Source organism: Aquitalea pelogenes, assembly GCF_041914625.1.
In the GTDB taxonomy this organism is placed as follows: Bacteria; Pseudomonadota; Gammaproteobacteria; order Burkholderiales; family Chromobacteriaceae; genus Aquitalea; species Aquitalea pelogenes.
This window is the reverse complement of record NZ_JAYSDA010000004.1, coordinates 113,039-167,989: the sequence shown is the minus strand read 5'-3', so window position 1 is coordinate 167,989 and position 54,951 is coordinate 113,039. Positions and strand designations below refer to the sequence as shown.

The window sequence follows — 54,951 nt, the reverse complement described above, 5'->3', positions numbered from 1 at the left end:
TGGAAGACGAAGCCGACAAGGAAGCGCAGAAGCAGGCTGAAGAAGCAGCGAAACCGCTGGTGGAAAAAGTGCAGAATGCACTGGGCGACAAGGTGAAGGAAGTGCGCGCTACCGTGCGTCTGACCGACAGCCCGGCCTGCCTGGTTGCGGGTGAACACGATATGAGTGCCCACCTGGAACGTATGCTGAAGGCGGCCGGCCAGAAAGTGGAAGCGAGCAAGCCTACCTTGGAAATCAATCCGGAACACGTGCTGGTGAAACGTCTGGCTGAAGAGTCGGATGCCGGACGTGCTGCCGATCTGGCTCAGGTGCTGTACGACCAGGCCTTGTTGGCCGAGGGTGGCAAATTGGAAGACCCTGCCACCTTCGTCAAGCGCATCAACAAGCTTTTGCTGGAGTTGTCGGTCTGAGTTTGCCTCGTTGACCGCAGTACAAGACAAAACCGCCCTTTAGGGCGGTTTTGTCTTATGGACGCTACCAGTCAGGGTTCGCTGCTGTGCTTACTCAAAGGGAGTGGCCACAAAGGCTGGCAGGGCCTCGGCTTGTGTGCTCCATTGCTGCAGCAGCGGGAAGTCCATCCAGTCCAGTTGCTGTGGCAGTAGCTCTCGACTGAAGCGCCAGGCAACGGCAATGCTGATACCGGCCTGATCCATGTTGTTAATATCTGGCGGTAGTTTTGCCATCGCCTGTTCCAGCGCGCTGTATGCCGCAGTCAATTGGCTTGCGACACGTTCCTGCCAGGGTAAATGCCGTTTGTCCTCGGGGCGTAGCTGTTGCTCGTAAACCAGTTGCACACTTTTTTCCATGGCAGCTAGCGCCAGCCCCAGCAGGTACAGGCAGTGCTGACGTTGTGGCAGGGTCTTGGGCATCAGGCTGCGCTCTGGATACAGGGTGTCCAGATAATCCAGAATCAGGGTGGAGTCCATCAGCGTATTGCCATCATCCAGCATCAGGGTCGGAGCCTTCACCACCGGATTGATGGATTGGAATTCAGCCAGATGGCGAAATACCGATACGGCGCGATGGGTAAACGGAATCCCCATCAAGCGCATGCTGATGGCAATACGGCGTACATAAGGGGAGTCCAGCATGCCAATCAGTTGCATGATCTGCCTTCCTGTTCAAGCGGTTTGAAAATGGCTGGCAATGCTTAGCCAGCTGCATTGAGGGGTATTGGTGGCGGGGCGCATTTCCAGCTGGCCATGTCCTTCCAGCAGCAGCTTGCCGGCAGGGAGCTGTACCGAGTCTCCACCTTGCAGGCAGATGTCCTGGCCGTCAATTGTCAGCCAGTGTGCACCGCTACCTGCAACGATCAGGCAGGGTCGGGATAGTTGTACTACCAGCAGTTCACCTTTTGCCAGTTCCAGCCTTAATGAGTGGGACATGGTCATCTCCTTTCGTGGGGGTGAGTTCACTATAAGTTGTGCGGTTGCTGCTGAAAATTGATATTTATTTGGAATTCATGTTAGTTTTTCTTACATGAGACCTTTACCACCCCTATCTGCACTACGCAGTTTCGAAGCACTCTCCCGACTGGGTAGTGTTACGCAGGCAGCCAGCGAGCTGCATGTGACGCATTCGGCCATCAGCCAGCAAATACGCCAGCTTGAGGACATGCTGGGTGTGGTGTTGTTTGTCCGGGAAGGCCGGGGACTGCGCCTGACCGAGGATGGACGGCTGTATGCACTGCAAGTGCGTATCGGTCTGACCGAGTTAACCGAAGCTACACGGTTGATTCAGGCTCGCCCGCGGGATGGCGAGCTGGTGGTCGCCGTGCTGCCTTCCTTTGGCGCGCATTGGCTGTTGCCACGCTTACCCCGTTTTCAGGCGCGTTTTCCGCAATACCGCATCAGTTTGCGTGCCAGTCTGGATATTCAGGATTTGCGCCAGGGGCTGGTGGATATCGGTGTGCGCATGGGGCAGGGCGGCTGGGAGGGCTTGCAGCAGCAACATCTGTTTGATGATGAGCTGGTGGTGGTGGCAGCGCCTGGTTTCCGGCAGGGCAAATTGCCACGGACTCCAGCCGAGATTGTCGCCGGGCCGGTGGTTCGCACCGTCGAAAGCTGGATGGGCTGGTGTCTGGCGGCTGGAGTGGAAGAACCGTCACAAGCTGGCTTGTGGATTAATGATTCCAATCTGGTACTGCAGGCCGTGCAGCAGGGAATGGGAGTAGCGCTGGAGCGGCGCAGCCTGGTGGATGCTGGTCTTAAGTCCGGCATGCTGGTGCAACTGAGTGATATCGTGGTGCCTTATCCCTATCCGCACTGGTTGGTATGGCCACAGCGCGAAAGCTCCTTGCTCAAGCAGCGTGAATTTGCCAGCTGGATGGCCGAAGAGGTGGCCGTGTATCAGCAGGAACTGGCGCAGGCTGCCCGTTGATATTGGCATCCACGGCGGCGAAATGCAGTGAAGGAACAGTAGTGGAATTATTGAAATTATTGCTCTTGTTTGGCCTGACGGCATTGGCTGAAATTACCGGCTGCTATTTGCCCTGGCTGTGGCTGAAACAGCAGGGTTCTGTCTATTTATTAGTACCAGCCGCGCTTTCACTGCTGCTCTTTGTCTGGTTGCTGACCTTGCATCCGGCGGCGGCCGGGCGTGTCTATGCCGCTTACGGCGGTGTCTATGTGGTGGTGGCCTTGTTATGGCTGTGGGTGGTTGATGGCGTGCGGCCAGGCTTGTGGGATGTGCTGGGGGCTACACTGGCTTTGGCGGGAATGGCCATCATCATGCTGGCACCACGGCCGACATGAGCGCGTTGCTGTGCAAAATGAAAAAACCGGGATTGCCCCGGTTTTTGTATGTCTTGTTTACGCTGCCGGTGGCCGGGTATCGATGAATGATTGGCGAGCGGACAACCGTTCCAGCAGGCTTGCCAGATTGGGGTGGCGTTCGCGCCAGTCAATGGCCGGGAAACGGAAATCCAGGTAGCCCAGGCAGCAGCCAACGGCAATGTCGGCTAGGCTGTAACTTTCGCCATTACACCATTGCCGTTCAGCCAGATCGGCGGCCATGACTGTCAGCCCGCGATCTATCTTGTCCTGTTGCCGTGCGATCCATTCCGGCATCTGCTTGTCTGCTGGCCTGCGCTGTTCCAGCACAATGGCGACGGCGGCATCGGTAATGCCATCGGCCAGTGCTTCCCAGCGACGGGTATTGATCAGGCGACGGTTTTCCTGTGGCAGCAGGCGTGCAACTGGCGAGATATTGTCCAGATATTCCACGATGACCCGCGAATCGAACAGGGTGCTCCCGTCATCCAGCTCCAGCACCGGGACTTTGCCCAGCGGGTTGTAATGCGGGACCTGACTATCCGGATTCCACGGCATGTCCTCTTCCAGCGGGCAATCAATCTTCTTGTCGGCCAGTACGATGCGTACCTTGCGGGCATACGGACTGGTGTAGGAGGCAATCAGTTTCATGGTGGTAGAGTGCTCGGCGGGTCGTAAAAGCGGGCTGATGTATTCAGCCCGTTGTGTTGCTTACTGTAGCGCAAGGTTGCGGTGGCATAAAGGGCTAGTTGAGCTCAATCTTGCCATTGATGGTGAGTTGCAACTGGCTTTGGCCTGGTTGCCAGTCTGGCTGTGCCACATCGGCTTCCTTGGCCATGGGCGCTGCGGCAGCGCGCATCAGCATGGGGGGCCGGAAGGCCGGGGCTGCATTGCCAAACTCCAGCTCCTTGATGGTAATACGGCTTTTGCCTAGGGTTTGCGCCGTGATATTGGCTTGTGCCTGCATTTCGGCCAATGCAGCTGGAATCATGGCTTTTTCCGCAGCGCGACGGGCAGCATCGGATACGGTGAACTGCACGCCTTCCAGCAGCATGGTTTTCTGTAGCTGTGCTACCAGTTCTGCTGCCTGGGTCATGTCCCGGCTTTTCAGGCGGATTTCCGCGCGGCCTTGCCAGCCTTGAATCTTGCCGTTCTTGTCGTAGCTGGGCCAGCTGTTATAGCTGCCACTGCTGACGTCCACTTGAGGATATTTCTTGCCAAGTGCCATGCCCTGGGCAATGCCCTTGTTCAGGCGGTTGGCCAGCGTGGCGGGCTGATCGCTTTTTTCCTGCAGGTAGAGTGTGGCTTGCAACTGGTCGTTGGCGACTTCTTGCTGGGCAGAGCCTGACAGACGCAGTTCGATGCCATCAGCTGCCTTGGCCAGGGCCGGTGTGATGAGCAGGCTGGCTGCCATCAGAGAGGGAATAAGCGTGGATTTCATGCGGACTCCTGCAAAAATTGGCGAACAGGCGTTTGAGCCGGGTTGATGCAGAAGGTTCGCATATCTGGCCAGCAATTGGCCACTGAGCGTGGCAGGCCCGTGCGGACTGCGGTGCAGCAACCGGCACGAGGGGGCAGAACTCAGCCCAGCAACAACGCGTCGTCGTCCAGCTTTTCACCGCGAGTCTGCTCGAACATGGCCAACAGATCGGGCACATCCATGCGGCTGCGGCTGTCGCCGCTGACATCCAGTACCACGCGGCCTTGGTGCAGCATGACGGTGCGATGGCCATGGTCCAGTGCCTGACGCATGGAGTGGGTCACCATCAGGGCGGTCAGCTTGTTCTCGGTCACGATGCGGTCTGTCAGCTCCAGCACGAAGGCTGCGGTTTTCGGGTCGAGCGCGGCGGTGTGCTCATCCAGCAGCAGCAGGCGGGAAGGCTGCAAGGAGGCCATCAGCAGGCTGACGGCCTGGCGCTGACCACCGGACAGCAGGCCCATGCGGTCGCCCAGGCGGTTTTCCAGGCCCAGCTTGAGGGTGGCCAGCTTGTCGCGGAAGGCTTCGCGATAACTGGCCTTGACCGCGCGCGACAGGCCGCGTCCCTGGCCGCGCTGCATGGCCAGTGCCAAGTTTTCTTCGATAGTGAGCCCTTCACAGGTACCGGCGAGCGGGTCCTGAAACACGCGGGCCACCAGTGCCGCACGCTGCCAGGCAGACTGACGGGTGACGTCCTGCCCGTCAATGAACAGGCTGCCGGTGTCCGGGCTGATGTCACCGCTGATGGCATTCAGAAAAGTGGATTTACCAGCACCATTGCTGCCGATCACGGTGACGAACTGGCCGGACTCGATGGTGAGCGACAGGCCGCGCAGCACCGGGTTTTCCAGCGGGGTGCCGGGATTAAAGGTTTTGAACAGATTGTCGGCGCGCATCATGCGGATTTTCCTCCTTGCTTGTTGCGCAGCTTGCCCTTGATTTTGGGCAGTACCAGCGCCAGGCCCACCAGCACGGCGGTAATCAGGTTCAGGTCTTGGGCTTGCAGGCCGATGAAATCGGCATTCAGCGCCAGGGCGATCAGCAGGCGGTAGAGCAGTGCGCCGAGCACGGTGGCCAGTGTCACCAGCCATAGTGTGCGTGGCGGCAGCAGGGTTTCACCGATGATGACGGCGGCGAGGCCCACCACAATGGTGCCGATGCCCATGGAGATGTCGGCACCACCCTGGGTTTGCACGTATAGCGCACCTGCCAGTGCAATCAGTGCATTGGACAGGGCCATGCCGGCCAGGGTCATGCGGTCGGTGGAAATGCCCTGTGCCCGTGCCATCCGCGGGTTGGCACCGGTGGCGCGCAGCGCGAGGCCGGTTTCCGAGGCGAAGAAGGCGTCCAGCAACAGCTTGGCGATGACCACAATGACCGCCAGCACAGCAGGCTGAATCAGCCAGGCGTTGTCATTCACCGTGCTGATGAAGGGGGTGAATACGGTGGGCAGGCCGATCAGGGCGATATTGGGCGCGCCCATGATACGCAGGTTGATCGAGTACAGCGCAATCATCACCAGAATGCTGGCCAGCAATTGCAGGATGCCCAGGCGCACATTGAGCCAGGCGGTCAGCCAGCCGGCAGCGGCACCGGCAATGGCAGCCAGGCCGCAAGCCAGCCACGGGTCGTGGCCACCGGCAATCAGCACGGCAGCGACGGCACCGCCCAGCGGGAAACTGCCGTCGGCGGTAAGGTCGGGAAAGTTGAGCAGGCGGAAGGAAATCAGCACGCCCAGTGCGACGAGGGCAAAGATAAGGCCGATTTCCAGCGCGCCCATCAGTGAAATCAGGGACATGAACACCTCTGCGACATGCCGGCCTGTCAGGGGTGTAGCCGGCAAGCCTGGCCTGGGTGAGGCCGGGCTGTTGAGACGGAAAAAGCCCGGATGGCGGTGAAACCATCCGGGCAGTCAGGCTGCTAACCGCTTACTTGACGGTGTTCTGCGCTTCTTTCAGCAGGGCGGCGGACAGCGGCGCACCTTGCTTCATGGCGGCAGACGGGTTTACGGTCAGGCTCAGCTTGCTGCCTACTTCCGGAGCGATGGCACCCGGCTTTTCACCCTTCAGGATGCGAACCACAATCTTGCCGGTCTGACGCCCCATATCGTAGTAGTTCATGCCCAGGGCTGCGATGGCACCACGCTTCACCGAGTCGGTATCCGAGGCAATCAGCGGTAGTTTGGCCTGATTGGCGACGGCCACCAGCGATTCGTAAGTGGACACCACATTGTTGTCGGTGCTGGTGTAGATGGCATCAACCTTGCCGATCAGGCTCTTGGCCGCCGGGGCCACATCCACGGTACGCGGTGCCGGGGCTTCCACCAGGCTCATGCCGCGCTTGGCCAGTTCTTCTTTCAGTTCCTTCACCACGATGGTGGAGTTGACCTCACCCGGGCTGAACACCATACCGACGCGTTTGGCGCCTGGTTTTACCTTCAGGATCAGGTCTACTTGCGGGCCCAGCGGCAGCATGTCGGAAACGCCGGTTACATTGCTACCGCTGGGTTTCCAGCTGCTGACCAGCTTGGCAGCCACCGGGTCGGTGACTGCAGTGAATACGATGGGCAGGGTTTTGCTGGCGGCAACCAGTGCCTGGGCGGACGGTGTGGCAATGGCCACGGCGACATCCGGCTTGTCGCCGACAAACTTGCGGGCGATCTGGCCGGCAGTAGCCGGGTTACCCTGCGCGCTTTGATACTGCACCTTGACCTTGTCCTCACCAAAACCCTCGGCTTTCAGTTGGTCAGTCACCCCTTTGCGGGCGGCATCCAGCGCCGGGTGATCGACAATGGCCGTAATGGCAACCGACTTGAGCTCGGCAGCGGAAGCAGACAGGGAGAGCACGGCTGCAGCGGCAGCCAGCAGTTGGCGATGGCGTAGGGACATGGCAATTCCTTGTGAGTCAGGATAGATTTTTTTGGAAAATGAATATTTCGCGCAATTTTATTCTAATGCCAAAGATTTTTCTTGTTGCGTTGCGCAATAAAATGGCTGAGATTGGATATTGGAGACAGGAAGTTGCCCGATCGTCGGGCAGGCGAAAAAAAAGCGGCCCGGATCACGGGCCGCATGAGTGTAAGCTGGCAAATTGCCAACCATTGGATCGATCGTTTAGTCGATGTAGTCGTAACCCGGCAGGGTGAGGAATTCGACAAAGTCATCCGAAGTGGTCAGATGGTCGAACATGCGGGCTGCGTCCTCGTACTGCTTGGTCCAGCGATTGCCGTATTCCGCCTTGAGCTTGGCTACTTCAGCAGCTTGCAGTTCGCGGAACAGTTCCACCGTCACCTTGCGGCCATCTTCCAGCACGCCCTTGGGGCTGCGAATCCATTGCCAGATCTGCGAGCGGGAGATTTCGGCGGTGGCGGCATCTTCCATCAGGTTGTGGATGGGCACGCAGCCGTTGCCGGAAATCCAGGAACCCAGATACTGGATGCCCACATTGATGTTCATGGACAGGCCGGCTTCGGTGATCGGCGCTTCCGGCTGGAAGTTCAGCAGGTCAGCGGCGGTGACATTCACATCCGGACGCTGCTTGGCAATCTGGTTGGGGGCGTCACCCAGCACGCGGCTGAAAGCTTCGTTGGCAATCGGTACCAGGCCCGGGTGTGCCACCCAGCCGCCGTCGTAGCCGTCGGTGGCATCGCGGTCCTTGTCGGCTTTCACGCCACCCAGTGCCTTGTCATTGGCCACCGGATCGTTCTTGATCGGAATCAGCGCGGCCATGCCACCGATGGCCGGCGCGTTGCGCTGGTGGCAGGTTTTCAGCAGCAGCAGGGCATAGGCACGCATGAAGGGTACGGTCATGGTGATCTGTGCACGGTTGGCCAGGCAGAAGTCGCGATTCTGCTTGAACTTCTTGATGCAGCTGAAGATGTAGTCCCAGCGACCGGCGTTCAGGCCGGAGCTGTGTTCGCGCAGTTCGTAGAGGATTTCGTCCATCTCGAAGGCTGCGAGGATGGTTTCAATCAGCACGGTAGCCTTGATGGTGCCCTGCGGGATACCCAGCTCGTTCTGGGCAAACACGAACACATCGTTCCACAGGCGCGCTTCCAGATGGCCTTCCATCTTTGGCAGGTAGTAATAGGTGGCACTGCCCACGGTTTGCAGATAGGCAATATTGTGGAAGAAGGACAGGGCGAAGTCGAACAGTGCGCCGGAGACAATCTCGCCATCCACAGTGACGTGTTTTTCCATCAGGTGCCAGCCGCGCGGACGCAGGATCAGGGTGGCAATGGTGTCGTTCAGCTTGTATTGCTTGCCATCCGGATTGGCAAAGGAAATGGTCTTGCGATACGCATCACGGACATTGATCTGGCCGCTGATCTGGTTTTCCCAGCTCGGACAGTTGGAGTCCTCGAAGTCGGCCATGAAGCTCTTGGCACCGGAATTCAGTGCATTGATCATCATCTTGCGATCCACCGGCCCGGTGATTTCCACGCGGCGGTCCAGCAGGTCTTGCGGCAGCGGTGCAATTTTCCAGTCGCCGGCACGGATGGCGGCGGTTTCCGGCAGGAAGTCAGGCAGCTTGCCGGCATCCAGTTCGGCCTGGCGCACCACGCGGGCGGCAAGCAGCTCACGGCGGCGTGCTTCAAACTGGCGATGCAGTTTGGCGACAAAGGACAGTGCTTCGGTCGTGAGGATTTCTTCAAACGCCGGGGTCAGCGGGGCGAGGATTTCCACGCCTTGCGGAAGGGTGACAGCCATGTGCTTGCTCCTGAAGTAAATGCGTTTATACGGCAGAACCGCTGCCTTTGATCAACAAAATGCTGCATTGCGATGTAAGCAGTGTATCTAGCCAAACAGTAAAAAAAAATGCATAAATAGGCATAACATCTTTTACTTTTAAGTACGCAATGAGCGAACTCAAACAGCTGGAAACCTTTGTCGCCGTGGTCAATCATGGCAGTTTGTCTGCTGCTGCCCGCCAGCAAGGCGTGGTGCCGGCCATGATAGGCCGCCGGCTGGATGCGCTGGAGGAGCGGCTGGGGGTGAAGCTGCTGGTGCGTACCACGCGCAGCGTAACCCTGACCCAGGAAGGCGCGGCATTTTTTGAAGACTGCCAGCGCATTCTGACTGAACTGTCCGAAGCCGAGGCCGCAGTGGCGTCCGGTAGCGGCCGGGCGCGCGGCCATCTGCGGGTATCCGCCCCGGCCGGTTTTGGCCGGCGTCACGTGGCACCGCATATTGCGGCATTCCAGCTGGCGCATCCGGATATCCGGGTGACGCTGGATCTGTCGGACCGGCTGATTGATTTGCAGCGCGAGCGTATCGATTGTGCGATTCGCATTTCGGATCTGGCTGATTCATCGCTGGTAGCCATGCGGCTGGCGGAAAACCGGCGTGTGGTGGTGGCATCGCCCGCCTATCTGGCAAGGCATGGTATTCCACACACGCTGGAAGAGCTGGCGCAGCACAACTGTCTGTCGCTGGGTGAAAGCCAAAGCCGTGGCTGGAGCTTTGAACGGGATGGCGAACTGATCAACCTGCGCGTGTCAGGTCGTCAGGAATGTAATGATGGTGCGGTGCTGCATGACTGGGCCTTGCAGGGCTTGGGGCTGGCCTGGCGCTCCTTGTGGGAGGTCAAGGATGACTTGTCCGAGGGGAGGCTGGTGACGGTGCTGGACCAGTTTGCCTCGCCGGACTACCCGGTGTATGCCGTTGTTCCACAACGCCGTTTTCTACCGGCCCGGGTGCGGCATTTCATCGAACACCTGCGTCAGGTGTACACCGCCACCGGCTATTGGGATTGAAAGCCGCAGTTTGTTCCGTCTCGGTTTTCGCTGCATGCCCGGAACACCCTTGCTGTCGGTCACCCTGGTCTATGGCCTGGCTGGCGGTTCCGGGCTTGGTATAGCACAAATTCATGTCAAATAGGCATGGCATTGCGTTAATGCAGCAATTTTTGCCGGATTGTTGGCTGAGCTGCGCTACAAACTGCCTTGTCTTGCACAATTATGACAAGTATGGGATAGATCCTGCTGCGATATAAGGCCATTAATGGATAATGGATACACTTTGTCCAATATTTTGGCTTGAACTGTTCTCCCCTTCCTGTAAGATCGCGCGTTTTCCGCGGCAGTGTCCTGCGTTGAGTTGTCGGTCACGAACCGGCAGCAGACAGGGCAGCGGCGGACGGGCTGAGTATGATCATCTAAGGCCGGTTGTCCCCTTGCCCAAACATGGCGATGGCACCGGCGCACACAGGATAGTCTGAACATGAGTTTGATGCGCAAAAAGAGCGTTCAGGGCATGCTGGAATTTGCCCAGACTGCAAAAGGGCTCCGCAAGGAGCTGACGGCTTTCGACCTGACCATGCTGGGGATCGGTGCCATCATCGGTACCGGCATTTTCGTGTTGACCGGTACCGGTGCCACGGTGGCAGGCCCGGGCCTGGTGTTGTCCTTCATCATCGGCGCATTTGCCTGCGGTTTTGCTGCACTGTGCTATGCAGAATTCGCCGCCATGTTGCCGATTTCCGGCTCTACTTATACTTATGCATACGCCACGCTGGGTGAACTGGTGGCCTGGATCATCGGCTGGGACCTGATGCTGGAATACCTGCTGGCATCTTCTGCCGTTTCGGTGGGTTGGTCCGGTTATTTCCAGAGCCTGCTGGGTGGTTTCGGCATTCACCTGCCTGATGCGCTGACGGCTGCGGCGGGTGCGGTTCCGGGCAAGGATACCTTGTTCAATCTGCCTGCCTTCACCATCGCGATGCTGATTACTGCCTTGCTGGCCTTTGGCATCAAGGAATCCAAACGCGTCAACAATATCGTGGTGCTGATCAAGGTGGCCGTGGTGCTGATGTTCATTGCCATCGGCGTGTGGCATGTCAAACCGGCCAACTGGAGCCCGGCCCTGCCTTACGGCATGAATGGCGTATTCCATGGCGCGGCCATCGTGTTCTTCAGCTTCCTGGGTTTTGACGCAGTGACTTGTGCGGCAGAAGAAGTGAAAGACCCGGCGCGCGACATTCCCAAGGGTGTGATCTGGTCGCTGGCCATCTGCTCCATCCTGTACGTGATCGTGTCCGCCATCATGACCGGCATCGTGCCTTACGCGCATTTCGCCGGTATCGACCACCCGGTATCGCTGGCGCTGCAAGTGGCCAAGCTGGACTGGTTTGCCGGTTTTGTCGATCTGGGTGCCATTCTGGGCATGCTGACCGTGATTCTGGTGATGACCTACGGCCAGACCCGTATCCTGTTTGCCATGAGCCGCGACGGTCTTTTGCCGAAAATCTTCTCCGAAGTGAACCCGAAATACGGCACGCCGTACAAGGCCACCTGGCTGATCGGCACCATCATCGCCCTGATTGCCGGCTTCATTCCGCTGCATACCCTGGCCGAACTGGTGAACATCGGTACGCTGGCTGCCTTCTCGCTGATTGCCATTGCCATCATCAAGCTGCGCAAGACCGAGCCTAACCTGCCGCGCAAATTCCTGTGCCCGGGTGTGCCTTATGTTCCGGCACTGGCCGTCATCTTCTGCGTATTCCTGATGGCGCAACTGTCCATGCTGACCTGGCTGTGCTTTGTGGTATGGCTGGTGATTGGTCTGGTGGTGTACTTCGGTTACTCGCGCAAGAACTCCCACTTGCACAAGCAGGCCTGATTCCGTACTTGCTTCGGTACCTGCCAAAGAAAAAGCCACCTCGTGAGGTGGCTTTTTTGCATCTGCAGCGCTGAAAAATCAGCCGCGCAGCTTGGCGGCGATGGCCGCCACGCGTGCGCCGTATTGCTTGGCGGTGTCCAGGTCACCCTGCGGGATTTCATCCACGCTGGCATCGGCCGGGGACTGTACCAAGAGGCCAACCGAACCACCCAGATTGTTGATGTCAGTACGCTGGGCGGCCTTGGTATTGCTCGGCAGCAGACCCAGGCTGACCCAGATGCCACCATGTTGAGAAGCCAGGGTTTGCAGGGTGATCAGGGCAACCTGCTTGTCGCCGTTCAGGCTGGCACTGTTGGTGAAGCCGCCGAATACCTTGTCTTGCCAGGCGCGGGTGAACCAGGCCTTGGAAGTGGCATCGGCAAATTTCTTGAACTGCCAGCTCGGGCTGCCCATATAAGTGGGCGCGCCAAAGATGATGGCGTCGGCTGCTGCCAGCTGGTCCCAGGCGCTGTCCGGCACATTGCCTTCGGCGTCGATGGCAACAAGCTCGGCATTGGCACCGGCAGCCACTTGCTGGGCAACACGTTGGGTATGGCCGTAGCCGGAATGATAGACAACGACAACCTTGGTCATGGTGAATCCCTTTGCTGGAAATGAAGCGGGAAGGGCTGGCTTGCCGTGACCGACAGTCCAGCCAATGGAGAATAGCAGCGTCCAGTATAGTGATTGTTCGTGTCAGGACTAGTCGCTTTTGATGAATTGATTGTTTAGCCAGATTTAATAAATGGCTGCAGGAAAACAAAACGCCCGCGAGCGCAAGGCTGGCGGGCGTGGAGGGCAGAGCTGGCATGCAGCTCCTGTCACTGCTTAGTGGAACTGCTCTTCTTCGGTGGAGCCGGTCAGCGCGGTTACGCTGGATTGACCGCCTTGAATCACGGTGGTGATATCGTCGAAGTAGCCGGTGCCCACTTCCTGCTGGTGGGATACGAAGGTGTAGCCACGTTCGCGGGCGGCGAATTCCGGTTCTTGTACCTTCTCAACATAAGCCGACATGCCGCGGGCAACGTAGTCTTGTGCCAGGTCGTACATGTTGTACCACATGTTGTGGATACCAGCCAAAGTGATGAACTGGTATTTGTAGCCCATGGCACCCAGTTCGCGCTGGAACTTGGCGATGGTGGCATCGTCCAGGTTCTTCTTCCAGTTGAAGGACGGCGAGCAGTTGTAGGCCAGCAGCTTGCCCGGATGCTTGGCGTGAACGGCTTCAGCGAACTTGCGGGCGAATTCCAGATCCGGGGTGCCGGTTTCGCACCATACCAGGTCGGCGTAGTCTGCGTAGGCCACGGCGCGGCTGATGGCTTGTTCCAGACCCTTCTTGGTCTTGTAGAAGCCTTCGGCAGTGCGCTCGCCAGTCAGGAAAGGCTTGTCGTTGGCATCGTAGTCGCTGGTGATCAGGTCAGCAGCTTCAGCATCGGTACGGGCAATCACCAGGGTCGGCACGCCGTATACGTCAGCAGCCATACGGGCTGCGATCAGCTTCTGGATGGCTTCCTGGGTCGGAACCAGCACCTTGCCGCCCATGTGGCCGCATTTCTTGACAGAAGCCAGTTGGTCTTCGAAGTGAACGCCACCGGCACCGGCGCGGATCATGGCCTTCATCAGTTCGTAGGCGTTGAGTACGCCGCCGAAACCGGCTTCGGCATCAGCCACGATGGGAGCGTAGTAGTCAACAAAGCCAGGCTGGCCTTTTTCAACGCCCTTGGAGTGCTGGATTTCATCGGCACGGGTGAAGGCGTTGTTGATGCGCTCTACCACCTTCGGCACGGAGTCCACCGGGTACAGGGACTGGTCCGGGTACATGGCGGAGTATTCGTTGTTGTCTGCAGCCACTTGCCAGCCGGACAGGTAGATGGCCTTGATGCCGGCTTTTACCTGCTGCATGGCCTGACCACCGGTCAGTGCGCCCAGACAGTTGATGTAGGGTTCGTTGTTGACCAGGTTCCACAGTTTCTCGGCGCCTTGGCGGGCCAGGGTGTGTTCCACTTGTACCGAACCACGCAGACGCTCTACGTCGGCAGCGGTGTAACCACGCTTGATACCTTTCCAGCGCGGGTTGGTGTCCCAGTCATGTTGAATGGCGGCGATACGTTGTTCGCGAGTAGTCATGTTCAAACCCTTCTCGAATAGTTTTCTCTGCAGAGCCGGTAAATTCCGGCAGTCCTCTGGCCAAATGACATTCCGGTTTTTCCGGACTGATTTTGTTGACAACGGGTTATGTCCATTGCCCCTTATGACCACCGGATGCCCGTGGCTGACGGCTCTTCCGGGTGGGTCACTTAGCATGTGTGAGCCATTATATGCACAAAAAAAATCGCTTGTGTGCAGTGCAACACCGAAAAAAAACCGATGTTCAGAAGATAACAATCATGGCTAAAACCGAAGGTGATAATGCGCGCATTTTGTTGCAGTTGCGAAAACAAAAGTCCGAAAACGCGCAGGCTGGTGAGGCCCGGTAACAGGCGCTGTTACCGGGGGGCAAGACAAAAGACTTGAATTCCTCGCGATAGACCTTATCTGAGGTCGGGACATTGTTAAAAGCCGACTTTTTTGAGGTCTTGCCATGCAGGAAAACCAGAACAACACGAACAACGAAGCCGTCGTTGAAGACGTGAACAACGCCGCTGCAAGCGAACAGCAAACAGAGCAAACCGTGGAACAGCGCATTGCCGAACTGGAAGCCCAGGTGGCCGATCTGCAGGATCAACTGCTGCGCAGCCGTGCAGACCAGGAAAACCTGCGTCGCCGCAATGCCGAAGAACTGCTGAACACCCAGAAATACGCCATCAACAAGTTTGCCCAGGAACTGGTTCCGGTAAAGGACTACCTGGAAATGGCGCTGCTGGACCAAAGCGGTCAGATCGACACCCTGAAGATGGGCGTGGACATGACGCTCAAGCAGCTGGTGGCTGCCTTTGACAAGGCACAAATCAAGGAAATCAGCCCGGCGGTGGGAGACAAGCTGGATCCGCACCAACACCAGGCGATGAGCGCGGAAGAGTCCGACGCCGAAGCCAATACGGTGTTACGGGTGCTGCAAAAAGGTTATCAACTGGCTGAGCGCACGCTGCGTCCGGCCATGGTGATCGTGGCCAAAGCCAAAGGCTGACACGAAAACCATAAAAAGGTTCTTGGCCGGCTCTTGAAAAAGACCACATAGCCAATACCTATGAACGCAACAGGCCTCGGCTATCAGCTTGCTGGCCGTAGTCGCAACGAATTCAGATATAAAGGAATAGAAGATGGGCAAAATCATTGGTATTGACCTGGGTACGACCAACTCCTGCGTAGCCGTAGTTGAAGGTGGCAACCCGAAAGTGATTGAAAACGCCGAAGGTGCTCGCACCACGCCTTCCATCATTGCTTACATGGAAGATGGCGAAATTCTGGTGGGTGCACCGGCCAAGCGTCAGGCAGTCACCAACCCGAAGAACACCCTGTACGCAGCCAAGCGCCTGATCGGTCGCCGCTTCGAAGACAAGGAAGTACAAAAAGACATCGACCTGATGCCTTTCCAGATCATGAAGGCCTCCAATGGCGACGCCTGGGTGAAGGTACGTGACCAGGAACTGGCTCCGCCGCAAATCTCCGCAGAAGTACTGCGCAAGATGAAGAAGGCTGCCGAAGACTACCTGGGTGAAGAAGTGACCGAAGCGGTAATTACCGTACCGGCTTACTTCAACGACAGCCAGCGTCAGGCCACCAAGGATGCCGGCCGTATTGCCGGTCTGGAAGTAAAGCGCATCATTAACGAACCGACCGCTGCTGCGCTGGCTTTTGGCCTGGCCAAGCAGGAGGGTGACCGCAAGATCGCCGTATATGACCTGGGTGGTGGTACGTTCGACGTGTCCATCATCGAAATCGCCGATGTTGACGGCGAGCACCAGTTTGAAGTGCTGTCCACCAACGGTGACACCTTCCTCGGCGGTGAAGACTTCGACCAGCGCATCATCGATTACATCGTGACCGAGTTCCAGCGCGAACAGGGCGTGAATCTGAAGAACGACGTAATGGCTCTGCAACGTCTGAAGGAAGCTGCTGAAAAGGCCAAGATCGAGCTGTCCAGCGCCACCCAGACCGAAGTGAACCTGCCGTACATCACCATGGATGCCACCGGTCCGAAGCACCTGGCGATGAAGATTACCCGCGCCAAGTTCGAAAGCCTGGTTGACGACCTGATCACCCGCTCCATCGAGCCGTGCCGTGTTGCGCTGAAGGATGCTGGTGTATCCCTGTCCGACATCACCGACGTGATTCTGGTAGGTGGCCAGACCCGTATGCCGAAGGTACAGGATGCGGTGAAGGAATTCTTTGGCAAGGAACCGCGCAAGGACGTGAACCCGGACGAAGCCGTGGCCGTTGGTGCTGCCATTCAAGGTTCGGTACTGTCCGGCGATCGCAAGGACGTGCTGCTGCTGGACGTGACTCCGCTGTCGCTGGGTATCGAAACCCTGGGTGGCGTGATGACCAAGCTGATCCAGAAGAACACCACCATTCCGACCAAGGCTTCGCAAACCTTCTCCACTGCGGATGACAACCAGACTGCGGTGACCATCCACGTGCTGCAAGGCGAGCGTGAAAAGGCTGCGGCCAACAAGAGCCTGGGTCAGTTCAACCTGGGTGACATTCCGCCGGCTCCGCGTGGCATTCCGCAGATCGAAGTGGAATTCAACATCGACGCCAACGGTATCCTGCACGTATCGGCCAAGGACAAGGCCAGCGGCAAGCAGGCCAACATCACCATCCAGGCTTCTTCCGGTCTGTCGGAAGAGGAAATCCAGCGCATGGTGAAGGATGCCGAAGCCAATGCCGAGGAAGACAAGAAGCTGCACGAACTGGTGACCGCGCGTAACCAGGCTGAAGGCCTGATCCACAGCGTGAAGAAGTCCCTGTCCGAGCATGGCGACAAGATCGACGCTGCTGAAAAGGCCAAGATCGAAGACGCTGTCAAAGCCGCTGAAGAAGTGGTGAAGGGCGAAGACAAGGCTGTCATCGAAGCCAAGACCGAAGAACTGGCCAAGGCCAGCCAGAAACTGGGTGAAATCATGTATGCCCAGGCACAGCAGGCTGAAGCTGGTCAGGGTGCTGCCGATGCCGGCAAGGCCAAGGACGAAGGCGACGTGGTGGATGCCGAGTTCGAAGAAGTAAAAGACAAGAAGTAAGCCCGCGGCTTGCTGATTGAACGAGGCACAGGGAATGGCGGAGACTGCTCCACCGGCCTCTGTGCCTTTGCCATGTTAAGAAGATCATTGCCTGCCGTACCGGTTGGTTACGGCCAGAGAGTGAAACACCATGTCCAAAAGAGATTTTTATGATGTACTCGGCGTCAATCGCGATGCTTCCGAGGACGACATCAAAAAGGCTTACCGCAAGCTGGCGATGAAGTATCACCCGGACCGCAATCCGGACAGCAAGGAAGCCGAAGAAAAGTTCAAGGAAGTCAAAGAGGCGTATGAAATCCTCTCTGACAGCCAGAAGCGCAGTGCCTACGACCAGTTCGGCCATGCCGGGGTAGACCCGCAGGCCGGTGCGGGTGGTGGTGGTGCCGGCTTTGGTGGTTTTGGCGATTTTGCCGATATTTTCAGCGACATCTTCGGCGGCGGCCGTGGTGGCGCTGGTGGTGGTCGTTCCAATGTCTATCGTGGCGCAGACCTGCGCTACAACCTGGACATCACGCTGGAAGAAGCCGCCCGCGGCTGCGAAAAGCAGATCCGCATTCCTTCGCATGAAGACTGCGAAGTATGCCATGGCACCGGTGCCAAGCCGGGCACCCAGCCCAAGACCTGCTCCACCTGCGGTGGTCATGGTCAGGTACGCATGAGCCAGGGCTTCTTCTCCATCCAGCAAACCTGCCCGACCTGCCATGGTACCGGCAAGCAGATTACCGACCCTTGCACCAGCTGCCATGGCGCGGGTCAGAAGAAGACCAACAAGACGCTGAACGTGAAGATTCCGGCTGGCGTGGACGAGGGCGACCGCATTCGTCTGTCCGGCGAAGGCGAGCCTGGTCAGAACGGTGGCCCGTCCGGTGACTTGTATGTGGTGACCCACATCAAGCAGCACGCGGTGTTCCAGCGTGACGGCATGGACCTGCACTGCGAGATGCCGATTTCCTTTGCCACGGCAGCGCTGGGCGGCGAAATCGAGATTCCCACGCTCGATGGCATGGCCAAGGTGAAGATTGCCGCCGAAACGCAAAGCGGCCGGGTATACCGTCTGCGTGGCAAGGGTGTGAAAGCGGTACGTGGCACCGATTATGGCGATCTGCACTGCCATGTGGTGGTGGAAACCCCGGTCAAGCTGACCGAGCGTCAGAAGGAGCTGCTGCGCGAGTTCGATGCCATCAGCCAGGGCGATGTGGCGACTCACAATCCGCGTTCCAAATCCTTCATGGACAAGCTGCGCGATTTCTTCGAATAAGTGCTGCCAATGATGGAAAAACAGACGGAGCCTGCGGGCTCCGTTTTTTATTGGCTTTGCATTATTCGACCGGAATGAAAAAGGCCACCGCGGCAGTGCGGTGGCAAATGACTTTCTTCAAAGGAACCAGCCAGTGGGTAGTGCTTAGAAGTTGTGCTTCAGCATCACCCAGGTAATGGTGGCCTTGTCCTGAGCCCAGCCCATTGCGGTTTGCGCGCCCTTGTCTTCCTTCACCTGACCGTAACCGGCTTCAACCATGGTGCGCTTGCTCAGGCTGTAATCCAGAGCAGCAGCCCATTGCGTAGCACCCCAGTCCTGCGATTGGCCGTCAACCTTGACGCTGCTACGCTTGGAGTAGACGAAGGACGGTTTGAAGGCACCAATGGTGTAGGCAACATTCACGGCCCAGACATTGCTGGTCAGCTTGTTGGCACCGGTGTTGGCAACGGTGGTATTGGCGATGCCGGCAACGGCCTGGCTGCCATCGCTATTGGTTGCCCAGGCATTGCCCCACAGGCTGCTGCGCTGCAGGGTGGCTGCCAGGTACAGATTGTTGGCGTCGTAGCCGAATTCAACGCGGTGAATGCCGCTGTTGTGGTCTGCCACGGTGTTGTACTTGGCCATGTAGGCGTAAGCACCGAAGAAACCGGAATTGGCGTAGGCCAGACGGGTACCCAGGGTGTTGCCGGTTTTCTTGCCACCGGATACCTGAGCTTCGCCGGAGCCAAGCTGAACCATGGCATTGAAGCCGTTCAGGTCCGGGCTGTCGTAGCGCACGCCGTTTTTCACGCGGCCATCACCGTAGGCACCGAATACATCCGTACCTTCGTACAGCGGGAAGGCAATGCCGGTGCTCGCATCGCGACGCGGGCCGTACAGGTTGTCGGTGGACTCGGTTTCGGCCAGCACGTCGTCGATATAACCCAGACGCAGCTTACCGAAGTTGCCCTCAACACCAACAAAGCTGGTGCGGTTGGCGAAGGTGCCGGCACCGGTACCGCTGGTGGCAACGCCATCCACGTTCATGCCGGTTTCAACCTGCCAGATGGCTTTCAGGCCATTGCCCAGGTCTTCGTTACCCTTGAAGCCGATACGGCTGGCGAAGTCGTCCACACCAGTGCTCGACTTGAAGCTGGTGTCGGTGCTCTTCATGCTGTCCAGGCCAGCACGGATTGAACCGTAGATGGTGACGTCGGCATGAGCCAATACCGGCATGGCTGCAGCAATGGCGGCAGCGAGTACGAGTTTTTTCATTCCTCTAAATCCTTTAATAGTAATTTCTGTGTCCGCCTGATCTGTTGGCAGGCTGGCTGCGGTTCTGGTCAAGCCATGTAAAAACTTGATTTCACCGACGGGGCTGAGTGTGCGAAACGGCTGAGAGGGCGTCAACGAACATTTATTAACAAAGCAGCGGGGTGCCCGTTCTTGCTGGCGGGCTGTTGTGTCTATTTTGCAATGTTTTTTCTTGTAAAAACCTTTAAAAAACATATTGTTAAAAATATGTTGTGAAGTTTCATCCGGCCGCAAATATTTGTTTCCAATCATTGATACACGATTGAAACATCTGTTTCATCGTGGTTTTTCTCTGTTGCATTTTGGCAAATCGGACAGTTTTTTCATGAAAAATGCAGCTTTTGCACAACAAATATTACGGCTTGCCATGAGTCCGCAGAATGATTGATATGATTTTTATGCATGGTTATTCTGCGAGGTTCGATCAGCCAGACGGAAATGGGACGGTAGCCCTTGTTGCGGACGGATACCCGCCAGTGCCAACGGCAAAATGGCGAATGGCGCTGCCAGTCCGCAGCAACAGGCGTACAATTCCGCCCATCGCCATTGTCCCTTGTGATGGAAACACCATGATTTTTGCCAACCGCTATTTCCCGGCCACCCGCATGCGTCGCATGCGCAAGGATGATTTCTCTCGTCGCCTGATGCGTGAAAACGTGCTCACCACCAATGATCTGATCTACCCGGTATTCGTGCTGGAAGGTGAGAACCGTGAACAGGCCGTGGCGTCGATGCCGGGGGTGGTACGGCAAAGTCTGGACAAGCTGCTGTATACCGCCGAACAGGCGGTGGAGCTGGGTATTCCGATGCTGTCGCTGTTTCCGGTGATTGAAACCGGCAAGGACAATGCGGCGCAGGAGGCTTACAACCCGGATGGCCTGGTGCCGACCGTGGTGCGCGCACTCAAGCAGCGCTTTCCCGAGCTGGGGGTGATGACCGACGGTGCGCTGGACCCGTATACCGTACATGGTCAGGATGGCCTGATTGATGACAGCGGCTATGTCCTGAACGACGAAACCACCGAAGTACTGATTCGTCAGGGCCTGTGCCATGCCGAAGCCGGGGTGGATGTGTTCGGCCCGTCCGACATGATGGATGGCCGCATTGGCGCGCTGCGCGATGCGTTTGAAGAAGCCGGTTTCATTCACACCAAGATCCTGGCTTACTCGGCCAAGTATGCTTCGGCTTTCTACGGCCCCTTCCGCGATGCGGTGGGTTCGGCAGGTAATCTGGGCAAGGCCGACAAGTACAGCTACCAGATGGATCCGGCCAATCTGGACGAAGCCATCCAGGAAGTGGCGATGGATCTGGAAGAGGGTGCCGACATGGTGATGATCAAGCCGGGCATGCCGTATCTGGACGTGATTCGCCGCGTGAAAGACACCTTCCGCGTGCCAACCTACGCTTACCAGGTATCCGGTGAGTACGCGATGCTGAAGGCCGCATTCCAGAACGGCTGGCTGGACCAGGAAAAGTGCATGATGGAGAGCCTGATGGCCTTCAAGCGTGCCGGGGCCGATGGCATTCTGACTTACTTTGCGCTGGATGCAGCGCGTGTGCTGCGTCGCGGCTGACCTTTGCTTGCCACTGGCCGGATGCCTGCCGGACGGTGGCAAGTGAACCCCTGAAGGAAGAGGCCATGGATATTCTGCACTCCACCTGGTTCTGGCTGTTTGTCATCGTGGCACTGGTGATGTCCACCATCGGCTCGCTGGCACGTCTGTCCAAGGCCCCGCCACCGGTTGATTTGCCCGGCGTCAAACCGCAGCCTTATGCGGATGATGACGAAGAGCAAGACGCGGACACTCCTGCCGGGCATACCCCGCCCAGCTTGCGCAAGCCCAAGTAGTGCTGCTCCCCATCGGGCATGGCTGGTTGTCGTCAGGCCAGCTTGCCCTGCCCGAAATAGTGCTGGAAGAATTCCACACACACCCGCAGCTTGGCCGAGTTGGCCAGCTTGTCCGGATACACCGCCCAGATGTCTGCCTGCAGGTAGTAGTCGGGTAACACCTGCACCAGTTCACCCCGTTCCAGTTCGCCTGCCACGTCCCATAGCGAACGCAGCATGATGCCGTGCCCTTGCAAGGCCCATTGGTGCACCACCTCTCCATGGTTGGCGGCCAGGGCACCTTGCACGCGGATGCTGTGCTCGCCGTGCGGGCCAGTCAGCCGCCATACCCCGAAGGGATGATCCCTTTCCTTGATCACCAGGCAGTTGTGCTGCATCAGTGCTTCCAGCCCGCTCGGGCTGCCGTGTCGCGCCAGATAGTCAGGTGAGGCACACAGGATGCGCCGGTTCTCCACCAGTTTGCGGGCCAGCAGTTGCGGAGCAATTTCGTTGCCCACCCGGATGTCCAGATCAATGCCTTCTTGTGCCAGGTCGATCAGGCAATCAGCCAGTTCCAGCCGTATGCTCAGCTCCGGGTAATGTCGTGCCAGCTCGCCCAGTGCCGGTGCCAGGTGAACCCTGCCAAAGCCGAAGCTGCTACTGATACGGATAATGCCGCGCGGCTGCTGTTGGGCGGTGCCAATCTCCACGCTCATCTGTTCTACATCCTGCAGTATCTTTCCGGCCCAGCCGTGGATGCGTTCTCCTTGTTCTGTCAGGGCTATGCGCCGGGTGGTGCGGTTGATCAGGCGACAACCCAGGTTTTGTTCCAGCACGCGGATGCGCTTGCTGACATAGGCCGGTGAGGCCGCCATGGCTTCGGCTGCCGCAGTAAATCCGCCCTTGCGTACCACCAGGCAAAAAACACGCAAATCTTCCAGCTGCAGCAAATCCTTCATGTTTCGTGTCTTCTGTATGCACAGAGCTGCCAATTATCCCGGCTTGCTTTTCCGCCATGCTAGCGCTCGGTGTCACCTTGCATTACGGCGAAAGAACAGAGGAGGGTGGGATGAAGGCTTACAGGATTGCAGTCATTACGGCTGATGGCAGCGGGCAAGTACTGCTGCCGGAAGGATTGCACTGGCAGGAGGCATCATGAACATGAGCAAACCAAACCGTCGGGATATACCGCTGGCTCTGGTCAGCCTAGTGATTGTGTGTGCGATGGTGATTGTCATGATCCTCATGCCGCAGGCATCCATCGCAGTTGCAGACCGGTTGATGTACTGGTGTACCACGGTGTTTGCCTCGCCCATCCTGTTGTTTGCCTTTTGTTCGGTCCTGTTTGTCATCTGGCTGGGGATGAGCAAGTACGGGCTGATCCGGCTGGGGGAGGGCGGGCCCGACTATTCCACCTTGTCGTGGATTTTCATGTTCATCATGTCCGGCATGGGTTCGTCGGCCTTGTACTGGGGCTTTCTGGACTGGGCGTATTACTACCAGACCCCTGGCCTGAACCTGCCCCCGGCGTCACCGCAAGCGCTGAAATACAGTGTGGCGTATTCCCTGTTTCATTCCGGCCTGAGTGCCTGGGCGATGTATGCCGTGGGCTCGGTAGCCATGTGCTACTACTTTCATGTGCGCAAGAACAAGGGACTGAGCCTGGCAGCCATTGTCGGCAGCATTACCGGTCGCAAGCCTGATGGTGCCTTGGGCCGCCTGGTGGATTTGCTGTTCATGCTGTGCATGTTTGGTGCATTGACCATTTCCCTGGTACTGACTGCCACCACCTTTACCCGTCTGCTATCCACCCTTACCGGCATCCCGGACAATTTTGTCACGCAGCTGGTGGTGATTCTGTCGGTTGCGGTGCTGTTCACCCTGTCCTCCTGGGTGGGCATGGATGGTGGCATGAAGCGTCTTAGCCAGATGGTGTGCTGGGGCGTGCTGGCGCTGGCCGCTTATGTGTATCTGCTGGGGCCTACCCATTTCATTACCAGTAATGTGTTGTCCAGCCTTGGCCTGATGCTCAGCAGCTTTATCGACATGAGCTTGTTTACCGACCCCTTGGGCGACGGCAAGTTTACCCGTGAGTGGACCGTATTTTACTGGCTGTGGTGGATTTCCTATGCGCCGGGCGTAGCCTTGTTTGTTACCCGGGTATCCCGTGGCCGAACCATCCGTGAGGTGTTGCTGGCCATGATGTTGGGTGGCTGTGCCGGTATCTGGTTTGTTTACGGCGTGCTGGAAAGCTATAGCGTGCACAGCTTCATCACAGGCCTGGTGGCGGTGCCGCAGGTATTGCAGGATCAGGGAGGGGAATCGGCCATTGCACAGTTGCTGGCGTTGTTGCCGGCTGGCCGTGTGGTGATCGCATTTTTCCTGGTCGTGATGGCGATCTTTCTGGCTGCACACATGGATGCGGTAGGTTATGCCGTTTCCGCTACCTGTACCCGCAATCTTGCTGAAGGCGAAGACCCGTCCCCTGTCGATCGCTTGTTCTGGTGCGTCATGCTCACCCTGGTGCCGCTGGCCATGATTTTTGCCAAGGCACCACTCAATACCATGAAGACCACGGTGATTGTGACGGCCATTCCCTTTGCCATCATCACCCTGGTCAAGGTGTATGGCCTGCTCAAGTGGCTGCGTGAAGATTACGGCGATGTTCCGGCACATCGGATAGGCGAACAGCCTCCTCCTGAGGTGGCCAGCCAGCAGTCCGGTTCATGAGTGTGGCCATGGCGCGTGCTTATCAGCTTTCAGCAGAAATGCAGTCATTTGTAAACCAGAGTGCCCGGTTTCAACCCGCCGATGACAGCCTGGCGCAGATGCGTGTGGCTTACGACGCCCTGTGCCGGCATTTCACGCCGCCGCTGCCGGATGGCGTGCAGCTTGAAGACCATGTTCTGTCGGTGGATGGACGGCATATCCCGTTGCGCTTGTACCGGCCAGCTACAGCCACACCGTCAGCCGGCTGGCCCTGTGTGCTGTACCTGCATGGCGGTGGCTGGATACTGGGCGGTCTGGATTCACACGCCTTTATCGCAGCATTGCTGGCACAGGAATGTGCTGCAAGCGTGCTGGTGGTGGACTACCGCCTGGCACCCGAGCATGTCTTTCCGGCCGCTTTCGACGACTGTCTGGCCGTGTGGGACTGGTTGAGCGTGGATGGCCTGGCACTGGGTATCAACCCCGCTCGTGTTGTCGTGGCCGGGGATAGTGCCGGTGGCAATCTGGCGGCGGCGTTATGCCTGAAGGCGCGTGACCGGCAAGGGCCGGCGCTGTGCGGACAGGCACTGATTTATCCTGCACTGGCGGCCGTACCGACTGAGCCAGCAGCAAGCGAACATGCTGATGCACCGCTGCTTGGCCGTGATGACATGGCCTACTACCTGGCGCAATACGCACCGGATCCGGCCACACATGCCGACCCCCGTCTGACACCGCTGGCAGCGGCCAACCTGCAAGGCATGCCCCCCGCCTTTGTAGCAGTGGCGGAATACGACCCGCTTCGTGACGATGGCGTGCTCTACGTCCGGCGCCTGCAGGCCAGTGGTGTTGCGGCGCAGTGCCACCTGGGCCGTGGCCTGCTGCATGGTTGCCTGCGCTTCTGGCAGCAGGGGCCGGAGACCGCCCGCATGGTCCGCGCATTGTCAGCCGCCATCACCTGCATGCTTGCTGACCAGACATGGCATGGACAGACATGACATGGGTTGCAGCGCGTTGCCATGTGGCGCTGCGCCACCATCCCCCGGGTTTGCCATGCTGATCCGCAAGGCATGACCGGACAAGAAAAGGGCAGGTATTCACAGCCCTGTGACGACCCCAAGCAGAGGAGAACATCCATGAATGACTACACCACATTAAGCCCGGATTTCTGTGCTGATCCCGAACGCGCCTGGACTCTGCCAGCCGAGTATTACACCTCGGACAAGGTCTATCAGTTCGAAAAGGAAAAGATTTTCGCCCATAGCTGGATTTGCGTGGCGCATGGCAGTGAACTGGCAGAATCCAACGACTACATCACCCGTGAGGTGGCCGGTGAAAACATCATTGTGGTGCGTGGTCGGGATGGCGTATTGCGCAGCTTTTATAATGTCTGCCCGCATCGGGGTCATCAGCTACTGCAAGGTAGTGGCAGGGCCAAGAACGTGATTACCTGTCCCTATCACGCCTGGACCTTCAAGCTGGACGGTCAGCTGGGGCATGCCCGCAATTGCGAGAACGTGGTCGATTTCGATGCGGACAAGGCGACTTTGTCGCCGCTGAAAGTGGAGGAGTATGCCGGTTTCGTGTTCATCAATATGGATCTTGCAGCTGGTCCGGTAGAGCAGCAATTGCCCGGCCTGGCCGACAGTCTGCGCAAGGCGTGCCCGGTGATCGACCAGTTGCATCTGGCTGCCCGTTTCGTCACGGCAACGCCAGCCAACTGGAAAATCATCGTCGACAACTATATGGAGTGCTACCACTGTGCACCGGCCCATCCGGGCTTTGCCGACTCTGTACAGGTGGACAAATACACGCACACCCTGCATGGCAACTGGTCACTGCAATTCGGGCTGGCACGCTCCTCCGAGAAGTCTTTCAAGTTCGACGCTTCGGTCAAGGACCCCAGTTTCAGCGGCTACTGGGCCTGGCCTTGCACCATGTTCAACGTCCCGCCGGGAGCCGACTTCATGACGGTGATTTATGAATTCCCGGTGGATGCCGAAACCACCTTGCAACACTACGACATCTATTTCCGCAACAAGGAACTGACTGCCGAGCAGCAGGCACTGGTGGAATGGTATCGCTCGGTGTTCCGGCCGGAAGACCTGCGGCTGGTGGAAAGCGTGCAGCGCGGGCTCAAGTCGCGTGGCTATCGTGGTCAGGGGCGCATCATGACCGACCGCCAGCGCAGCGGCATCAGTGAGCATGGCATTGCCCACTTCCATCACTTGGTGGCACGCCAGCATCAGGACTGATGCCACCTGCGGCGGTGCTGCCTGGCGGTTGCCGCCGCTGCCGTGATGAACCCTGTGAAATTGCAAAATCCAATGCTGTGCCGATCGCACGTGCATGCCCGGGGCCAATGCTGTCCGGCCTGCAGGATGGGCATGCGCCTGCGCGGCTCAGTCAACCCCAAGCATGAATCGACATGAGCCTTCAGTCCCCGAATATGAATGTCCGCGTGGTGCGGATCGAACAAGCCAGCCCCTTGATCAAACGCTTTACCCTGCAGGCCGCAGATGGTGGCCCGCTGCCAGCCTTCAGTGGTGGCAGCCACATCATTGTGCAAATGCCCACCGCCAGCGGTCTTATCCACAATGCCTACTCGCTGCTTGGCTCGCCTTTTCAGCTGCAGCAATTCCAGATTGCCGTGCGACGCGAGGAAGCTTCGCGTGGTGGCTCGGCCTTCATGCACGCACATGTGGCGGAAGGGGATATCTTGCAGATATCTCCACCCAACAATTTATTCCCGCTACATGCCACGCCGGGGCGGCAGATTCTGATTGCCGGAGGCATCGGCATTACGCCCTTCATGTCGCAGATGGAAGAGCTACAGGCCAGCGGCGCAGCGTTTGAACTGCACTATGCCTTTCGCAGTCGCGAGCAGGCGGCCTTTGTCGACGAGCTGGCGGCGCGTTACGGCGCGCACTGCCATTTTCATGATGCTTCCCGGGGCGAGCTGTGCAATGTCACAGCCTTGCTGGCGCAAATGGGTGAACAGGACCACGTCTATGTCTGCGGGCCGCAGTCCTTGCTTGAGGCCGTGCAGCAGGCCGGAGCAGAGCAGGGCATTCCGCCCGCCCGCCTGCATTGGGAGCAGTTTGCTGCCAGCACTTCGGGTGGTGCGGCATTTACCGTGGTGCTGGCCCGTTCCGGGCGAGAAATCCCGGTGGCGGCAGAACAAACCATCCTGCAAGCCATCGAGTCGGATGGTTCAGTGGCGGTGGATTGCCTGTGTCGCGAAGGTGTGTGCGGCACCTGTGAAGTGGGCATTGTCGAAGGCGAGGCCGAGCACCGCGACCAATACCTGAGTGAAGAAGAAAAACAGGCACAAAACAGCATGCTGATTTGTGTGTCGCGTGCCAAAGGCAGCCGTATCGTGCTGGATCTGTAAAACCATTCAGTGACGTACCCGCTTGCTGACTGGGGGATGGTGACAGTATCCCGGAGCGGGGCATCGGCATGGTGACAGCCGGCCCGTGATTTCCTTGACAACTGTCACTGATAAAGCCGGATACGCTGGGCTAGAATGGATGACAGTTTCCGGCGCGCGGTGATCCCGCTGCGACTGCAGTCCCGGCGCCTCACGATTGGCCTACAAGGACATCCCTGCCATGAACCATACCTATCTTGCCCACCTGGAAGCCACGCTGGCCCAAATTCGCGCCGATGGATTTGAAAAGCCGGAACGGGTGATTGCCACACCGCAGCGCTCCGATATCGCGCTGGCTGGTGGTGCGCATGTGCTCAACTTCTGCGCCAACAACTATCTGGGGCTGGCTGATGATGCCCGCCTGATCGACGCCGCCAAGCGTGGACTGGACGACTATGGCTATGGCTGCGCCTCGGTGCGCTTCATCTGTGGTACCCAGCAGGTGCACAAGGATCTGGAGCAGGCCATTTCTGGCTTCCTCGGTACTGACGACACCATCCTGTATTCCAGCTGTTTCGACGCCAACGGCGGCGTGTTCGAAACCCTGCTGGGCGAAGAAGACGCGGTGATTTCCGACGAACTGAACCACGCTTCCATCATTGATGGCGTGCGCCTGTGCAAGGCCAAGCGTTTCCGTTACAAGAACAACGATATGGCCGATCTGGAAGCCCAGCTGATTGCCGCCGAAGCGGCCGGTGCGCGCTTCAAGCTGATCGTGACCGATGGCGTGTTCTCCATGGACGGCATCATTGCCGACCTGAAAACCCTGTGCGAAGTGGCCGGCCGCCATGGTGCGCTGGTGATGGTGGACGACTCGCACGCCGTCGGTTTCATCGGTGAAAATGGTGCTGGTACGCCAGAGCTGTGCGGCGTGGCCGACAAGGTGGACATCTACACCGGCACGCTGGGCAAGGCGCTGGGTGGTGCTTCCGGTGGCTATGTATCCGGCCGCAAGCCCATCATCGACCTGTTGCGTCAGCGTTCGCGCCCCTATCTGTTCTCCAACAGTCTGGCCCCGGCCATTACCGCTGCCAGCCTGGAAGTGTTGAAGCTGATCCAGTCCGAAGGCCAGCAGCTGCGCGCCCAGCTCAAGCGCAATGCCGAGCTGTTCCGCAACGAAATGTCCGCCGCCGGTTTCACCCTGGTCCCGGGCCAGCATCCCATCATTCCGGTGATGCTGGGTGATGCCCGCCTGGCTGGCGAAATGGCCGCCCGCCTGCTGCAGGAGGGCGTGTACGTGATCGGCTTCTCTTTCCCGGTGGTGCCCAAGGGCAAGGCGCGCATCCGTACCCAGATGTCCGCCGGTCACACGGTGGAACAGGTACAGCGTGCCGTGGCCGCCTTCATCAAGGTGGGCCGTGAACTGAAAGTGATCGACTGATCCTCCCTAACTCTGCCCGCTGGCCACAATGCTGGCGGGCGACGCACAGACAGGCAAACGCAATGAAAACACTCTCCAAACTGAAATCCGCTCCCGGCCTGTGGATGAATGATGTGCCGCAACCGGAAATCGGCCATAACGACCTGCTGATCAAGATCAGTAAAACCGCCATCTGCGGCACCGACATCCATATCTGGAACTGGGACGAATGGGCGCAGAAGACCATTCCGGTGCCCATGCATGTGGGTCATGAATACGTGGGCGTGGTGGCCGCCATGGGCTCTGAAGTGCGTGGTTTTGAAATCGGCCAGCGCGTGTCCGGCGAGGGCCACATCACCTGCGGCCACTGCCGCAACTGTCGTGCCGGTCGCCGTCATCTGTGCCGCAACACCGTGGGTGTGGGCGTCAACCGCGAAGGCGCCTTTGCCGAATACCTGGTGATTCCGGCCTTCAATGCCTTCCCGATTCCGGACGATATTTCGGATGATCTGGCCGCCATCTTCGACCCCTTCGGCAATGCGGTGCATACCGCGCTGTCCTTCAATCTGGTGGGCGAAGACGTGCTGATCACCGGTGCCGGCCCCATCGGCATCATGGCGGTGGCCATTGCCAAGCATGTGGGTGCGCGCCATATCGTGATCACCGACGTCAACGACTACCGCCTGGATCTGGCACGCCAGATGGGAGCCAGCCGTGCAGTGAACGTGGCCCGCGAAGACCTGAAGCAGGTGATGAGCGAGCTGCACATGTGCGAAGGTTTCGACGTGGGCCTGGAAATGTCCGGCAACCCGCAGGCCTTCCGCCAGATGCTGGAAACCATGAACCACGGCGGCAAGATTGCGCTGCTGGGCATTCCGCCGGCCAATACCGCCATCGACTGGAGCCAGGTCATCTTCAAGGGCCTGGAAATCAAGGGCATCTATGGTCGCGAGATGTTTGAAACCTGGTACAAGATGGTGGCGTTGATCCAGTCCGGGCTGGATATCCGCCCCATCATCACCCACCACTTCAAGGTGGATGACTTCGAGCAAGGCTTCGCCACCATGCTGTCCGGTCAGAGCGGCAAGGTGATCCTGGACTGGAACTGAGCAGGCCGGGCCAGGGTGTGATGTTGATCAAAGCCGGGGATGCCCCGGCTTTTTCGTGCCTGCTTTCCGGCTGGCCGGGCGGATCAATACCCCGGTACACAGGTTGCACATGCACCGTAAGATTTCATGCAATGCACAACGCACGGCAGCATTCAGCCACTGCCTTGCTTTGCGGCGGGGACGCTAGGCGGTAGAATCGACCTTTGACTTTTTACTCGCTACCCCACGTCTATGCTTACCTTCCAGGAAATCATCCTTACCCTCCAGAATTATTGGAACGAGCAAGGGTGCGTCATCATGCAACCCTTCGACATGGAGGTGGGCGCCGGTACCTCGCATCCGGCCACCTGTCTGCGCGCCATCGGCCCGGAGCCGTGGAACGCTGCCTATGTACAACCGTCGCGTCGTCCCAAGGATGGCCGCTACGGTGAAAACCCGAACCGCCTGCAGCATTACTACCAGTTCCAGGTAGCGCTCAAGCCGTCGCCGGCCAATATCCAGGAACTCTACCTGGGCTCGCTCAAGGTGCTGGGTATCGACCCCACCGTGCACGACATCCGCTTTGTTGAAGACGACTGGGAAAACCCGACGCTGGGTGCCTGGGGTCTGGGCTGGGAAGTCTGGCTGAACGGCATGGAAGTCACCCAGTTCACCTACTTCCAGCAAGTGGGCGGCCTCGACTGCAAGCCGGTACTGGGTGAAATCACCTACGGTATCGAGCGTCTGGCCATGTATCTGCAAGGCGTGGAAAACGTGTACGACCTGCTGTGGACGGTCTACCCCAACGGTCAGCGCGTGACCTACGGCGACGTATACCACCAGAACGAAGTGGAGCAGTCCACCTACAACTTCGAACACGCCAATGTGCCCAAGTTGTTCGAACTGTTCAGCTACTACGAATCCGAAGCCAAGCGCCTGCTGGACATTCCGCTGGCGCTGCCGGCTTACGAAATGGTGCTCAAGGCCGGTCACTGCTTCAACCTGCTGGATGCCCGTGGTGCCATCTCGGTGACCGAACGTGCCACCTATATCGGCCGGGTACGCACCCTGTCGCGTGGTGTGGCCCAGGCTTACTACGCCGCGCGCGAGGCACTGGGTTTCCCCATGTGCCCCAAGGCCTGACCGGCCATGAAAACACGGATCAGTCTGCTTCTGGCCCTGCTGTCCCTGCCCGCCATGGCGGCAGAACCTGACTGGGGCGTTTACCAGCAAGGTTCCGCGCTGGAACTGTCGATGGACCGTAATTCCATCTGGGTGGAAAAGGACGGGCTGGTCCATTTTGTGAATCAGGAGCGCTTTAGCGAACGTCAGTACGACAAGGCTACCGACATCAAGTATTTCATCCGGCGTACCAGCGGCTATGCCAGCTGCAGCAAGCAGCAATACACCTTTGTCGGTTTCGAATATGCCGACAAGCGTGGCCGCCAGCTGTACTCCACCATGTTCCCGGTACAACGTTTTGCCTGGAAATGGCAGTCGGTGGAACAAGGCTCGGTTGCCGACACCATGCTGCAAGTCGTGTGCTATCTCGCCAAATCCGCTCCGCACAAGAAACCTGAATAAATCATGAACGCCACCCTGCTTATCGAGTTGCTCACCGAAGAGCTGCCGCCCAAGGCGCTGGAAAAGCTGTCGCACAGCTTTGGCCAGACCATTACCGAAGAACTGAAAAAACTGCAGTTTGTGGCTGCTGATGCCGCTGCCACCGTGTTTGCCTCGCCGCGCCGCCTGGCCGTGCAAGTCCCGGCCGTGCTGGCCGTGCAGCCGGACCAGAAAATCGTGCGCAAGGGCCCGGCCGTGGCCGCCGGCATGAAGGATGGCCAGCCCACCCCGGCACTGGCCGGCTTTGCCCGCTCCTGCGGCGTGGAGGTTGCTGCACTCACCACCATGAGCGATGGCAAGCAGGACGTGTTTGCCTATGAAAGCACCAAGACCGGTGAAGCACTGTCCGCAGTACTGACCGACATCGTCGCACTGGCGCTGAAAAAGCTGCCGATTCCCAAGCTGATGCGCTGGGCCGACTACGACTACCAGTTCGTGCGTCCGGTGCATGGCCTGATCATGCTGTGGGGCGAAACCGTGATTGACGGCAGCCTGCTGGGCCTCACCAGCCGCAACGCCACCCGTGGTCACCGCTTCCTGTCCAGCGGCGATGTGTTTGTCGAAAAAGCCGACGACTACGCCCGCGTGCTGTTCGAGCAGGGCAAGGTACTGGCCAGCTTTGATGCCCGCCGCGAGCTGATCAAGAAGCGCCTGGCTGACGCAGCCGCCGTGCATGGTGCCACCATTGCCGCCGACGACGCTTTGCTTGACGAAGTGACTGCGCTGGTGGAATGGCCGGTGGTACTGGAAGCCGGCTTTGAAGCCGAATTCCTCAAGGTGCCGCAGGAATGCCTGATCCTGACCATGCAGCAGAACCAGAAGTACTTCCCGCTGCTGGACGCCAAGGGCAAGCTGATGAACCGCTTCCTGCTGGTGTCCAATCTGGAAACCGCCGATCCCAGCCACATCATCCAGGGTAACGAGCGCGTGCTGCGCGCCCGTCTGTCGGATGCCAAGTTCTTCTTCGAGCAGGATCAGAAAGCCCGTCTGGAAACCCGTCTGGCCAAACTGGCCGAAGTGGTTTACCACAACAAGATCGGCAGCCAGCTGGAACGTGTGGAACGCCTGCAAGCGATTGCCGGCCAGATTGCCGCCCAACTGGGCGCGGACCAGTCGGTGGCCGAGCGTGCCGCCTTGCTGGCCAAGGCCGACCTGGTTACCGACATGGTGGGTGAATTCCCCGAGCTGCAAGGCGTGATGGGCATGTACTACGCCCAGCACGACGGCGAAAGTGAGGTAGTTGCCGCTGCCATCGAAGGCCACTACCACCCGCGCTTTGCCGGTGACAGCCTGCCGCAGGGCGACATTGCCACTGCCGTGGCACTGGCCGACAAGCTGGAAGCCATTGTCGGCATCTGGGGCATCGGCCTGATTCCGACTGGCGACAAGGACCCGTACGCACTGCGTCGCGCGGCCCTTGGCGTGCTGCGCATGGCACTGGCAGCCAAGCTGGACCTCAAGGCCCTGCTGACGCTAGTGGCTGCTGCCTTCCCGGCAGGCAAGCTGTCCGCCACCACGGCTGATGAAGTGTTTGCCTTCATGATGGACCGCCTGAAGAACTACCTGGCGGCCGACTATCAGGCCGACGAAGTGGAAGCCGTGCTGGCGCTCGCTCCGTCCACCCTGAACGAAGTACCGGCCGTACTGGCCGCGGTGGCTGCCTTCAAGGCACTGCCGGAAGCCGCTACCCTGGCCGCCGCCAACAAGCGGGTGAAGAACATCCTGAAGAAGGTGGAAGGCGAAGTGGGTTCGGTCAACCCGGCCTTGCTGAGCGAAGCCGCCGAGCAGGCCCTGTACGCTGCCGTGACCGAGCTGGCACCGCAGGTGGACGCCAAGTTTGCCGCCCACGACTTTGCCGGTGCGCTGGCGCAGCTCTCCAGCCTGAAGGCACCGGTGGATGCCTTCTTTGATGGTGTGATGGTGATGGCGGACGACCTGGCCGTGCGTGCCAACCGTATCGCCTTGCTGGCCCGCCTGGCGGCCCTGTTCAACCGCGTGGCGGATATCTCGCTGCTGGCGGATTAAGCGTCTGGCCGGCCCGTGACGGGCTGGCTGGCGCAGTTATTGCCTGTATCAATCCGGCAGGGTCGCGTGTTTACCGGCCGGATTGATGCTCCCTCCCAAGGAAAACCATGAAACTTGTCATCCTGGATCGCGACGGCGTCATCAATGAAGACCGCGATGATTTCGTCAAGAACACCATGGAATGGGTACCGCTGCCGCACAGTCTGGAAGCGATAGCCAACCTGACCCAGGCGGGCTGGCGCGTGGTGGTGGCCACCAATCAGTCCGGTCTGGCGCGTGGTCTGTTCGATGTGCATGCGCTCAACGCCATGCATGAGAAGATGCACCGCCTGGTGGGTCAGGCCGGTGGCCGTATCGATGCCGTGGCCTATTGCCCGCACGGGCCGGATCACGGCTGTGAATGCCGCAAGCCGTTGCCGGGCATGGTGCTGGAGCTGGCCGAGCGCTTCAATGTCAAATTGCAGGGCCTGCCGCTGATTGGCGACAGCCTGCGTGATCTGGAGTCGGTGGCGGCTGTTGGCGGCCAACCCATCCTGGTGCGTACCGGCAAAGGCATGAAAACCCTGGAGAAGGGTGGTTTGCCCGAAGGCACGCTGGTGTTCGACGACCTGTTTGATGCGGCAGAACACCTGATCAATTCCTGAAGTGGTTTGTTGTGAGGCTGAATTAACCCATGATCTGGATTCGTAACCTGATTTACTGGCTGTTGCTGCTGATTGTCACGCCGCTGTGCTTTCTCGGCCTGTTCATTGCTGCGCCGCTGCCGCGCCGTACCCGCCATGTGTTTGGCGAGAGCTGGGCCAAGATCATGCTGTGGCTGCTGGTGCATGTGGTGGGGCTGAAATACAAGGTGATCGGGGCGGAAAACATGCCGTCGGTGCCCTCCATCATTTGTTCCAAGCACCAGTCCGGCTGGGAAACCCTGGCCTTGCAGAAAATCTTCCCTTCGCAGATTTACGTGGCCAAGCGCGAGCTGCTGTGGCTGCCCTTCTTCGGCTGGGGCCTGGCCTTGATGAACCCGATTGCCATCAACCGTTCCGACCGGGCCCGCGCCAACGACCGCATGCTCAAGCAGGGGCTGGAGCGCAAGAAGCACGGCTTCTGGATTACCGTGTTTCCGGAAGGCACGCGTACCAAGCCGGGCGTGGCAGGCAAGTACAAGCATGGTGCGGCACGCATGTCGCGCCAGCTGGACATGCCGCTGGTGCCGGTGGCGCACAATGCCGGCGAATTCTGGCCGCGTAATGCCTTCCTGAAATATCCGGGCGAAATCACCGTGGTGATTGGCCCGGCCATCTATCCGCAAGACGGTGTCGGCCCCGAAGCCATGACCCAGCAGGCGCAGCAGTGGATTGAAGCGCGCCAGCAGGAAATCGGCGGTGTCGGCCCCTTTGCCCATCCCGATGACAAGCGCCGCCGCCTGGACCGTCCTGCCGCTGCCTGATGGCGCGGTGGATGTGCACCTGGTACGCCGGGTGCGCAAAAGCATCGGCATCCGCATTGCCGATGGCCGGGTGGAGCTGATTGCCCACCCGCGCGTTACCCATGCCCGCCTGCACGAGGTGTTGCAGGCGCGGCGTAACTGGATTGCTCGCCATGTGCTGATGCAGCGGGAACAAAAACAGCAACTGTCCGATCAGACAGGTTTAACCTTGCTGGGACGGCCCATCAGCCTGCAGCGGGTAGCCGGAATGCGGCGCAGTGCCAGGCTGGATGGCGATGTACTGCAAGTCTCCGGCGTAGCGCCGGATGACGAGGCCGGCCTGCAGGCCGTGGTAGCTGGCTGGCTCAAGCGCCAGGCACAGTTGCTGTTTGCCCAGCGCATGGCGCAAATGCAGTCACACTGTCCGCGTCCGCCAGGCAAGCTTTCGCTGTCATCAGCCCGTACCCGCTGGGGGAGTTGTACCGCCCGGGGCGATATCCGCCTTAACTGGCGACTGGTGCAGGCACCGCTCGCCATCATCGATTATGTGCTGGCCCACGAGCTGGCCCATTTGCAGCACATGAACCATTCGGCGGCCTTCTGGCAGGAAACCGCCCGCCTGTTTCCCGATTGGCAGAATGCACGTCATTGGTTGAAACAACAGGGTGCTAGCCTGTTCCGCTTTGGTTAACCCCGCGCCAGGTCCGGTGCGACCGGTCAGCCGGTGGCGGCCGCTCTTCAATTTCACAGGAGTCCACAACATGCAATTTCTGCACACCATGCTGCGCGTCGGCAATCTGGAACGTTCGCTGGCGTTTTATCAGGACGTGCTGGGCATGCGCCTGCTGCGCCGTCAGGATTACCCGGAGGGCCGCTTTACCCTGGCCTTTGTCGGTTACGGTGACGAAGCCGACCATACCGTGCTGGAACTGACCCACAACTGGGATACCGACAGCTATGAACCGGGTAACGCCTTCGGCCACATCGCCATCGGCGTGGAAGATGCCTATCAGGCCTGTGACGCGGTGCGTGCCAAGGGCGGCAAGGTGGTACGTGAGGCCGGCCCGATGAAACACGGCACCACCGTGATTGCTTTCGTGGAAGACCCGGATGGCTATAAGATCGAGTTCATCCAGAAGGGCAGCCTGTAAGGCGTCCGGCTGCATGGCCCGCGCTGTCGGGCAACAAGGGGCCGGAGACGCTGTTCCGGCCTTTTTCATGTATACGCGGTATTCACGGAGCTTCAATGCCTAACGCACTGCGCTATCTGCTTTTCCTGCCGCTGCTGACCCTGCCTGCGCTGGCACAGGCTGCCGACCTGGATGGCGGCACGCTCAGCCTGGCCTGGGTGCTGCCTTTTGCCGGCATCCTGTTGTCCATTGCCTTGTTCCCTATTTTTGCTCCGGGCTTCTGGCACCACCATTTCGGCAAGATCACCGCCTGCTGGACGGTTTTGTTCCTGCTGCCGTTTACCGCCAGCTTCGGGGTGAGTAGTTCCATCAGCCTGATCGTGCATGCGCTGGTGAGCGAATACATTCCCTTCATCATGCTGCTGCTGGCCTTGTATACCGTGTCGGGCGGCATTCTGGTGGGGGGCAGCCTGCATGGTTCACCCAGGGTCAACACCGCCATCCTGGCCATCGGCACGGCGTTGGCTTCCATCATGGGCACCACCGGGGCAGCGATGCTGCTGATTCGTCCCTTGCTGAAGGCCAATGACAACCGCAAGCACCGGGTGCATGTGGTGGTGTTTTTCATCTTCCTGGTGGCCAATGTTGGTGGTGGCCTGACCCCGCTGGGGGACCCGCCGCTGTTTCTGGGTTTCCTCAAGGGGGTAACGTTCGGCTGGACCTTCCTGCACATGTTGCTGCCGGTGCTGACGATGTCTGCCGCCTTGTTGCTGGTGTTCTTCTTGCTGGACAGCCATTTCTACCGCCGTGAAGACGAAGAATTCAAGCCGCATCACGATCAGCCCTTGCGCTTGTATGGCAAGCGTAATTTTTTCCTGCTGGCCGGTGTGGTGGGGGCGGTATTGCTGTCCGGATTCTGGCAGCCGGGTATTCACCTGGAACTGGCCGGTGTGCATGCCGAGCTGCAAAACCTGGTACGCGACGGCTTGCTGCTGTTGCTGGCGCTGGCTTCGCTGTGGCTGACGCCCAAGCAGGTGCGTGCTGGCAATGAATTCAACTGGGACCCGATTCTGGAAGTGGGCAAGCTGTTTGCCGGCATCTTCATCACCATCGGCCCGGCCATTGCCATCTTGCGTGCCGGTAGCAGCGGCCAGCTTGCAGCTCTGGTGCATGCGGTGTCCGGGGCGGATGGCCAGCCGGTGAATGGCATGTATTTCTGGATGACCGGCTTGCTATCCAGCTTCCTGGACAATGCGCCCACCTATCTGGTGTTCTTCAATCTGGCAGACGGTAATGCGGTGACGCTGATGGGGCCGCTGGCGCAAACCCTGCTGGCCATTTCCATGGGTGCGGTATTCATGGGGGCCAATACCTATATCGGCAATGCCCCCAACTTCATGGTGAAAGCCATTGCCGAGCAGCGCGGCGTGGCCATGCCCAGCTTCTTTGGCTACATGCTGTGGTCGGTCAGCATCCTGTTGCCCTTGTTTGTCCTGATGACCTGGCTGTTTTTCTGAAGCAAGAACGGCGAGTCTCCGTGCTGGCGGCTCGCCGTGACATCAATGCGGTTTGATGCTGCCCTGTGGTGGCGTGGCGGACAGCGCCTCATCCCATACATGCTTGGGAATATGCGATTGCAGGTATTCCACCGCTTTTTCCAGCAGGTCTTCATGCAGCTGATGGCCGACGAAAGGCTCGATTTCTGCCGTCACATCACCACCCAGTGCAATCAGGTGTTCCGCTGCCCGCACACTGTGTACATACGGTATCACCGGGTCGGCCTTGCCATGGAACAGGTGGATGGTAGTTTGCGGTAACGCATGCGCCGGCAGGCTGGCAAAGCGACCGCTGAAGGCCAGCACCCGGCTGGCCAGCGCCGGGTAGGCTGCTGCGGCTTCCAGTGCCATGATGGCGCCCTGGCTGAAGCCCAGTAGCGCGGTGGCCGCATGCCCAAGGCCGCTCTGTTGCTGCCAGTATTCCACTGCGGCGACAAAGCCGGGCAGGGCGGCGGCTACCCGTTGCAAGCGGTTTTCCTCGGTGACGCCCTGTACCGAAAACCACTGGAAACCCTGACCAAGGTCACTCTCATCCGCTCCGGCTACGCTGACAATCAGCGCCTGCGGAAAGCTCTTGCCCAGATAGCGTCCCAATTCCGCCATGCTTTCCGGGCTGCCACCCACGCCATGGAACAGCAACATCAGTTGCACAGGGCTGGCCGGTTGTTGAATCACGATATCGTGGCGCATGCGTTTTCTCCTGAACTGCCGGCCCGCTTGCCCAGCGTCTCCGGCTTGAATGATGGACGGGCCATGGGCCGCGTGTGAACAGAGTGAAATATAAGGCCAATGCAGCGTTATAATAGCCCCCTCGCGGTTAACACAGCATTCACTCACATGCACATCCACATTCTGGGCATTTGCGGCACCTTCATGGGCGGCATCGCTGCCATCGCCAAACAGGCAGGCCATACCGTTACCGGTTGCGATGCCAATGTTTATCCTCCGATGAGTACCCAGCTGGAGGCCATGGGCATCACCCTGACCCAGGGATTCGGGGCCGAGCAGCTGGAGCTGGGTGCCGACATGTATGTGGTGGGCAATGTAGTGACCCGTGGCAAGCCGCTGATGGAGGAAATCCTCAATCGTGGCCTGCCTTATATTTCCGGCCCGCAGTGGCTGGCGGAAAACGTGCTGCACGACAAATGGGTGCTGGCCGTAGCCGGCACGCACGGCAAGACTACCACCAGCTCCATGCTGGCGTGGATTCTGGAAGACGCCGGCCTGGCTCCGGGCTTCCTGATTGGCGGCATTCCGCAGAACTTTGGCGTGTCTGCCCGCCTGCCCGGTCGTCCGGCGCAGGACCCGGCCAGCACCAGCCCCTTCTTTGTGATCGAGGCGGATGAATACGACACCGCTTTCTTCGACAAGCGTTCCAAGTTTGTCCACTACCGGCCGCGTACTGCCATCCTGAATAATCTGGAATACGATCATGCGGACATCTTCGCTGATCTGGCGGCTATCGAGACGCAATTCCATCACCTGGTACGCACCATCCCGGCACAAGGCCTGATTGTCAATAATGGCCGCGAGGCCAGCCTGAGCCGCGTGCTGGAGCGTGGCTGCTGGACGCCGGTGGAAGCATTCGGCGTGGCTGATGGCTGGCAAGCGGGCGAGCCGGATGCCAATGGCCACTTCGATGTATTGCTGCATGGCCAGCTGCAAGGCCGGGTGGAGTGGACACTGATGGGTGAACACAACCGCCTGAATGCGGTGGCTGCCATTGCCGCCGCTCGCCACGCCGGGGTGGCCGTGCGCGATGCCATCGCCGCGCTGGCACGCTTTGACAATGTAAAACGCCGCATGGAAGTGCGCGGCAAGGTGGCGGGTGTCACCGTGTATGACGACTTTGCCCATCACCCCACCGCCATTGCCACCACGCTGGAAGGCTTGCGCCGCCATGTGGGGGATGCGCGCATTCTGGCGGTGCTGGAACCGCGCTCCAACACCATGAAGCTGGGTACCATGAAAGACGCACTGCCTGCTTCGCTGGCACTGGCCGACCGGGTGTTCTGCTCGGCCGCCGGTCTTAACTGGAGCCCGGCTGAAGCCTTGCTGCCCATGGGGGACAAGGCGGAAACCTTCGACCAGCTGGATGCGCTGCTGGCCGCCATTCTGGCCGAAGCGCGCAGCGGCGATCATATCCTGGTGATGAGCAACGGCGGTTTTGGTGGCATTCACCAGAAACTGCTGGATGGTCTGATGGCAAAGCAAACCGTCTGAGCGCGGGCATGCAATTTCTTGCCTGACTCAGGCCTGGCGGCTGATCCGGTTGCGGCCAGCCTGCCGGGCTTGTTCCAGGGCGTCCTCGAGGCGCTGGAACATGGCATTGGGGGCGCTTTCTGCCGTCCGCAATGCACTCAGGCCGATACAGACTTCTACCGGACATTCCTGCTCCTGATTGCGATACACCAGTTGGCCCAGCACCTGCAGCAGGCGCTGTGCCACTTCCTGAGCGCCATCCAGAGTGGTATTGGGCATCAACACCAGAAAGGCATCTTCCCTTTGGTGTGCCACCTGATCGCTGTCGCGCGTTCCCTGTACGCACAGGCTGCCCGCCAGCCTCAGCAACTGGCGCCGTGCGGCGTCGTCATCCCGTGGTGGCAGATTGATGATTTGCACCAGCATGCCGGCAAGCGCACCGCCATAGCGCCGGATGCGGCCGGTTTCGGCATGGGCGTTGCCAAGTAGTTGCTGGATGCTGACCACACCCATCAGCTGGTCATCCTCCAGCTGGATTGATGTGTCCTGGTTCATGCTTTTCAACATATTGAGTGCGCGCTGCAGCAGTTGGTGTTCCAGCTTCATCAACTGGCGCATCTGATGGCTTTCGCTACGGTCGCCAAAGCTGATGACCAGGCAGGTTTGCTCGGCCAGCTGGATTTCGCGCAAGGACAGTTGCACTTCAATCGGCCGACCGGTGGCGCTGATCAAGCGGAATGGCAGGTTGTAGATCATGCCTTGTTGCGCCAGCAGATGGCGCAGGGTGCTGCTGTCTTCTGCCTGGGGCAGGAACTGGCTGAACGGACGACCTTGCAGGCTGGGGTGGGGCATGGCCAGCAAGATGGCCGCCAGCTGGTTGGCGGCGATGATCTGGCCGCTGTCCGGCTGCACCAGCAACAGCCCACCCTGTACGGTGTCGATTAGCGTTTGGAGGGTAAACGGGCTGGCCATGGCGACATCCTTGCAGAAGGGCGTGGCATAAGGGCGTGGTGCCGGGCATTCCAGTCTATTCCACTTGGCTGCCGATTGCAGTGGAATGCAGCGGGACGGTTTCAGCGTTCCAGAATGGCCCGCCGATGCCGGCGAAACACCCAGCGTTCCCATAAGGGTTGGGTCTGTTCGTCCTGTGGCAGCTGCAAGCGGGCGATGATGGCGTAGGACTCGTCAGGTGTGGGGTGCTGTTCTTCGATATGTGCCGCCAGAAACAGCATCAGCGCCGAATCGGGATTGGGCATCAGGGCAATCTGTACCGCGTCGCCCACCCGCCAGGGGTGGTCGGACAGCCAGGCAATGCTGTCCAGTCCCAGTCGGCAGGGGGTGAGCGGCGGGCGGTCCGGATGATGGCCGAGCAGGGCAATTTCCAGTGCCAGGTCCAGCTTGGCTTCCAGACGCATCAGCATCGGGTCCGGTTCTTCCGGAGTCTCGCTCGGTGCGGCCAGCACCCGCAGCGCCAGCCGGGTTTCCCGCTGGCGGGCCGCAGAGCACTGCGTGTCGTTCAGCAATTGCACCTGCAAGGGCAGGTGGGCATCAAAGCTGGCACTGTCCAGTGCGGGCAGCAGGTGCATGGTGATCTCCCGGTGGGAACGGATCAGGCGAACAGCTTGGCCACGCCGTCCAGTCCCACGACATTGATGGCGACATCGGCCTTGGCCTGTACCACCGGTTTGGCGCGGTAGGCCACGCCCACGCCGGCTTCACCCAGCATCAGCAGGTCGTTGGCACCGTCACCCATGGCAATCACCTGTTCCGGACGCAAGCCAAGTTCTGTGCGCTTTTCGATCAGCAGGCGCTGCTTGGCGGCGGCATCCACGATATCGCCCACCACGCGGCCGGTCAGCTTGCCGTCCACCACTTCCAGCTGGTTGGCGTAAGCATAGTCCAGTCCCAGTTGTTGTTTCAGCCGTTCGGTAAAGAAGGTGAAGCCGCCGGAAACCAGCATGAAGCGGATGCCGTTTTCCTTGCAGCGTGCCAGCAGTTTTTCCGCGCCGGGGCTCAGTTGCAGGCGTTCCTGATACACCTTTTCCAGCGCGCTTTCCGACAGGCCGGCCAGCAAGGCAACCCGTTCGCGCAGCGAGGCGGAGAAATCCAGCTCGCCACGCATCGAGCGTTCGGTAATGGCGGCTACTTGCGGCTTGATGCCTTGCATGTCGGCAATTTCATCAATGCATTCGATGGTGATCAGCGTCGAGTCCATATCGGACACCAGCAGGCCGAAGTCGGCCAGTTTCAGGCTGCTGTCGACAAAGGCAAAGTCATAGCCCAGGGTCTGGCAGCAGGCGCTGATGGCATCGCGGCTGGCCGGGTCGGCGTCTACCAGTCTGGCCACGTCGGGGCTGGGCTGCTGAATGCCGCTGGCACCGGCCAGCGTGGCCAGTTCCTGCAGTTCGCGGCTGTCGAGACGGGGGGATTGAATGACGAGGGTGATGGACATGGGCGTACAAGCAGTCTGATGGGCAATACGCCATTATGCCACTTGCAGGCGGACAGCCGGAATGGGGATGTGTCCCCATCCGGCGCTGTGGCTTCAATGTCCTTTGCGACGCTGGTGCCAGCGTTGCCAGGCGGCATCCAGTGACAGGCATCCCGGGCCGAAGGCAAACAGTGCCAGCAGCAGCATGGCCCAGTAGTAATGGAACTGGCGGGTGACATCGGTAAGGTCCGGATAGCTGATGACGGCCATCAGGTTGACCACGAACAGCCCGGCGGCGGCAAAGCGGCCAAACAGCCCGACGACCAGCAGGCTGGAAAACACGGTTTCGCCAAAGGTGCCCATCACCGCAGCCAGCGCAGGCGGCAGCAGTGGTACATGGTAGTCATTGGAAAACAGCAGCAAGGTGGTATCCCAGTCCTCCAGCTTGGTAAGGCCGGACTTGAAAAATACATTTGCCACCCATAGCCGGAACAGCAGCAGCACCAGCGGGCGGGCAGCATGACTGGCCTGGTCGAACAGCTGCTGCAGTGGCAGCAGTTTTTGTCTGAGTACTTGCATGGTTGGTCTCCCGTGGAATGGTCAAGCCGCGCCCCTCCGCCAGGCAGGCGGATGGTGAACAAGCCTTGGTTTACAGTTGGTAGTGGCTGAGCAGGCCGTCGGCAAACAGGTGGGCCAGCCCGGCTTGCAGGTCGAAACCGGCTTCTGCCGACAAGGCCCGTCCGGCTGCTTCTTCCAGCAGCAAGCCCTGTTGCAGAGCCAGCAATAGTGCAGCCATGCCTGCGGTTTGGGCTTGCACGCGGACCTTGCCTGCGTGGCGGCTGACCAGTGCCTGTTCGCCACCGGACTCAAGGTCTACATTCAGCGTCTGGCCGGGCTGGTGTCCTTGCCAGATGGCAACCACTGGCCAGGGCGATGACAGTGCGCGGCTGCTCTCGCTCAGGGTAAAGCGCAGCTGGCCGAATTGATCCGGATGGACATCCGCCAGCGCCGTCGCGGCCAGTGGCTGCTGGTCGATGGCGTAATAGCTGCGATGCACCGCCCATTCCAGCCGGGCGACATCGGCCAGATAAGGCAGGGTTTGCGCTGGTGGAAAACCTTGCAGGAAATCACCGAATGCTGCGCCATAGCTGTGCAGGTTGCCGCTGTGCGAGGCATGGCGTTTGCTGTATTCGCGTGCCAGCCCGGTGAAGAATTCCTCGCCGACGATTTGCCCGCATACCGGGTAGATCATTTTCAAGGTGTCCATCAGGCCCAGCCGGTAGTTGTTGCGGTAAACCGCCAGCCCGGCCGCATTCAAGCCCAGTGTGTCATCCGGCTGCTGCTCTTGCCGGGCAATCAGTTCCAGCAGCTCGGCCTGCCAGCGTGCTTCAGGCGTCATGACGCGCTCCTTGCAGGATGGTGTCGGCCTTGGCGGCTTCGGCTTGCAGCGTGTCCAGTGGCGGAATGTCCAGATCCCACTCGATCAGCGTCGGGCGTGGGCCCAACTGCTTGATGACCTGGCCATACAGCTGCCATACGCCGGGGTGTACCGGCTGGCTGTGGGTATCCACCAGCATGCCGTCGCGTTCGCTATAGCCTGCCAGATGGATTTCGCCAATGGCAGCAGCGGGCAGGGCGGCCAGCACGGCCTGCACGTCGGTTCCCAGATTGATGCCATTGACGTAGAGATTGTTGACGTCCAGCAGCAGGCCGCAACCGGTGCGCTTTACCAGCTCGGCCAGAAACTCGCCTTCGTTCATTTCGTTGCCGGGGTATTCCACATAGCTGGACAGGTTTTCCAGCAAGACGGGCCGGCCCAGCGCGTCCTGGGTTTCCCCCACATGGCTGGCAATCACCTCCAGCGCTGCGCTGGTGTAAGGAATGGGCAGCAGGTCGTTCACATAACGCTGCGCACTGTGGTTGAAAGACAGGTGTTCCGATACCGCCGCTGGCTGGATGGCATCCACCAATCGCTTGAGCGCAGCCAGATGTTCTCCGTCCGGGCGCACCAGCGAACCCAGCCCCAGGCCCACGCCGTGCAGCGACAGCGGATAGTGTTCCGCCACCCGCTGCAACATGGCCAGCGGCATGCCGCCATCAAAGAAGTTTTCACTATGAACCTCCACCCAGCCCAGTGGCGGCAGGGTGTCCAGCACCTGGCGATAGTGGGGGGCGCGCAGGCCGATGCCGGCAACGGCAGGGAGGGTGGAGTGGGTCATGGTCTGGCTTCAGTGATCAAGGTTAAGAGAAGCGTGGCCGGGCTTACTTGCCCAGTTTGCCGCCCATTTTTTCGCAGCTGCCCTTGGCGACGTATTTCCAGTCACCGGGGTCCTTGTCCTTGGTGGCCTGACCTGCGCAGGAGTGGGCGCCGGAGGCGCAGTCGTTCTTGCCAGCCTGGGCAATGCCGAAACATTTTTCTTTTTCTGCGGCGGCAGCCGGGGTGGCGCTAAGGGCGCCCATGGCGACAACGGCACCCAGGGCGGAAGCGAGCAGGGCTTTGGAAGCATTCATGGTGGTTCTCCTTTGGGGTAGGTTCAAACGGGTTTTATGGTGAGCTGTATGTGCTGGGCAGGGTAGCCCGGCGGGCTACCTGGCGTGTGCATGGTTAGCAATAGACTGCTTATTGTTTCATTGGTGCCATGGTATTGCCACCCATTTGCTGGCAGCTGCCCTTGGCAACCAGCTTCCAGTCACCCGGGTCCTTGTCCACCATGGCCTGGCCTTTGCAGCCGTGTGCGCCGGTGGCGGAGGCACAGTCGTTCATGCCGGCCATGGCCACGCCATAGCATTTTTCCTGTTCTGCGGCCTGGGCGGGGGCCGCAGCCAGAGCAGCCAGGGTAACAACAGCGCCCATGGCGGAAGCAAGCAGAGTCTTGGAAGCGTTCATGTCAATCTCCTGTCGGGGGTAAGCGGCAAGTGCCGGGTTTCAGGAGTCAGTCGCACGGGCGGGGGCTTTCTTACACACTGGCAGAAAATATTTTGAAATTATTTGCATTTCGCTGCCATTGGCTGCTGTTGCAATAAGTTAAATGCTTTTCTGCCGGCCTGCTGCGTGACCGTCTCTGCAGCATCTGTCGGCATCATGGAGGGTTTCTTACACGATCAGGCAAAAAAAATCGGGCGACTGTGCGCCCGACGGTTTAACGGATGTTGACCACCTTGTGTGTCTGCACCGATAGCCGCCAGCGCGGGTGTGCCATGCAGTAGGCAATGGCGGCGCGGGTGTTGGCGGCCAGCTCCGGGCCATCCATTGGTTGCAGGTAGAAGGTGTCAAACTGCAAATGGGCGACGGTTTCCGGCAACTGGGTGGCTTGCGGGTAAACCAGCTTCAATTCATTCCCGCTGGTTTGCAGCAGCGGTGCGCCGGCCTTGGGGCTGACGCAGATCCAGTCAATACCTGCCGGGGCGGCGATGGTGCCATTGGTTTCCACTGCGATTTCAAAGCCTTCGGCGTGCAGGGCCTCAATCAGCGCGGCATCCAGCTGCAACAGCGGCTCACCACCGGTACACACCACATAAGGTGTGCCGCCACTGCCTGCCGGCCATTCGCTGGCAATGCGGGCGGCCAGTTCGGCGGCGGTGGCAAACTTGCCGCCATCCGGGCCGGTGCCGACAAAGTCGGTATCGCAGAACTGGCATACCGCCTTGCTGCGGTCTTCCTCGCGGCCAGACCACAAATTACAGCCGCTAAAACGGCAAAACACGGCGGCGCGGCCAGCTTGTCGGCCTTCACCCTGCAGGGTGTAGAAGATTTCCTTTACCGTGTACATCTTCATTCCCCTTGCAGCAGCGGCCAGCGCATATCGTCATGGAACAGCAGCGACACCCCCTGATGGTCGTTTTCCATCAGGTCGATGCGTGCCAGCTCCGGTACCAGCGGCGACAGATGGGCATGCACCCATTCGGCCACCGACTGGCTGTGGCCGTCACGCACGCCAGCCAGCTTCTCCAGCGGGTTGTGGTCCAGCTGCCGGTAGATGGGCTTGAAGCGGTCTTTGACATCGCCAAAGTCCAGCAGCCAGCCCATGGTGCGGTCCAGGCTGCCGGTGAGCATCAGCCGTACCAGATAGCTGTGGCCGGTGTAGTTGCCATTGCTGTCGAACGGTACTGCGCTTTCAAAGCGCTGTTCTTTCCAGATGCGGAAGCGCTTGCCATCGAACTGGCTGCCCGCAGTATGGGTTTCGCGGACTTCCACCCAGGCCAGGCCTGTCAGGCCTGCGTCTTGCAGCGCGTGGTACAGCCAGGCGGCAATCACTTCACTGGTAGGATTTTCCAGCCCGGCGATGTCATTGAGGTAGCGGTGATTCAGTCGCAGGAACAACGGTGCCCAGGCGGCTTCCAGCTGGGCCTGGCTGTGCTGGCGGGCATCGGCCACGATGCGCACGCCAAAACCGTGGCCATGCAGGCGGCCGCATTTGTGACCAGCCGGTACGTGGGGCAGGTGGTGGGCGGCCTCGAAGCTGGCGGCAATCCAGTGCAGCGCCGTGCCGTTTTCCAGCATCACGCCGCGTTCCGGTGCGCTTTGCAGCAGCAGGGCAGCAGGGCAGTTCAGCGCGTCCTTGATGTGCCGGGCCAGGCTCAGGTCGTCACATTGTGGCAGTTGCTGGTTGAGGTCGGCATAGTCAAGCGGGGCCAGAACCTGGGCCAGCGCGGTGTGCAGTTCGGCCTGTTCGATGTGGGTGACATCGGCACGAGCCAGCACGCGGAAGCTGTGACCGTGCAGGCCGTTCAGGCGGTGTTCGTCACCGGCAACACGGCGGGCGGCTTCAAAGCGGCCACCGGCCAGCAGGCAGGATGCATGCATGTCATGCCTCCTTGCTGCAGCGTTCGATCAGCGGGTCGGCCACGCCAGCCTCGGCAAAGCCCTTGGCGCGCAGCTCGCAGGAAGCACAATGACCGCAAGGCGGCACCGCGCTGTTGTAGCAGGTGTGGCTCCAGGCCAGTGCTTCCATGGCGCCTACTTGCTGCGCCAGGGTGACGGTTTCGGCCTTGCTCAGATACATCAGCGGGGTATGCAGCTCGACACGGCTGTCCATGCCCAGGCGCACCGCCAGTTGCAGTGCCTGCAGGGTGTTCTCGCGGCAGTCCGGGTAGCCGGAGTAGTCGGTCTGTGCCACCCCGGTGACGATGTGACGGGCACCGCGGGTGTAACCGAAGGCAGCGGCAAAAGTGAGGAAAATCAGGTTGCGGCCGGGCACGAAGGTGTTGGGCAGGGCGTCGTCGTCGCGGCTGCCTTCCTCCGGCGTAATGCTGTCATCGGTCAGCGCATTGCCACCGATGGCGGCGAAGGTGTCGATGGGTAGTACGGTCTGGCGCACGCCAGCCATGGCGGCAATCTTGCGCGCGCAGTCCAGCTCCACGCGGTGGCGCTGGCCGTAGTCAAAGGTGACGGCTTCCACATTGGCTGCGCCGAACTTCTGCAGCGCCCAGTACAGGCAGGTGGTGGAGTCCTGGCCGCCGGACAGCACGACCAGTGCTTTTTCCGCGGTCTTGGTGGTATTCGGTGTCATGGCGTGATCCATCGATAAACAGTCGAGGCAGTGGTGCTGGCGCAGCTTGCCCGGCCTTGCGCTGCAAGGTGCGGTTGCGGTGGCAGTACGCACGCGGGATCGGTCTCACCCGGCAGGTACTGGCAGCCAGAATGCGGCGCAGCAAAACCGCGTAATTTATCAGAAAACCGTGCGGCCAGCCAGTTGCCCACCGCGATTAGTGCATTGATTTTACTGACAGCTGTGCGGGTGGCAGTGCTGGCAGAGCAAGTCATTCTGGTGTCAAAAGCCGATGTTCTGTCTGATAATCCAACAGTTAATTTCCAATAGTCTCGTTATGGCTCAGACCCGGCTGGTTTTCATCCTGCATGGCCTGCGTTGTCCGCGCAGCCTGCCCGACCGCCTGTTGCAACGTTTTGCTGCACATTACCAGGTGGATATCCACATCACTACCTCGGCGGTGAGTGCCGAAGACATGGCGCTGCAAGCCGTCCGGCAGGGCTGTGATTACCTGATTGCCGTGGGGGGAGATGGCACCATCCACGAGGTGATCAATGGCGTGATGCGGGCGGATGCTGCCGCGCGTGAGCGGGTGGCGGTGGGGGCGCTACCGTTTGGCACCGGTAATGATTTTGTCCGTTCGCTGGGGGTGAGCGATTCACTGGAGCAACTGGAACAGCTGATTGCCAGCCAGCGGGTGCGCCGTATCGACCTGGGGCGGCTCAGCCTGCCAGGTACTGACGGTGAGCGGGTAATCTGGTTTGGCAATATCGCCTCGCTGGGTATCAGCTCGGCCATTGTCCAGCAGGTGCGCCGTCTGCCCGGCTGGCTGCCGGCCAGTGTGGCGTTCTATCTGTCCATCCTGCTGACCTTGCTGCGTTACCGGCCGCGCCGCATGCAACTGACACTGGGTGATGGCGAAGTCATCAGCGGTGATTTTCTCAGCCTGTGTGTGGCCAATGGCCGTTATTTCGGCAGCGGGCTGGGCATTGCGCCACTGGCACGGCTGGATGATGGCCTGCTGGAAGTGGTAATGATCAAGCGCGGTGGCGGGCTGGACTTTTTGCGGCATCTGCCCAGCTTGCGCAAGGCGCAGCCGGTGCTGGACGAGCGGGTGCGTTATCTGAGTGTGCGCAGCCTGCTGGTGGAGGGGCAGAACTGCCCGCTGGAGGTGGATGGCGAACTGGTAGGGCAGGCACCGGCCCGCTTTACGCTGGAACCTGCGGTGCTGCGCTGCCTGTCCGCCCTCTGATTCAGAATCAGCCGTTCAGCCGGGCCAGCAGCTTGTCTGCCACCAGTTCGGACGAGGCCGGGTTCTGGCCGGTAATCAGCAGGCCGTCTTCTCGCACGAATACGCCCCAGTCCGGGCCTTTTTCATAAATGCCACCCTTGGCTTGCAGCGCGTCTTCCACCAGCAGCGGCACGATGTCGGTCAGCTGTACGGCATCTTCTTCCGTATTGGAAAAACCGGTGACCTTGCGCCCGGCCACCAGTGGCTGGCCCGCGGCATCACGCGCATTCACCAGCACGGCCGAGGCATGGCAGACGGCAGCCACCGGCTTGCTGGCGGCAACAAAGGCTTCGATTAGTGCAATGGATGCGCTGTTATCGACCAGGTCCCACAGCGGGCCATGGCCGCCGGGGTAGAACACGGCGTCAAAATCATCGGCTTTTACGCTGTCCAGGGCTACGGTATTGGCCAGTACGGCTTGCAGGGCAGCATCCTGATTGAAGCGTTCGGTGGCCGGGGTGCTGAAGGCCGGGTCGGCGCTCTTGGGGTCGATCGGCGGCTGGCCACCCTTGGGCGAGGCCAGGGTGATGGCTACCCCCTTGTCGGCCAGCGCGTAATAGGGTGCGGCGAATTCTTCGATCCAGAAACCGGTTTTGTGGCCGGTATTGCCCAGGGTGTCGTGGCTGGTGAGGACAAACAGGACTTTTTTCATGGTGTGCCTTCTCGTATGGGGTGGTCCGGGCGGCGTAGGCCAGCCCGGACGCTTGTTGTCAGTGTTCAGTCAGGCTTACAGCGTCGGGTAGTCGGTGTAGCCCTTGGCATCGCCACCGTAGAAGGTGGAGGCATCCGGGGCGTTCAGCGCGGCACCGGCTTGCAGGCGTTCCACCAGGTCCGGGTTCGCGATATAGCTGCGGCCAAAGGCCACTGCATCGATATAGCCCTCGCCAATCAGCTTTTCCGCTTTTTCCGCGCTATAGCCACCGGCAGCGATGATCACGCCCGGATAGCGTTTGCGGATTTCCTGGCGGAAGGCTTCGCTCAGCGCCGGGCCACCGGCCCAGTCCGGCTCGGATATGTGCAGGAAAGCCAGCTTGCGCTTGGCCAGCTGTTCGATCACGTACAGCGCGATGTCTTGCTGCTCGACATTGGACACACCATTGAACACACCCAGCGGCGAAATGCGGATGCCCACGTGTTCGGCATCCCATTCAGCCACCACGGCATCCACCACTTCCAGCAGGAAGCGGGCGCGGTTTTCCACGCTGCCACCGTAGGCGTCGGTACGCACATTGGCTTCCGGCGACAGGAACTGGTCCAGCAGATAACCGTGGGCACCGTGGATTTCCACCAGATCGAAACCGGCGCGGCGCGCGTTGTCGGTGGCGCGGCGGTAGTCTTCCAGAATGTCGGCCAGTTCGGAAATTTCCAGTGCGCGCGGCTCATCGCAGGGCACGCGGGCCAGGCTGCCATCCGGCTGGCGCACATTGGTGTTGCTCTCGGCGCGGATGGCGGACGGTGCTACCGGTGCTTCGCCATCCGGCTGCAAGGAGCGGTGCGAGATGCGGCCGGTATGCCACAGCTGCAGCGCGGTCTTGCCGCCAGCGGCATGTACCGAGGCGTTTACCTTGCTCCAGGCGGCAACCTGTTCTTCGCTATAGATGCCCGGCGCACCGGCATAGCCCTTGGCGGTAGGGGAGATGTGGGTGCCCTCGGCGATGATCAGCCCGGCGCTGGCGCGCTGGGTGTAGTACTGCACCGACAGATCGGTGGGCACATCGCCCGGTTCGGTATTGCGCAGGCGGGTGAGCGGGGCCATGGCCACGCGGTTGTTCAGGGTGACGGCACCCACTTGCAGCGGGGTAAACAGTTTATCCAGACTCATTTCAGCTTCTTCCTGTAGGCAAAGACAAGTTGATCAACGGTCAAATCCAAAGCCCTGCTTGCGGGCGACGGGGGCGACTTCGGGGAAATACACGTTCTGGTAGTACTGTGCGGTATTGGCGCTCCACGGCAGGCCATCCGGACGGCCAATCTGCTGCCAGTAGCTAGCCAGTGTCTGGTCGTACTGGCGGATTTGTTCCGGCAGTTGTGCAGCCTGGTAGTGCTCGTGATGGACAAAGCTCTCGCGCGGCAGGCGCGGCTTGATGCTGCTGTCCTGATCGGTATAGCCGATGACCACGCCAGCAATCGGGAAGGTGTATTCCGGCAACTGCAGCAGCTCGATCATGGCTTGCGGATTGCGGCGAATGCCGCCAATCGGCACCACACCCAGGCCGGCAGCGCGGGCGGCGGTCATCAGGTTGCCCAGCGCAATGCCGGCATCCACGGCGCCGACGGCAAAGCCTTCCACGCTGTCCTGAATCACCTGTTCGGCACCGGCAGCTTCCACGCCAAGGCGGGTCTTGTAGAAATCCACCACCAGGGTGACAAATACCGGCGCCTGGGCAATCCACGGCTGGCCTCCGGCGAGAGCGGCAATTTGCTGGCGGCGGGCTGCGTCCTGCACCACCACCAAGGACACCTGCTGGCCATTGATGGAAGTGGGGCCTTTCCAGGCAGCGTCCAGCACCGCATCCAGTACCTCGGCGGGGATGGGCTTGTCCTGATAGCTGCGAATACTGCGATGTTGCTGCATCAGTTCCAGTGTGCTGTTCATGAAGCATTCTCCCGTGTGGGTGAAAATAAATAGACCGGTCGTCTAGTTGATGTGTCAAAAATACCCGCCGCAGGGGCGGGTAGGATAAATCCGTGTTGCTGCGTCAGCCTGCCTGACAGTCACCGGGCTTGAGCATGGCGTCGGTCAGTGCCTGAGCCTGCAGCATGGGCTGCTGGGTGTGCTGCACCTTGAACAGCAGGGCGGAGCCCACCCACAGGCTGTACAGGCTGCCTGCGGTGTCTTCGGCTGACAGCCGGGTACACAAGCTGCCTTCCTGCTGGCCGCGGCGGATACAGTCGGCCAGGCGGACAATTACTCGGCCCATGCCTTCGGCCAAGGCTTCACGCATCGGTTCGGACAGGTCGGATACTTCTGCCGCCAGCTTGATGGCCAGACAGCTCTGATTGCCTTCTTCGCATTGCTGGTGGCGGTCCAGCCAGCCGGAGAAATAACGCAGCAAGCAGCTGCGTGCATCGCCCTGGTTTGGGTCCAGCGCTTCCAGCAGGCGCGCATCGTAATGTTCAAAGTAACGCCGCAGCATTTCCACCCCGAAACCTTCCTTGGAACGGAAGTAGTGGTAGAACGAACCTTTGGGCACACCGGCACAGCCGAGGATTTCGGCCAGGCCTACGGCAGAAAAACCCTTGCCCAGGATGATGGACTCACCGGTGGCAAGCAGGTGTTCGCGGGTATCGGAAAACTGGCTGGGACGTGACATGGGGAGATAGTACTAGACCAGTCGTCTAGTTTGCAAGTTTTTTGTGGGCCTACTGTCTGCTGCAAGCTGAAATCCTGCGGTATGGCAACTTGATACGCTGCATATGGTTACAGCTTGGGTGGCGACTATCTTTGACGCGGCCTGGTCATGGCTCCGACGGAAGATGGGCGTTGTACCGATTGGCCCATGCAAGAGGAGGGCGGGCTGTAATTATCTGGTCTGATGACTGGCAGGCCTGTACGGAAGAACTGTATTGCAGGCATGACAGAATAAGCCGCATGCGGCTAGGAACTTGGTTTGATAACAGGATGTGAATAATTCAGTAAGAATTAAAGGGTTTTTCTATTGATTTGCGATGCTTGGAATTGTCATCTATCAAATATTAATCAGACCGTTAAATATAAAATACAGATGCATCTTTGATTGCCTTAGGAAAATTCTTGTAAATAGTCTTTATCTATGTAGAATGCGTAACATTGATCAATTGCATTGATAATGGGATGTACGCTGGCTGTGCATCGTCACGCCACTTGCCCATGCATACCACCATGCCCCAATTCCCAGCAGGAAAAACAGTAGCGTCCCGCCAGCGACGACTGGGTTTTACTCTGGTCGAGATGATGGTGACGGTTGGTGTTGGCGCCATCATGATGGCTGTTGCCGTCCCCCAGTTCCGTACCCTGGTAGCCAATAACAAGATCACCACCGAAGCCAACCGCATCGTGGCGGGTTTCAACTATGCCCGCACCGAAGCCGTGCGTCGCAATCAGCCAGTCTACATCTGCTCGGCCAATCTCAATACCAATAGCATGAGCATCAGCGGCTGCCTCAGCTCGCAAACCAGTAGCAAGTACAACTGGGGTTATGGGCAGTTGGTGTACGCCGACAATATCAGCACCGGCACCATGGGTAGCTATGACAGTGGTGAAGCCATCAAGAGCTTTTCCTTCTACGGCGAAATGAACAATGCATCGGCCATCAATCTGGTGATGTCCACCGCGCCGGTGGCCAGCGTCAACCAGTTGGCCTTTGGCAGTGATGGCCGCTTGCTGGATGGCAATAGCCGCAAGCTGTTGTTGCAAGACACCAGCAATAATCTGTGCCGCGTCATTCTGGTGAGTGGTTCCGGCCGCAGCAAGGCGTGTGATAGCAGTACCGACAGCAGTTGCGGAGCCTGCTCATGAAGAAAATGACCGGCTTTACCATGCTGGAAGTGCTGATGTCCATTCTGATTGTCGGTATCGGCATGCTGGCGCTGGCCGGCATGCAGGGCCGTACCCTCAAGACCGTGCGCGAGGCGGAGCAGCAAGGCGTAGCCGCCATGCTGGCTGCCGAAGTGGCCGATGCCATGCGTGCCAATTCCTATGCCAGCATCAATGCCAGCGGTAGCGTGACAGAAGACTGGACCAACTACGTCGAAACCAGTTACAGCGACCACACCACCGTCCCGTCCACCCTGTGCAATGCGGCGACCGGCTCGCAATGCACCAATGCACAGATGGCCGCCTACGACCTGTACCAGTTCAAGAACAACCTGGCCACGGCATTCTCCGACAGCAGCCAGAACAATGTGCGGGCCATTATCTGTCGGGACAGCAATGCTTCCTCCACCATCAATTTCAACGATAGCAAACTGGGTGGTTGCACCGGTGGCAGCAAGCTGATGATACGGGTGGCCTGGAAGGCCGCCATGGAAAAAACCGCCAATACCGCCCTGGGCAACAATAGCGCCAATTCGTCGGCAGCCAGTGCCACGACCCGGGTATATGGCTATGTCTTGCAGTTTGAACCATGAGTAAATCCATGAAACGGATGCGCGGCTTTACCTTGATCGAGCTGATGGTGTCGCTTACCCTCGGCATGATCGTGCTGGGTGCAGTAGTAGCGGTTTATGTCAACAGCAAGCGCACGTTCAATGTGGTCAGCCAGCGTATCAGCATGCAGCAGGATGCACGCATTGCCCTGCTGCAGATTTCGCGCGATTTGCGTATGGCCGGCAGCTATGGCTGCGCCACGCTGGATGCCAACAATACGGCAGCTTCACAGGCGGTGACGGTGGATACCAGTGCGGTGAGTTCGCCTGCGGTGTATCAAACCTTCATTACCAGTGGCGGCAGCTACCTGCCATTCGCGGCCTATGCTTCCGGCACAGCCAGCAACTGGCTTAACGGACAGACGGCCTCGTCAGGCACTGATGTACTGGCCGTGCAGTATGGCCGGGGAACCGCACAGGCGACCGCGATTGCCTCTGGCGGAGTGGCCACGTTTTCGGCCAACAGCAATAACCAGCGAACCTATACCGTCGGGCAGCAGTACTGGGTAGCCAGCACCTGCCAGAAAATCCTGCTGAAGAAAACCACTGCAGGTCTGGCTTCGGCCGGGGTGTCGGTGAATGTGGGCAGTGTGACTTCC

At 59.5% G+C, this 54,951-nt stretch carries 57 protein-coding genes (2 of these 57 only partly in view); 29 read left to right on the top strand and 28 right to left on the bottom strand.

The window, feature by feature from the left end; all coding sequences use genetic code 11:
• A protein-coding gene (gene htpG / locus ACE3SE_RS05265) for a molecular chaperone HtpG (protein ID WP_374554148.1) crosses the window boundary here: on the top strand, positions 1–410 show its 3' portion. The gene continues 1,492 nt to the left of window position 1, outside the view; 410 of the gene's 1,902 nt are visible here — the last part of the coding sequence; its start codon lies off the left edge, out of view; its stop codon occupies positions 408–410.
• Between the two features lie 90 nt (positions 411–500).
• Here the strand turns inward: htpG and ACE3SE_RS05260 are convergent, their stop codons facing one another.
• The gene (locus tag ACE3SE_RS05260) at positions 501–1,106 is read right to left on the bottom strand and encodes a glutathione S-transferase family protein (protein ID WP_374554147.1); all 606 of its coding nucleotides are present in this window, start codon (positions 1,104–1,106) and stop codon (positions 501–503) included.
• Between the two features lie 15 nt (positions 1,107–1,121).
• The gene (locus ACE3SE_RS05255) at positions 1,122–1,385 is read right to left on the bottom strand and encodes a DUF2917 domain-containing protein (RefSeq protein WP_045847631.1); all 264 of its coding nucleotides are present in this window, start codon (positions 1,383–1,385) and stop codon (positions 1,122–1,124) included.
• A 94-nt stretch (positions 1,386–1,479) separates the two neighbouring features.
• On the opposite strand from ACE3SE_RS05255, the gene ACE3SE_RS05250 reads away from it, so the two are divergent.
• Both ACE3SE_RS05250 and ACE3SE_RS05245 read left to right on the top strand, forming a co-directional pair.
• Positions 1,480–2,379, top strand: a complete 900-nt coding sequence (locus ACE3SE_RS05250) for a LysR substrate-binding domain-containing protein (protein ID WP_374554146.1) — start codon at positions 1,480–1,482, stop codon at positions 2,377–2,379.
• 50 nt (positions 2,380–2,429) lie between these two features.
• On the top strand, positions 2,430–2,753 hold the full coding sequence (locus tag ACE3SE_RS05245) for a YnfA family protein (protein WP_045847630.1): 324 nt from the start codon (positions 2,430–2,432) through the stop codon (positions 2,751–2,753).
• A 57-nt stretch (positions 2,754–2,810) separates the two neighbouring features.
• Here ACE3SE_RS05245 and ACE3SE_RS05240 read toward each other — a convergent pair whose 3' ends face one another.
• The 6 genes from ACE3SE_RS05240 to aceB all read right to left on the bottom strand — a co-directional run bounded on the left by ACE3SE_RS05240 (position 2,811) and on the right by aceB (position 8,957).
• Positions 2,811–3,422, bottom strand: coding sequence for a glutathione S-transferase (locus ACE3SE_RS05240; RefSeq protein WP_374554145.1), 612 nt, complete (start codon positions 3,420–3,422; stop codon positions 2,811–2,813).
• A 94-nt stretch (positions 3,423–3,516) separates the two neighbouring features.
• Entirely contained in the window at positions 3,517–4,212 is a 696-nt protein-coding gene (locus tag ACE3SE_RS05235) for an SIMPL domain-containing protein (RefSeq protein WP_045847578.1), read from the bottom strand.
• Positions 4,213–4,352: 140 nt separating this feature from the next.
• Positions 4,353–5,147 carry an ABC transporter ATP-binding protein gene (locus ACE3SE_RS05230; RefSeq protein ID WP_374554144.1) on the bottom strand — a complete coding sequence of 265 codons (795 nt, stop codon included), beginning with the start codon at positions 5,145–5,147 and terminating at the stop codon, positions 4,353–4,355.
• Positions 5,144–6,046, bottom strand: coding sequence for an ABC transporter permease (locus ACE3SE_RS05225; RefSeq protein WP_045847576.1), 903 nt, complete (start codon positions 6,044–6,046; stop codon positions 5,144–5,146). The genes ACE3SE_RS05230 and ACE3SE_RS05225 overlap by 4 nt, the downstream gene beginning before the upstream one ends.
• 130 nt (positions 6,047–6,176) lie before the next feature.
• Positions 6,177–7,136 carry an ABC transporter substrate-binding protein gene (locus ACE3SE_RS05220; protein WP_045847575.1) on the bottom strand — a complete coding sequence of 320 codons (960 nt, stop codon included), beginning with the start codon at positions 7,134–7,136 and terminating at the stop codon, positions 6,177–6,179.
• Positions 7,137–7,361: 225 nt separating this feature from the next.
• Positions 7,362–8,957, bottom strand: coding sequence for a malate synthase A (gene aceB / locus ACE3SE_RS05215; protein ID WP_199102220.1), 1,596 nt, complete (start codon positions 8,955–8,957; stop codon positions 7,362–7,364).
• Between the two features lie 149 nt (positions 8,958–9,106).
• Between aceB and ACE3SE_RS05210 the strand changes: the two genes are divergently transcribed.
• Together ACE3SE_RS05210 and ACE3SE_RS05205 are read left to right on the top strand one after the other, a co-directional pair.
• Positions 9,107–10,003: a LysR family transcriptional regulator gene (locus ACE3SE_RS05210; protein ID WP_045847573.1), complete on the top strand. Its 897-nt coding sequence runs from the start codon at positions 9,107–9,109 to the stop codon at positions 10,001–10,003.
• Between the two features lie 466 nt (positions 10,004–10,469).
• Entirely contained in the window at positions 10,470–11,867 is a 1,398-nt protein-coding gene (locus ACE3SE_RS05205; protein ID WP_045847572.1) for an amino acid permease, read from the top strand.
• A 78-nt stretch (positions 11,868–11,945) separates the two neighbouring features.
• Here ACE3SE_RS05205 and ACE3SE_RS05200 read toward each other — a convergent pair whose 3' ends face one another.
• Positions 11,946–12,500, bottom strand: coding sequence for a flavodoxin family protein (locus ACE3SE_RS05200; protein ID WP_045847571.1), 555 nt, complete (start codon positions 12,498–12,500; stop codon positions 11,946–11,948).
• 234 nt (positions 12,501–12,734) lie between these two features.
• Positions 12,735–14,033, bottom strand: coding sequence for an isocitrate lyase (gene aceA / locus ACE3SE_RS05195; protein WP_045847570.1), 1,299 nt, complete (start codon positions 14,031–14,033; stop codon positions 12,735–12,737).
• Positions 14,034–14,487: 454 nt separating this feature from the next.
• On the opposite strand from aceA, the gene grpE reads away from it, so the two are divergent.
• The 3 genes from grpE to dnaJ all read left to right on the top strand — a co-directional run bounded on the left by grpE (position 14,488) and on the right by dnaJ (position 18,344).
• Complete coding sequence (gene grpE / locus ACE3SE_RS05190) at positions 14,488–15,033, top strand: nucleotide exchange factor GrpE (protein WP_045847569.1); 546 nt, start codon at positions 14,488–14,490, stop codon at positions 15,031–15,033.
• A gap of 133 nt (positions 15,034–15,166) precedes the next feature.
• Positions 15,167–17,086 carry a molecular chaperone DnaK gene (gene dnaK, locus ACE3SE_RS05185; RefSeq protein ID WP_131358320.1) on the top strand — a complete coding sequence of 640 codons (1,920 nt, stop codon included), beginning with the start codon at positions 15,167–15,169 and terminating at the stop codon, positions 17,084–17,086.
• Between the two features lie 130 nt (positions 17,087–17,216).
• On the top strand, positions 17,217–18,344 hold the full coding sequence (gene dnaJ, locus ACE3SE_RS05180; protein WP_062787550.1) for a molecular chaperone DnaJ: 1,128 nt from the start codon (positions 17,217–17,219) through the stop codon (positions 18,342–18,344).
• A gap of 144 nt (positions 18,345–18,488) precedes the next feature.
• Here dnaJ and ACE3SE_RS05175 read toward each other — a convergent pair whose 3' ends face one another.
• Positions 18,489–19,598 (bottom strand): porin, encoded by a 1,110-nt coding sequence (locus ACE3SE_RS05175; protein ID WP_374554143.1) that lies wholly within the window; start codon positions 19,596–19,598, stop codon positions 18,489–18,491.
• A 608-nt stretch (positions 19,599–20,206) separates the two neighbouring features.
• On the opposite strand from ACE3SE_RS05175, the gene hemB reads away from it, so the two are divergent.
• Positions 20,207–21,211 (top strand): porphobilinogen synthase, encoded by a 1,005-nt coding sequence (gene hemB, locus ACE3SE_RS05170; protein ID WP_374554142.1) that lies wholly within the window; start codon positions 20,207–20,209, stop codon positions 21,209–21,211.
• A gap of 65 nt (positions 21,212–21,276) precedes the next feature.
• The gene (locus tag ACE3SE_RS05165; protein WP_045847565.1) at positions 21,277–21,486 is read left to right on the top strand and encodes a hypothetical protein; all 210 of its coding nucleotides are present in this window, start codon (positions 21,277–21,279) and stop codon (positions 21,484–21,486) included.
• Positions 21,487–21,518: 32 nt separating this feature from the next.
• On the opposite strand, the gene ACE3SE_RS05160 is transcribed toward ACE3SE_RS05165, so the two are convergent.
• Positions 21,519–22,424, bottom strand: a complete 906-nt coding sequence (locus tag ACE3SE_RS05160) for a LysR substrate-binding domain-containing protein (protein WP_374554141.1) — start codon at positions 22,422–22,424, stop codon at positions 21,519–21,521.
• A 202-nt stretch (positions 22,425–22,626) separates the two neighbouring features.
• On the opposite strand from ACE3SE_RS05160, the gene ACE3SE_RS05155 reads away from it, so the two are divergent.
• The 14 genes from ACE3SE_RS05155 to ACE3SE_RS05090 all read left to right on the top strand — a co-directional run bounded on the left by ACE3SE_RS05155 (position 22,627) and on the right by ACE3SE_RS05090 (position 37,773).
• On the top strand, positions 22,627–24,195 hold the full coding sequence (locus tag ACE3SE_RS05155) for a BCCT family transporter (RefSeq protein ID WP_374554140.1): 1,569 nt from the start codon (positions 22,627–22,629) through the stop codon (positions 24,193–24,195).
• Positions 24,196–24,233: 38 nt separating this feature from the next.
• Positions 24,234–25,172, top strand: coding sequence for an alpha/beta hydrolase (locus ACE3SE_RS05150; RefSeq protein WP_374554139.1), 939 nt, complete (start codon positions 24,234–24,236; stop codon positions 25,170–25,172).
• Between the two features lie 138 nt (positions 25,173–25,310).
• Positions 25,311–26,429: an aromatic ring-hydroxylating oxygenase subunit alpha gene (locus ACE3SE_RS05145; protein ID WP_374554138.1), complete on the top strand. Its 1,119-nt coding sequence runs from the start codon at positions 25,311–25,313 to the stop codon at positions 26,427–26,429.
• Between the two features lie 173 nt (positions 26,430–26,602).
• Entirely contained in the window at positions 26,603–27,568 is a 966-nt protein-coding gene (locus ACE3SE_RS05140; protein WP_374554137.1) for a PDR/VanB family oxidoreductase, read from the top strand.
• Between the two features lie 220 nt (positions 27,569–27,788).
• Positions 27,789–28,988 (top strand): glycine C-acetyltransferase, encoded by a 1,200-nt coding sequence (locus ACE3SE_RS05135; RefSeq protein WP_131358341.1) that lies wholly within the window; start codon positions 27,789–27,791, stop codon positions 28,986–28,988.
• A 62-nt stretch (positions 28,989–29,050) separates the two neighbouring features.
• Positions 29,051–30,076, top strand: a complete 1,026-nt coding sequence (tdh, locus tag ACE3SE_RS05130) for an L-threonine 3-dehydrogenase (RefSeq protein WP_374554136.1) — start codon at positions 29,051–29,053, stop codon at positions 30,074–30,076.
• Between the two features lie 231 nt (positions 30,077–30,307).
• Complete coding sequence (glyQ, locus tag ACE3SE_RS05125; RefSeq protein ID WP_045847557.1) at positions 30,308–31,198, top strand: glycine--tRNA ligase subunit alpha; 891 nt, start codon at positions 30,308–30,310, stop codon at positions 31,196–31,198.
• Between the two features lie 6 nt (positions 31,199–31,204).
• Positions 31,205–31,639, top strand: coding sequence for a surface-adhesin E family protein (locus ACE3SE_RS05120; protein ID WP_045847556.1), 435 nt, complete (start codon positions 31,205–31,207; stop codon positions 31,637–31,639).
• A 3-nt stretch (positions 31,640–31,642) separates the two neighbouring features.
• The gene (glyS, locus tag ACE3SE_RS05115; RefSeq protein ID WP_374554135.1) at positions 31,643–33,703 is read left to right on the top strand and encodes a glycine--tRNA ligase subunit beta; all 2,061 of its coding nucleotides are present in this window, start codon (positions 31,643–31,645) and stop codon (positions 33,701–33,703) included.
• 107 nt (positions 33,704–33,810) lie between these two features.
• The gene (gene gmhB / locus ACE3SE_RS05110) at positions 33,811–34,347 is read left to right on the top strand and encodes a D-glycero-beta-D-manno-heptose 1,7-bisphosphate 7-phosphatase (protein ID WP_045847554.1); all 537 of its coding nucleotides are present in this window, start codon (positions 33,811–33,813) and stop codon (positions 34,345–34,347) included.
• A 29-nt stretch (positions 34,348–34,376) separates the two neighbouring features.
• Entirely contained in the window at positions 34,377–35,147 is a 771-nt protein-coding gene (locus ACE3SE_RS05105; RefSeq protein WP_045847553.1) for a lysophospholipid acyltransferase family protein, read from the top strand.
• Positions 35,083–35,817, top strand: coding sequence for a M48 family metallopeptidase (locus ACE3SE_RS05100; protein WP_374554134.1), 735 nt, complete (start codon positions 35,083–35,085; stop codon positions 35,815–35,817). The genes ACE3SE_RS05105 and ACE3SE_RS05100 overlap by 65 nt, the downstream gene beginning before the upstream one ends.
• Before the next feature lie 70 nt (positions 35,818–35,887).
• On the top strand, positions 35,888–36,277 hold the full coding sequence (gloA, locus tag ACE3SE_RS05095; RefSeq protein ID WP_131358347.1) for a lactoylglutathione lyase: 390 nt from the start codon (positions 35,888–35,890) through the stop codon (positions 36,275–36,277).
• A gap of 95 nt (positions 36,278–36,372) precedes the next feature.
• The gene (locus ACE3SE_RS05090; protein WP_374554133.1) at positions 36,373–37,773 is read left to right on the top strand and encodes a sodium:proton antiporter; all 1,401 of its coding nucleotides are present in this window, start codon (positions 36,373–36,375) and stop codon (positions 37,771–37,773) included.
• A 42-nt stretch (positions 37,774–37,815) separates the two neighbouring features.
• Here the strand turns inward: ACE3SE_RS05090 and ypfH are convergent, their stop codons facing one another.
• Positions 37,816–38,502, bottom strand: a complete 687-nt coding sequence (ypfH, locus tag ACE3SE_RS05085) for an esterase (RefSeq protein ID WP_374554132.1) — start codon at positions 38,500–38,502, stop codon at positions 37,816–37,818.
• A gap of 147 nt (positions 38,503–38,649) precedes the next feature.
• Here ypfH and mpl point away from each other — a divergent pair, with 147 nt between their 5' ends.
• Positions 38,650–40,035 (top strand): UDP-N-acetylmuramate:L-alanyl-gamma-D-glutamyl-meso-diaminopimelate ligase, encoded by a 1,386-nt coding sequence (gene mpl / locus ACE3SE_RS05080; protein WP_374554131.1) that lies wholly within the window; start codon positions 38,650–38,652, stop codon positions 40,033–40,035.
• 27 nt (positions 40,036–40,062) lie between these two features.
• Here mpl and ACE3SE_RS05075 read toward each other — a convergent pair whose 3' ends face one another.
• The 11 genes from ACE3SE_RS05075 to queC form a co-directional block, all read right to left on the bottom strand.
• Entirely contained in the window at positions 40,063–40,986 is a 924-nt protein-coding gene (locus ACE3SE_RS05075; protein ID WP_374554130.1) for a GGDEF domain-containing protein, read from the bottom strand.
• 101 nt (positions 40,987–41,087) lie between these two features.
• Complete coding sequence (locus tag ACE3SE_RS05070) at positions 41,088–41,600, bottom strand: hypothetical protein (protein WP_374554129.1); 513 nt, start codon at positions 41,598–41,600, stop codon at positions 41,088–41,090.
• Between the two features lie 23 nt (positions 41,601–41,623).
• Complete coding sequence (gene serB / locus ACE3SE_RS05065) at positions 41,624–42,466, bottom strand: phosphoserine phosphatase SerB (RefSeq protein WP_374554128.1); 843 nt, start codon at positions 42,464–42,466, stop codon at positions 41,624–41,626.
• 93 nt (positions 42,467–42,559) lie between these two features.
• Entirely contained in the window at positions 42,560–43,024 is a 465-nt protein-coding gene (locus tag ACE3SE_RS05060) for a DoxX family protein (RefSeq protein ID WP_062787580.1), read from the bottom strand.
• 70 nt (positions 43,025–43,094) lie between these two features.
• Positions 43,095–43,844, bottom strand: coding sequence for an HvfC/BufC family peptide modification chaperone (locus tag ACE3SE_RS05055; RefSeq protein WP_374554127.1), 750 nt, complete (start codon positions 43,842–43,844; stop codon positions 43,095–43,097).
• Complete coding sequence (bufB, locus tag ACE3SE_RS05050; RefSeq protein WP_374554126.1) at positions 43,834–44,664, bottom strand: MNIO family bufferin maturase; 831 nt, start codon at positions 44,662–44,664, stop codon at positions 43,834–43,836. Before bufB ends, ACE3SE_RS05055 begins: the two co-directional genes overlap by 11 nt.
• 43 nt (positions 44,665–44,707) lie before the next feature.
• The gene (locus ACE3SE_RS05045) at positions 44,708–44,956 is read right to left on the bottom strand and encodes a BufA1 family periplasmic bufferin-type metallophore (RefSeq protein ID WP_045847494.1); all 249 of its coding nucleotides are present in this window, start codon (positions 44,954–44,956) and stop codon (positions 44,708–44,710) included.
• Positions 44,957–45,065: 109 nt separating this feature from the next.
• Complete coding sequence (locus ACE3SE_RS05040; protein ID WP_045847493.1) at positions 45,066–45,332, bottom strand: BufA1 family periplasmic bufferin-type metallophore; 267 nt, start codon at positions 45,330–45,332, stop codon at positions 45,066–45,068.
• 253 nt (positions 45,333–45,585) lie between these two features.
• Positions 45,586–46,215: a 7-carboxy-7-deazaguanine synthase gene (gene queE, locus ACE3SE_RS05035; protein ID WP_045847526.1), complete on the bottom strand. Its 630-nt coding sequence runs from the start codon at positions 46,213–46,215 to the stop codon at positions 45,586–45,588.
• Positions 46,216–46,217: 2 nt separating this feature from the next.
• On the bottom strand, positions 46,218–47,249 hold the full coding sequence (locus tag ACE3SE_RS21250; RefSeq protein WP_445290646.1) for a 6-pyruvoyl trahydropterin synthase family protein: 1,032 nt from the start codon (positions 47,247–47,249) through the stop codon (positions 46,218–46,220).
• Position 47,250: 1 nt separating this feature from the next.
• Positions 47,251–47,955 carry a 7-cyano-7-deazaguanine synthase QueC gene (gene queC / locus ACE3SE_RS05020; RefSeq protein ID WP_374554125.1) on the bottom strand — a complete coding sequence of 235 codons (705 nt, stop codon included), beginning with the start codon at positions 47,953–47,955 and terminating at the stop codon, positions 47,251–47,253.
• Between the two features lie 316 nt (positions 47,956–48,271).
• On the opposite strand from queC, the gene ACE3SE_RS05015 reads away from it, so the two are divergent.
• Entirely contained in the window at positions 48,272–49,186 is a 915-nt protein-coding gene (locus ACE3SE_RS05015) for a diacylglycerol/lipid kinase family protein (protein WP_374554124.1), read from the top strand.
• Positions 49,187–49,193: 7 nt separating this feature from the next.
• On the opposite strand, the gene ACE3SE_RS05010 is transcribed toward ACE3SE_RS05015, so the two are convergent.
• The 4 genes from ACE3SE_RS05010 to ACE3SE_RS04995 form a co-directional block, all read right to left on the bottom strand.
• Positions 49,194–49,877 carry a type 1 glutamine amidotransferase domain-containing protein gene (locus ACE3SE_RS05010; RefSeq protein WP_374554123.1) on the bottom strand — a complete coding sequence of 228 codons (684 nt, stop codon included), beginning with the start codon at positions 49,875–49,877 and terminating at the stop codon, positions 49,194–49,196.
• Between the two features lie 75 nt (positions 49,878–49,952).
• Entirely contained in the window at positions 49,953–51,047 is a 1,095-nt protein-coding gene (gene nemA / locus ACE3SE_RS05005) for an N-ethylmaleimide reductase (RefSeq protein WP_374554122.1), read from the bottom strand.
• Between the two features lie 33 nt (positions 51,048–51,080).
• Positions 51,081–51,821 (bottom strand): NADPH-dependent oxidoreductase, encoded by a 741-nt coding sequence (locus tag ACE3SE_RS05000; RefSeq protein ID WP_062787598.1) that lies wholly within the window; start codon positions 51,819–51,821, stop codon positions 51,081–51,083.
• A gap of 103 nt (positions 51,822–51,924) precedes the next feature.
• Positions 51,925–52,539 carry a TetR/AcrR family transcriptional regulator gene (locus tag ACE3SE_RS04995; RefSeq protein ID WP_131358392.1) on the bottom strand — a complete coding sequence of 205 codons (615 nt, stop codon included), beginning with the start codon at positions 52,537–52,539 and terminating at the stop codon, positions 51,925–51,927.
• A 548-nt stretch (positions 52,540–53,087) separates the two neighbouring features.
• Here ACE3SE_RS04995 and ACE3SE_RS04990 point away from each other — a divergent pair.
• The 3 genes in view from ACE3SE_RS04990 to ACE3SE_RS04980 are tightly spaced (at most 8 nt apart) and all read left to right on the top strand, a layout consistent with a single transcriptional unit that may run on beyond the window.
• Entirely contained in the window at positions 53,088–53,723 is a 636-nt protein-coding gene (locus ACE3SE_RS04990) for a GspH/FimT family pseudopilin (protein ID WP_374554121.1), read from the top strand.
• Complete coding sequence (pilV, locus tag ACE3SE_RS04985; RefSeq protein ID WP_374554120.1) at positions 53,720–54,334, top strand: type IV pilus modification protein PilV; 615 nt, start codon at positions 53,720–53,722, stop codon at positions 54,332–54,334. The genes ACE3SE_RS04990 and pilV overlap by 4 nt, the downstream gene beginning before the upstream one ends.
• An 8-nt stretch (positions 54,335–54,342) precedes the next feature.
• Positions 54,343–54,951, top strand: partial view of a PilW family protein gene (locus tag ACE3SE_RS04980; RefSeq protein ID WP_374554119.1) — the 5' portion only. Its footprint extends 357 nt past the window's final position; only the first 609 of its 966 coding nucleotides appear in the window; the start codon lies at positions 54,343–54,345; the stop codon falls past the right edge of the window.

What these genes read in the sequence shown, in the direction of transcription:
- serB (WP_374554128.1), bottom strand. Translation starts at nt 42,466, where the DNA reads ATGTCCATCACCCTCGTCATTCAATCCCCCCGTCTCGACAGCCGCGAA.
- ACE3SE_RS05140 (WP_374554137.1), top strand. Translation starts at nt 26,603, where the DNA reads ATGAGCCTTCAGTCCCCGAATATGAATGTCCGCGTGGTGCGGATCGAA.
- ACE3SE_RS05120 (WP_045847556.1), top strand. Translation starts at nt 31,205, where the DNA reads ATGAAAACACGGATCAGTCTGCTTCTGGCCCTGCTGTCCCTGCCCGCC.
- dnaK (WP_131358320.1), top strand. Translation starts at nt 15,167, where the DNA reads ATGGGCAAAATCATTGGTATTGACCTGGGTACGACCAACTCCTGCGTA.
- ACE3SE_RS05255 (WP_045847631.1), bottom strand. Translation starts at nt 1,385, where the DNA reads ATGTCCCACTCATTAAGGCTGGAACTGGCAAAAGGTGAACTGCTGGTA.
- ypfH (WP_374554132.1), bottom strand. Translation starts at nt 38,502, where the DNA reads ATGCGCCACGATATCGTGATTCAACAACCGGCCAGCCCTGTGCAACTG.
- ACE3SE_RS05240 (WP_374554145.1), bottom strand. Translation starts at nt 3,422, where the DNA reads ATGAAACTGATTGCCTCCTACACCAGTCCGTATGCCCGCAAGGTACGC.
- nemA (WP_374554122.1), bottom strand. Translation starts at nt 51,047, where the DNA reads ATGAGTCTGGATAAACTGTTTACCCCGCTGCAAGTGGGTGCCGTCACC.
- ACE3SE_RS05000 (WP_062787598.1), bottom strand. Translation starts at nt 51,821, where the DNA reads ATGAACAGCACACTGGAACTGATGCAGCAACATCGCAGTATTCGCAGC.
- ACE3SE_RS04995 (WP_131358392.1), bottom strand. Translation starts at nt 52,539, where the DNA reads ATGTCACGTCCCAGCCAGTTTTCCGATACCCGCGAACACCTGCTTGCC.
- glyQ (WP_045847557.1), top strand. Translation starts at nt 30,308, where the DNA reads ATGCTTACCTTCCAGGAAATCATCCTTACCCTCCAGAATTATTGGAAC.
- aceB (WP_199102220.1), bottom strand. Translation starts at nt 8,957, where the DNA reads ATGGCTGTCACCCTTCCGCAAGGCGTGGAAATCCTCGCCCCGCTGACC.
- ACE3SE_RS05040 (WP_045847493.1), bottom strand. Translation starts at nt 45,332, where the DNA reads ATGAACGCTTCCAAGACTCTGCTTGCTTCCGCCATGGGCGCTGTTGTT.
- ACE3SE_RS05070 (WP_374554129.1), bottom strand. Translation starts at nt 41,600, where the DNA reads ATGCACCTGCTGCCCGCACTGGACAGTGCCAGCTTTGATGCCCACCTG.
- ACE3SE_RS05150 (WP_374554139.1), top strand. Translation starts at nt 24,234, where the DNA reads ATGCAGTCATTTGTAAACCAGAGTGCCCGGTTTCAACCCGCCGATGAC.
- ACE3SE_RS05230 (WP_374554144.1), bottom strand. Translation starts at nt 5,147, where the DNA reads ATGATGCGCGCCGACAATCTGTTCAAAACCTTTAATCCCGGCACCCCG.
- mpl (WP_374554131.1), top strand. Translation starts at nt 38,650, where the DNA reads ATGCACATCCACATTCTGGGCATTTGCGGCACCTTCATGGGCGGCATC.
- ACE3SE_RS05045 (WP_045847494.1), bottom strand. Translation starts at nt 44,956, where the DNA reads ATGAATGCTTCCAAAGCCCTGCTCGCTTCCGCCCTGGGTGCCGTTGTC.
- ACE3SE_RS05135 (WP_131358341.1), top strand. Translation starts at nt 27,789, where the DNA reads ATGAACCATACCTATCTTGCCCACCTGGAAGCCACGCTGGCCCAAATT.
- ACE3SE_RS05210 (WP_045847573.1), top strand. Translation starts at nt 9,107, where the DNA reads ATGAGCGAACTCAAACAGCTGGAAACCTTTGTCGCCGTGGTCAATCAT.
- grpE (WP_045847569.1), top strand. Translation starts at nt 14,488, where the DNA reads ATGCAGGAAAACCAGAACAACACGAACAACGAAGCCGTCGTTGAAGAC.
- glyS (WP_374554135.1), top strand. Translation starts at nt 31,643, where the DNA reads ATGAACGCCACCCTGCTTATCGAGTTGCTCACCGAAGAGCTGCCGCCC.
- ACE3SE_RS05200 (WP_045847571.1), bottom strand. Translation starts at nt 12,500, where the DNA reads ATGACCAAGGTTGTCGTTGTCTATCATTCCGGCTACGGCCATACCCAA.
- aceA (WP_045847570.1), bottom strand. Translation starts at nt 14,033, where the DNA reads ATGACTACTCGCGAACAACGTATCGCCGCCATTCAACATGACTGGGAC.
- queE (WP_045847526.1), bottom strand. Translation starts at nt 46,215, where the DNA reads ATGTACACGGTAAAGGAAATCTTCTACACCCTGCAGGGTGAAGGCCGA.
- ACE3SE_RS05165 (WP_045847565.1), top strand. Translation starts at nt 21,277, where the DNA reads ATGGATATTCTGCACTCCACCTGGTTCTGGCTGTTTGTCATCGTGGCA.
- hemB (WP_374554142.1), top strand. Translation starts at nt 20,207, where the DNA reads ATGATTTTTGCCAACCGCTATTTCCCGGCCACCCGCATGCGTCGCATG.
- ACE3SE_RS05235 (WP_045847578.1), bottom strand. Translation starts at nt 4,212, where the DNA reads ATGAAATCCACGCTTATTCCCTCTCTGATGGCAGCCAGCCTGCTCATC.
- ACE3SE_RS05155 (WP_374554140.1), top strand. Translation starts at nt 22,627, where the DNA reads ATGAGCAAACCAAACCGTCGGGATATACCGCTGGCTCTGGTCAGCCTA.
- queC (WP_374554125.1), bottom strand. Translation starts at nt 47,955, where the DNA reads ATGACACCGAATACCACCAAGACCGCGGAAAAAGCACTGGTCGTGCTG.
- ACE3SE_RS05105 (WP_045847553.1), top strand. Translation starts at nt 34,377, where the DNA reads ATGATCTGGATTCGTAACCTGATTTACTGGCTGTTGCTGCTGATTGTC.
- tdh (WP_374554136.1), top strand. Translation starts at nt 29,051, where the DNA reads ATGAAAACACTCTCCAAACTGAAATCCGCTCCCGGCCTGTGGATGAAT.
- ACE3SE_RS05075 (WP_374554130.1), bottom strand. Translation starts at nt 40,986, where the DNA reads ATGGCCAGCCCGTTTACCCTCCAAACGCTAATCGACACCGTACAGGGT.
- pilV (WP_374554120.1), top strand. Translation starts at nt 53,720, where the DNA reads ATGAAGAAAATGACCGGCTTTACCATGCTGGAAGTGCTGATGTCCATT.
- ACE3SE_RS04990 (WP_374554121.1), top strand. Translation starts at nt 53,088, where the DNA reads ATGCCCCAATTCCCAGCAGGAAAAACAGTAGCGTCCCGCCAGCGACGA.
- ACE3SE_RS05060 (WP_062787580.1), bottom strand. Translation starts at nt 43,024, where the DNA reads ATGCAAGTACTCAGACAAAAACTGCTGCCACTGCAGCAGCTGTTCGAC.
- ACE3SE_RS05145 (WP_374554138.1), top strand. Translation starts at nt 25,311, where the DNA reads ATGAATGACTACACCACATTAAGCCCGGATTTCTGTGCTGATCCCGAA.
- ACE3SE_RS05260 (WP_374554147.1), bottom strand. Translation starts at nt 1,106, where the DNA reads ATGCAACTGATTGGCATGCTGGACTCCCCTTATGTACGCCGTATTGCC.
- ACE3SE_RS05225 (WP_045847576.1), bottom strand. Translation starts at nt 6,046, where the DNA reads ATGTCCCTGATTTCACTGATGGGCGCGCTGGAAATCGGCCTTATCTTT.
- ACE3SE_RS05055 (WP_374554127.1), bottom strand. Translation starts at nt 43,844, where the DNA reads ATGACGCCTGAAGCACGCTGGCAGGCCGAGCTGCTGGAACTGATTGCC.
- gmhB (WP_045847554.1), top strand. Translation starts at nt 33,811, where the DNA reads ATGAAACTTGTCATCCTGGATCGCGACGGCGTCATCAATGAAGACCGC.
- ACE3SE_RS05015 (WP_374554124.1), top strand. Translation starts at nt 48,272, where the DNA reads ATGGCTCAGACCCGGCTGGTTTTCATCCTGCATGGCCTGCGTTGTCCG.
- ACE3SE_RS21250 (WP_445290646.1), bottom strand. Translation starts at nt 47,249, where the DNA reads ATGCATGCATCCTGCCTGCTGGCCGGTGGCCGCTTTGAAGCCGCCCGC.
- gloA (WP_131358347.1), top strand. Translation starts at nt 35,888, where the DNA reads ATGCAATTTCTGCACACCATGCTGCGCGTCGGCAATCTGGAACGTTCG.
- ACE3SE_RS05090 (WP_374554133.1), top strand. Translation starts at nt 36,373, where the DNA reads ATGCCTAACGCACTGCGCTATCTGCTTTTCCTGCCGCTGCTGACCCTG.
- ACE3SE_RS05175 (WP_374554143.1), bottom strand. Translation starts at nt 19,598, where the DNA reads ATGAAAAAACTCGTACTCGCTGCCGCCATTGCTGCAGCCATGCCGGTA.
- ACE3SE_RS05160 (WP_374554141.1), bottom strand. Translation starts at nt 22,424, where the DNA reads ATGAAGGATTTGCTGCAGCTGGAAGATTTGCGTGTTTTTTGCCTGGTG.
- ACE3SE_RS05205 (WP_045847572.1), top strand. Translation starts at nt 10,470, where the DNA reads ATGAGTTTGATGCGCAAAAAGAGCGTTCAGGGCATGCTGGAATTTGCC.
- ACE3SE_RS05250 (WP_374554146.1), top strand. Translation starts at nt 1,480, where the DNA reads ATGAGACCTTTACCACCCCTATCTGCACTACGCAGTTTCGAAGCACTC.
- ACE3SE_RS05220 (WP_045847575.1), bottom strand. Translation starts at nt 7,136, where the DNA reads ATGTCCCTACGCCATCGCCAACTGCTGGCTGCCGCTGCAGCCGTGCTC.
- dnaJ (WP_062787550.1), top strand. Translation starts at nt 17,217, where the DNA reads ATGTCCAAAAGAGATTTTTATGATGTACTCGGCGTCAATCGCGATGCT.
- ACE3SE_RS05010 (WP_374554123.1), bottom strand. Translation starts at nt 49,877, where the DNA reads ATGAAAAAAGTCCTGTTTGTCCTCACCAGCCACGACACCCTGGGCAAT.
- bufB (WP_374554126.1), bottom strand. Translation starts at nt 44,664, where the DNA reads ATGACCCACTCCACCCTCCCTGCCGTTGCCGGCATCGGCCTGCGCGCC.